Here is a 54633-nt window from a genome sequence, read left to right as displayed (position 1 = left end):
GCGGTGCCCACAGGCGGGTGGTCGGCGTCGGCCCGCCCGGCGTTCGAGGGCGAGGCCCGTCCATGACCGAAGCGGGCCGTCCGGGGCGTCGCCTCACTCCGAGTGGTCCTCCCACTGGCCGCTCCCCCCGTCCGCCCGGACACTGGACTCGTGCGCACTGTCAAAGCGACGGCCGCTGCCGTCACCGTGGCTCTGGCCGCCGGCGCCGCGAGCGTCGTGGCCGGGCGGTTCGCCAGTGGGGCCGCGCTGACGGCGCCACCGGGCAGGCCCCTGCCGACCGAACCCAAGCTCACCGTGCACGCCACGGCCGCCGGCCAGATCGCGCTCACCCGCCATCTCGCGTCCCTGCGCCCCGGCACCTACGGCCTCTCCGGTGACGGCTCGCACGCCGTCGTCGGCCCCGTACTGGCCGCGGCGAACCACTCCGCCGACACCGTCGTCCGCCGCCTGGAAAGCGTCACCCACGGCACCCTCCAGCCCGGCGACAGCGTCTGGCTCACCCCGAACGTGTATGTCGGCAACCCGAGCGCCGCCCTCGGCCTCGACCACGCCGACGTCGACATCCCGGGCGAACTCGGCGCCCTGCCCGCGTGGTTCGTCCCCGGCGCACGGGAGACCTGGGTCATCGCCGTCCATGGACTCGGCACCACCCGCGAGCACGCCCTGAACGTCATGGGGTTCCTCAGCGGCCGTCACTTCCCGGTGCTCGCCCTCGCCTACCGCGGCGACCTCGGCGCACCGCGCTCGCCGGACGGCCTGAACCACCTGGGCGAGACCGAGTGGCGCGACCTGGACGCGGCGATGCACTACGCCGTGCGATACGGCGCCAAGCAGCTGGTCCTGCTCGGCTGGTCCACCGGCGCGACGATGGCGCTGCACGCCGCCGCGCACTCGGGACTGCGCGAGCGGGTCTCCGGCCTGGTCCTGGACTCCCCGGTGCTCAGCTGGGAGGCCACGCTGCGCGCCCTCGCCACGGCCCGGCACACACCGAGCGCGCTCCTGCCGCTCGCCGTCCGCGCGGCACAGGGCCGCACCGGCCTGAACGCCGACCGCGCCCCGGACCCCGACGCCTTCGACCACCTCACGGTGCCGACCCTGATCTTCCACGGCCCGGACGACCGGGTGGCCCCCTGGGGCCTCTCCCGCCGCCTGGCGAACACCCGTCCCAACCTGGTGTCCCTCCAGACGGTCGAACGCGCCCCCCACGCGGCCATGTGGAACGCCGACCCCGAGTCGTACGAGGAATCCCTGCGCCGTTTCATGACCCCCCTCATGTGACCTCGGGTGCGCTGCGCCCACACCGCTCCGACACCGGTCCCACAGATTCCGTTTAAGCCCGTACCGGTGGCCTGATATCGGTCCCCAGCCGCAAGCCGGACCCCGTGCGTTGGCCATCCCCGTCGCCCCTCGTGACATTCCGTTTGGGTTTTCGGACCGTCAACCGGAAGACTGCACCCGTGACGTCCCGTATCCCGCGCGACTCCAGGCTTCGACTCGTCCGCCCGCGACCCCTGGCCGCCGCCCCCAGAGCTGTGAACCAGCGGCGCCCTCGCCGCCCCGCGCCACGCCCCCCGGAGGGCACACCGGCCCGCTCCGAGCTGGCCAGAATGGCACGCTCCGGTCTGGCCGCCGCGGCCCGAGTCGCCCACTGGGCCGACGCCGCACTCCGCCCGGGCCGCGGAGCCCACTCCGCCGGCGCGAACCCCGACGGCAAGGGCACCCTCTCCGACGCGACCGCCCAACGGGCGGCGGACGACCTGGGCCTGACCGTGGCTCAGGTGCGCGCCGACTGGGACACCGCGCGGCTCGCCGGTCTCGTCGAGGTGCACGGCGACAGCGCCCGCCCCGGCTGGCGGCTGCGCGCCTGGGACCGCGACGACAGCGCCGTACTGCGCGGCTGGGTCGCTCTCTTCGATGCCTGGTCGCTCGCCCACCCGGAACCCGAGCAGCACGGCCACGGCGCCGTGGCGGACGTCGTCTCGGCCCTGCCCCAGGTGCTCTCCTTCCTCCAGCTCTCCGCCGGGCCCGTCCCCGTCGAGCAGCTCCTGGACCTGCTGGAGCAGCGGGTCACCGAACTGCGCACCGAGAGATGCGAGATCCCCTACGGCCCGCAGCCCGAGCCGCCCGCCGACCCGGCGGCCACCGATGACACCCCGCTCGCCCCGCTCCTCGACTGGGCCCTGGGCGCCCTCGCCTCCGTCGGCGCCCTCACCTACGGCGACGGACAGGCCACCCTCACCCCGCTCGGCAGCTGGGCCGTGTGGGTCAAGCTGGAGCAGATCTGCGTCGCCGCGCAGAGCCCCGCAGGGAACATCGAGCAGGCGGCCGAGGACATGCTCCGCGGCTGCGCCCAGCTCCGCCCGAACGCCGCCCGCGACGAGTACCGCGCCTGGCTCGCCGCCCGCCCCGTCGGCCGCGCCGTCACCGAACTCCTCGGCGCCGCCCGCGGCGACGACGCCCTCCTGCGCGGCCTCGCCTTCGAGGCGCTGCGCGTCGTCGGCGCCCCCGCCGAGCCCGACGTACGAGCCGTCGTCGACGAGCCGACCCTGCGGCCCTACGCCCTGCTGTGGCTCGCCGAGCACGACGGCATCGACCCCGAGGACGCCCACGAGGTGCTCACCCGCGACGAGGCCACCTGGCTGTGGGTCGACACCGCCGCCGCCGTCGCCGACCACGGCGAGGCCCCGATGCTCGTACGGCACCTGGAGTCCGCGCTCCAGCCCACCGTCCCCGCGCTCCTCGACGAGGTGCGCGCCGTCGGTCACCCCCGCACCGTGCAGGTCCTCGTCGCGCTCGCCGCGGCCCATCCCGACCCCGCCCTCGCCAAGGCGGTGCGCCGCGCCGCCTTCCAGGTGCACACCGGGGGGAACTGAGCCGGGCCGGCGCTCAGCCCTTGAGCTCGGGGGCGTAGGTGCCGAAGCTCCACACATTGCCCTCCAGGTCCCGGGCCATGTAGTCCCGTGAGCCGTAGTCCTGGTCCGTCGGGGGCATCAGGATCTCCGCGCCGTGCTCCACGGCCCGTCGGTGGTGTGCGTCGACGTCGTCCACGACGACGTACACCCCGGTCGGGCCCTCGCTCTCCATGGCCTTGTCGAAGACGCTGCCGGTGCCCTTCGAGCCCAGCATCACCGCGCCGTTGCCCTGCGCCAGCTCGGCGTGCGCCACCGAGCCGTCCTCGCCCTCGTACACCGCCAGCTCGGTGAAGCCGAAGGCCTCGGTGAGCTGCCTGATCGCCGCCTTCGCGTCCGCGTACCGCAGCGTCGGGTAGATGCTCGGACGTCCCTCGCTCGTGTCCGCCATGCCGGTCACCCCTTTGTGATCCCGCTTCCGATGGATGCGCCCAGTCTCGCAGCGCCCACTGACAACGGCCCGCGAGCAGTGGCACCGGATTCCGGCGGGAGGGCCGAACGGGGGAGCGCGCAGAGGTGCCCGGACGTGCCCTGCGTCACGACCGGACGCCCGAACACCCGATCCCAGAAAAAGTGGTTGCATCGCCCCGTTAGACTGGCCTCATGGCCATTCTCCTCGCGCATTAGACGGCGGGAACGTCCTCAGCCGCCAACCCGCCACCTACCCCACGCCCTGGAGTCTGTCCGTGATCTCCGCCTCCGGTATCGAGCTGCGCGCCGGTGCGCGCGTCCTCATCGAGTCCGCGACCTTCCGCGTCGCCAAGGGCGACCGCATCGGTCTGGTCGGTCGCAACGGCGCCGGCAAGACCACCCTCACCAAGTGCCTCGCCGGCGAGGGCATCCCCGCCGGCGGCACGATCACCCGCTCCGGCGAGGTCGGCTACCTCCCGCAGGACCCCCGCACCGGCGACCTCGACGTCCTCGCCCGCGACCGCATCCTCTCCGCGCGCGGCCTGGACGTGCTGATCCGCAAGATGCGCGACAACGAGCAGCGCATCGCCAACGGCCAGGGCGCCACCCGCGAGAAGGCACTCAGGCAGTACGAGCGCCAGGAGACGGAGTTCCTCACCAAGGGCGGGTACGCCGCCGAGGCCGAGGCCGCCACCATCGCCGCCGCGCTCAACCTGCCCGACCGGGTGCTCGGCCAGCCGCTGCACACCCTCTCCGGTGGTCAGCGCCGCCGTATCGAGCTGGCCCGGATCCTGTTCTCGGACGCGGACACCCTGCTGCTCGACGAGCCCACGAACCACCTCGACGCCGACTCGATCGTCTGGCTGCGTGACTACCTCAAGACCTACCGCGGCGGCTTCATCGTGATCTCCCACGACGTCGACCTGGTCGAGACGGTCGTGAACAAGGTGTTCTACCTGGACGCCAACCGCGCCCAGATCGACGTCTACAACATGGGCTGGAAGCTCTACCAGCAGCAGCGCGAGGCCGACGAGAAGCGCCGCAAGCGCGAGCGGCAGAACGCCGAGAAGAAGGCCGCCGCACTGCACTCGCAGGCCGACAAGATGCGCGCCAAGGCCACCAAGACGGTCGCCGCGCAGAACATGGCCAAGCGTGCCGACCGGCTGCTCGCCGGGCTCGAAGCGGCACGCGTCTCCGACAAGGTCGCCAAGCTCCGTTTCCCGGAGCCGGCGCCCTGCGGCAAGACCCCGCTGACCGCCGAGGGCCTGTCGAAGTCGTACGGCTCACTGGAGATCTTCACCGACGTCGACCTGGCGATCGACAAGGGCTCCCGGGTCGTCATCCTCGGTCTCAACGGTGCCGGCAAGACCACCCTGCTCCGGCTCCTCGCCGGTGCCGAGCAGCCGGACACGGGCGCCGTGATCCCCGGCCACGGCCTCAAGATCGGCTACTACGCCCAGGAGCACGAGACCCTCGACCCGGAGCGCTCGGTCCTGGAGAACATGCGCTCCTCCGCGCCCGACCTGGACCTCGTCGAGGTCCGCAAGGTGCTCGGCTCGTTCCTGTTCTCCGGCGACGACGTCGACAAGCCCGCCGGCGTCCTCTCCGGCGGCGAGAAGACCCGCCTCGCCCTCGCCACCCTCGTGGTGTCGTCGGCGAACGTGCTGCTCCTCGACGAGCCCACCAACAACCTCGACCCGGCCAGCCGCGAGGAGATCCTCGGCGCGCTGCGCACCTACAAGGGCGCCGTCGTCCTGGTCACCCACGACGAGGGCGCCGTCGAGGCGCTCCAGCCGGAGCGGATCATTCTGCTGCCGGACGGCGTCGAGGACCTGTGGGGCGCCGATTACGCGGATCTCGTCGCCCTGGCTTGATCGAATGCGTGATCAACGGGCTATGGATCATTCGGCCTATCCGTGATCCATCATCTGTGTGAGATCTCCTCGTACCGAGGTGTGTGCTACATCGAATTCGCGGCCGAGTCCTTTATCGACAAGGGCTCGGCCGTGCTGTGACCCTGACCTGGGGCTTCGCAAAAGAACCCGTTCGGCCGTACGGACACCACGCCCCGGAATTCTAGATTCCGCATGTGGGGATGTGCTCCTGTCGTCACAACCATGTCTCACGGACCTTGCCGAATGGGTGGCCATGAAGGCCCGGAGGGGTGATCATGAGGAGACCAGAGCGCACTTCCCATGAGGAGGCACGGGTGGCCGAGACTCTGAAGAAGGGCAGCCGGGTAACCGGCGCCGCGCGCGACAAGCTCGCGGCAGACCTGAAGAAGAAGTACGACTCCGGTGCGAGCATTCGGGCGCTGGCCGAGGAAACCGGTCGCTCGTATGGCTTCGTACACCGGATGCTCAGCGAATCGGGCGTCACGCTCCGTGGGCGTGGCGGGGCGACGCGGGGCAAGAAGGCCGCATCGTCCTGAGCCCGGGCGGCCCATCGCTTTCGATGGTGGCCACCCGGTCGGTCGGCTGACTGGCCGGGTGGTTACTGTGCAGTCACTTAGTGGATGCCCTCCGGGCATCCCGTGATGACCGCACTCATCGGAGGCGCCCCATGGCTTCGCCCGACCAGGACCTCGCTCCCCTGCTCGACAAGAACGGCGTACGGCTCACCGTCGACGGCGCTATCGCCACGGTGACGCTGAACAACCCGGCCAAGCGCAACGCGCAGAGCCCCGCCATGTGGCGGACGCTCGCCGAGGCCGGGCAGCTTCTGCCGGGCAACGTGCGGGTGGTCGTGCTGCGCGGAGAGGGCAAGTCCTTCTCCGCCGGACTCGACCGGCAGATGTTCACGCCCGAGGGGATCGAGGGCGAGCCCTCGTTCATCGATCTCGCGCGCAGCAGCGACGGCGAACTCGACGCTGCCATCGGCGAGTTCCAGGAGGGCTTCACCTGGTGGCGGCGCAACGACCTCGTGTCGATCGCCGCCGTGCAGGGGCATGCCATCGGGGCGGGCTTCCAGCTCGCGCTCGCCTGTGACGTGCGCGTCGTCGCCGACGACGTGCAGTTCGCCATGCGCGAGACCAGCCTCGGGCTGGTCCCGGACCTGACCGGCACGCATCCGCTCGTCGGTCTCGTCGGATACGGTCGCGCGCTGGAGATCTGTGTGACGGGGCGCTCCGTGCTGGCCGAGGAGGCCGTCAGCAGCGGCCTCGCCAACCTCGCGGTGCCCGTCGACCAGCTCGACGACGCCGTACGGGATCTGGCGGGGGCGATCGTGGCCGCGCCGCGCGACGCGGTCATCGAGACCAAGGCGCTGATCCGTGGTGCCGTGGACCGCACATACGACGAGCAGCGCGGTGCCGAACGGGCCGCGCAGGCCCGACGGCTGCGGGACCTGGCCGGCCTCGGCGAGTGAGCCGTCGGCCGGTCAGCTGACGGCTGTCACCAGTACGGCCACGGTCGGGCGATCCGTCAGCGCCGTACGCACCCGCTCGCGAACCTCCCGGGCCACGTCCAGCGCCCGGTGGTCCGCGTCCACCGCGATCTCCACGCGTACGTGCCGGTGCGGCAGAGCCGGCGTGCCCTCGCTCTGCCGCCGCTCGATGTGCACGGCATGACCCACCCCGCCCAGGGCGCCCGTCAGTACGGTCACGCCGGGCACCGCACGGGCCGCCGCGGCGACGCGTTCCTCGTCGGGGTCGCCCGGCTCCGCGGCCGGCGCCGCCTCGGATGGCCGTACCGGAGCGGGTTCGACGTCCTCGTCCAGCAGGGCCGTCACCCGTAGGTCGACCTCGGTCACCCGCAGGCCGAGGCGTTCCGCCGCCGCCCGGGTCAGCAGGGTGCGCAGCAGGTCCGCCGTCGTCGGCAGCGGTTCGATCGCCGTCGTCGCGAAATCGGCCGTCACCCGCAGCGGGCCCGGTGGCAGCGCGCTCGGCGGGGGCGGCACGGCGGGCTCCTGCGCCTCCTCCGGGTCGGTGAGCGCGATCCGGAGCGCGTCCAGACGTACCCCGCGCATCTCTCCGGCCGCGCGCCGCAGCACGGTTGCGGCCGCCCTTTCGGCGATCCACGCGCCGTCGGGCGCTTCGCCCAGCGGCACCAGCCTGCCGAGCCCCACCTGATCCCGGACTGTCTGTGTCCACCGGTCCGCCGTCGTCATTCCTCCAGCCTGCCGCATCCCCGGAGCGCGGTGGAGCAACCGCGCTTACGGTGGTCGAAGGAACGACAACCGAAAGGGACGTACGGCGATGACCGATATGGAGCAGAACCGGACGCAGAACCCTGAGGAGACCTCGGCGCCCCTGGCCACGACGCGCAGGTCCCCCAAGCGCGGTGGCGGGGACCCGGCCGAGCGCGGGCGGACCACCATCGCCGACGGCGTCGTCGAGAAGATCGCCGGAATGGCGGCCCGTGACGTGCTCGGCGTCCACACCATGGGCAGTGGGATCAGCCGCACCTTCGGCGCCGTACGGGAACGGGTGCCCGGCACCTCGAAATCCGTCACCCGCGGCGTCAAGGCCGAGGTCGGCGAGGTGCAGACGGCGCTCGATCTGGAGATCGTCGTCGACTACGGGGTGTCCATCGGCGACGTGACGCGTGCCGTCCGGGAGAACGTGATCGTCGCCGTCGAGCGGATGACGGGCCTGGAGGTCGTCGAGGTCAACCTCGCGGTGAGTGATGTGAAGCTCCCCGAGGAAGAGGAAGAGGAGCCGGAGCAGCCCCGGATCCAGTGACGCGGGATGCGGTGGATCAGCGGCGGCACCGACCACTGAATGGAGGGCACCATGAGCATGGCCGTGGTCGGCATGATCGCCGGCATGGCGCTGGGCTTCGCCGGCTACTTCGGCGGGTTCGGCGCCTTCCTGCTGGTGGCGGCGCTGGGCGCCGTCGGGTACGGCGTCGGCAGGTTTCTGGAAGGGGAGTACGAGCTCGGCGACTTCTTCCGCCCGCGTGACGGCCGGCGCGAACGGAGGTGACGTCCGTGAGCGCGGAGGCCACGGACCCCGGCAGACCGCCGGTCGTCGTCCCGCCGGGTGAGCGCGGGGCGACCCGGATCGCCGACCGGGTGGTCACGAAGATCGCCGCGCAGGCGGCCCGCGAGGGGGTCGGCGTGCTGCCCAAAGGTGCCGCCCGGCCCTACGCCCATGTCGTCGTGCGCCCCCAGGCCTCGGCCGGTACCACCGTCGACGCCGCCCGGGTCCGCGTCCATGTCGAGCTCGACTACCCCTGCGACATCGGCTCCCGGTGCGCGGCCGTGCGTCGGCATGTCGTGGAGCGGGTAGGCGCGTTGGTGGGCATGGAGGTGCCGGAGGTCGCCGTGCACGTGGAGCGGCTGCACCCGGCGCCCGGACAGGGCGCGGCACAGGTGAGGACGCGATGAGCGAGTCCCAGGGTCCCGAGGGCACCACACAACGACTGCCGGTCATCGAGAAGGAGACCGGGCCGGAGCCACTCGACCAGTCGGCGTCGGCGGCGGACTACGAGCCGCCGACCACGCTCGACGGCGAGGGCGGCCGCGAGCGCCGCTTCTGGTCCGCGCGCCGCATCCCGGCCGCCATCACCGCGCTCGTGCTGCTGTTCGTCGCGGGCGTCTTCCTGTACGACATCGTCTCCGTGCGCGCCGACCGGCCCGGGATGCGCTGGCGCCGGGAACTGGCGCAGCAACTCGCCGAGCGCCCCCTCGACGACGTCTGGGTGCTCGTCGGCGCCGGCGTCGCCGGGGTCCTAGGGCTCTGGCTGCTCGTTCTGGCCACCACGCCCGGCCTGCGGAAAGTGCTTCCGATGCGCCGCACCCACGCCGACGTACGCGCCGGGCTCCACCGTGATCTGGCCGCGCTGGTCCTGCGGGACCGGGCCATGGAGGTCTCCGGGGTCCAGTCGGTGCGGGTACGGATGAAACGGTCCCGGGCCGACGTCCGCGCGGTCTCCCACTTCCGCGAACTGGACGACGTACGCGCCGACCTGGACCGCACGGTCGGCGACGCGATCAGGGGCCTCGGGCTGTCCCGCCCGCCCTCGCTGTCGGTGCGGGTGCGACGCCTCGGACGGAAGGGGTGAGGGCCGTGCTCAAGGTGGTCAACCGAGTACTGATCGGGCTCGTCGGACTGGTGCTGTTCGTGATCGGCGGCTCCGTGCTGGCCGTGGGCCTGGGAGCCCCCGCGCCCTCGTGGTGGATCCACGACGACCGCCACGACGTCCTGCTGAGCGACGCCGAGCGCACGCGCTGGCGTGACGACGGCTGGTGGTGGCCGACGGTCATCGCGGTCCTCGCCGTCCTGCTCCTGCTCGCCCTGTGGTGGCTGACCGCGAACCTGCGCCGGCGCCGCCTCGCCGAGGTCCTGGTGGACACCGGCGACGGCGAGGGCGCCCTGCTGCGGGGCCGGGCGCTGGAGAGCGTACTGGCGAACGAGGCGGCCGGGCAGGAGGGCGTCCAGCGCGCCCGTGCCCACCTCAGGGGCAGGCGCAGCGCCCCCGAGGCCCGGGTACGGCTCCTGCTGGCACCCCATGTGGACCCCGGCACGGCGCTGACCGACCTCACCACCGGCGCCCTGGCCCACGCCCGCAACTCGGCGGGCCTGGCGTCACTGCCGTCCGAGGTCCGCCTGAAGGGTGTCAAGCACGGCGCCGAAAGGGTCAGTTGACGCTCGGCTCACCACGTGTGAGCCCGATGCGGATGGAACCGTTCCGCACGGTGTGGCATCTGGCCACTCGTGGGTCTCGCATTGCTTTTCTTCGGGCTGTTCCTGTTGGGCGGGTGGGCCGCGGCCATCGGCGCGCTGGTGTACGCCGGTGTCGTGCTGGTGCGGGTCTGGCCGCAGGACTGGATGCGCCCCCGCGGACACGCCGCCGTCCGCCTGCTGGTGCCGACGCCCGCGTACCTGCGCTTCGATGTCGCGCTCGCCGTCGTGGCCGTCCTGGTCGACCTGTGGCTGGTGTCGGGGATCATCGTGTTCGGGGCCGACGGCATTTTCACCGAGGACTGGATGGGCTATCCCGGAATGACGGATCCCGCCGGGCAGGGATATCAGGCCGCGGCGGTCGGTGTGCTGCGCACGACGGCATGGTGGACGTTCGGGATCGCCGTGCTGGGCCGGTGCTGGATCACCGCCGGCGCGCAGGTGTGCCTCCTGCCGCTGGCGGCGTGGTGGATCGGATCGTTCGACACCTACTACACCTGAGCGTGCTCTCGGGGTTCCGCGCCCGAGAGCATCGCCGAACACGACCGTGCACAGGGCGACCCGGGCTCAGAACCCGTGCCGCATCCCGCCGTCCACCGGCACCATGATCCCCGTCAGATAGGAAGCGGCGGGAGACAGCAGAAACGCCGCCGTGCGCCCGAACTCCTCCGGAGCCCCGTACCGCCGCAACGGAATCCGTGACTCGTTCGCCGCCCGGGTCGCCTCCGGATCCGCGGACATCGCGTCCAGCTCACGCACCCGGTCCGTGTCGATCCGGGCCGGCAGCAGGCCCACCACGCGGATCCCCCGCGGCCCCAGCTCGTCCGCGAGCGACTTGGCGAACCCGGCGAGGCCCGGCCGCAGTCCGTTCGAAATCGTCAGTCCCGGAATCGGTTCGTGCACCGACCCCGAGAGTACGAAGCCGACGACCCCGCCCGCGTCGAGCTCCGCCGCTGCCGCCCGCGCCAGCCGGACCGCGCCCAGGAACACCGACTCGAACGCGGCCTGCCACTGCTCGTCCGTGTTGTCCGCGACGAACCCGGCCGGCGGCCCGCCGACGCTCACCAGGATGCCGTCGAAGCCACCGAAGGTCTCCCGCGCGGCGGCGATCAGCCGAGCCGGCGCCTCCGCCTCGGCGTTGTCCACGGCCATCCCGACGGCGTTCGGCCCCAGCTCGGCCACGGCGGCGGCGACCCGATCCTCGTCCCGGCCGGTCACCACCACCTTCGCCCCGTCGGCCACCAGCTCACGCGCCGCCGCGTTGCCCAGTCCACGGGTGGCACCCGTGACGACGTACACACGCTCCTTCAGTCCAAGATCCATGGCACCTATCCTGCCCCGTCGCTCCCGTACAGGGCGAGGGCGGTGTTCACCAGGCCGATGTGGCTGAAGGCCTGCGGGAAGTTGCCGAGCTGGCGGCCGGAGACGGGGTCGTACTCCTCGGCCAGCAGACCCACGTCGTTGGTGAGGGCCACCAGCCGGTCGAACAGTTCGCGTGCCTCCTCCGTACGGCCCGTCATGTGCAGCGCCTCCGCCAGCCAGAACGAGCAGGCCAGGAAGGTGCCCTCGTCGCCGGGCAGTCCGTCCACGGTCGTCCGGTCGGTGCTGTAGCGGCGCAGGAACCCGTGGTGGCTGAGCTCGGCGCGGATCGCGTCGATGGTGCCCATGACGCGCGGGTCGTCGGGCGGCAGGAAGCCGACGCGGGGGATGAGCAGCAGCGCCGCGTCCAGTTCACGGGAGCCGTAGGACTGTGTGAAGGTGTTCCGCTCGGCGTCGTAGCCCTTCTCCAGGACCTCGCGATGCACCTCGTCGCGGAACTTCCGCCAGCCCTCGAGGTCGCCCTCCAGCTTCGGGTTCTTCTCCAGGGTGCGCACCGCCCGGTCGGCGGCCACCCAGACCATCACCTTCGAGTGCACGAAGTGACGCCGGCCACCGCGCACCTCCCACAGCCCCTCGTCGGGCTGCCGCCACTCCGAGCGCAGCCACTCGACGAGGGCGGCCTGGATCGCCCACATGTGCGGCTTGGTGCTCAGCCCCGCGTCCCGGGCCAGCGCCAGCGAGTCCATGACCTCGCCGTACACGTCCAACTGGAGCTGCTCCGCCGCCCGGTTGCCGATGCGTACGGGGGCCGAGCCGTCGAAGCCGGACAGCCACGGCACCTCGAACTCCGGCAGCCGGCGCTCGCCCGCCAGGCCGTACATGATCCGCAGGTCGGCCGGGTCGCCGGCGACCGCGCGCAGCAGCCAGTCGCGCCAGGCCTCGGCCTCCTTGCGGTAGCCCGCGGACAGCCCGACGTTCAGGGTGAGGGTGGAGTCGCGCAGCCAGCAGTAGCGGTAGTCCCAGTTGCGGACGCCGCCGATCTCCTCGGGGAGCGAGGTCGTGGCGGCGGCGACGATGCCGCCGGTCGGCCGGTAGGTGAGGGCCTTCAGGGTGATCAGGGAGCGCACGACGGCGTCGCGGTAGGGGCCGTCGTAGTTGCAGTGCCCCACCCACCTGCGCCAGTCCCGGACGCTGTGGTCCAGGGCCTTGTACGGGTTGATCAGCGGCGGGCGCGGTTCGTGCGAGGGGTGGTAGGTCAGGACGAACGCGACCTTCTGGCCCTCCTCGACCGTGAACTCGGAGTGGGTGGAGAAGTCCTCGCCCCAGGTGGGCACTTCGGGCTCGCTGCGCAGCCACACCGAGTCCGGCCCGGCCACGGCAACCCGGTGCCCGTCGGACTCCCGCACCCAGGGCACGATCGAGCCGTAGTCGAAGCGGAGCCGCAGGGTGCTGTGCACGGTGACGCGGCCGCGCAGTCCCTCGACCATGCGCACCAGGTCCGGCGCACGGTCGCGTTGGGGCATCAGGTCGGTGACACGGATCGCGCCCTCGTCGGTCTCCCACTCGGTGTCCAGCACCAGGGAGTCCGGGCGGTAGGCGCGCCGAGTGCAGCCGCTCTGGGCGTCTCTGGGCGCGATGCGCCAGTGCCCGTTCTCCTCGTCGCCCAGGAGCCGCGCGAAACAGGCCCCCGAGTCGAAGCGGGGCAGGCACAGCCAGTCGACCGAGCCGTCCCTGCCGATGAGGGCGGCTGTCTGCTCGTCGCCGATGAGGGCGTAGTCCTCGATGCGCTGGTGCACGCAATTGCGGGTTCCCCAGGGGGCGCTGGGCCAATCAGGTGTGCGGCCGGCGGAGTGACGTTCCCGCGAGACGGCTACACAGCGGCCGGCGTCGACTCCGACTCCTGCGGCGCGGCGGTCGCCGCCCGCTCGCGTGCCTCCCGGCGGGCCAGGACCAGCCACCCGATGGGCACCCCGGCCGCGAACAGCCACCACTGGAGCGCGTACGCGTAGTTCAGCGGAGCGTTCTCCTTGCCCGGCTTGCCGATCAGCTCCGGGGTGTCGCCCTTCGGCTCGGGTGCCGTCTGCACGACGTACCCGCCGAGCACCCGCGCGTCGAGCCGTTGGGCCTCCTGCTCGCTGTTGATCAGCATGACCTGCCGGTCGGGGAGACCCTTGAGGTTCTTGATGCCGCTCGCCTCGGTCGTCTCGTCCGGCATCAGCCGCCCGGTGAGGGTGACCCGCCCGCTCGGCGGTGCGGGGACCTTGGGGAAGGCCTTCTGGCTCGGACCGTCGGCGGGGACCCAGCCGCGGTTGACCAGCAGCACCTTGCCGTCCGTCAGCACGAACGGGGTGAGGACGTGGAAGCCGACCGCCTCGTCGGCGTTGACGCGCCGCCTGACCACGACCTCCCGGTCGGCGTCGAAGCGGCCCTCGGCGGTCACCCTGCGGTACCGCTCCTCGGTGGTGACCTCGTGCCCCGCCGACGTCAGCTCCTGCACCGGCACCGGCTTCGCCTCCAGGGCGTCGGCGACCAGCTGGTTGCGGGCGCTGCGCTCGTCGTAGCGGTGCATCTGCCAGAAGCCCAGCCTGATCATCGTGGGGATGAGAAGCAGGGTGACCAGCGTGAGGATCACCCACTGCCGGGACAACAGGAAGCGGTACACCCCACGACCGTACAACCCGGACGTGGGGCGCTTCGAAGCGGGTACCCGGTCACACCTTGTCGACGATCCCCGCCTTTCCGTCCTGGCGGGCGCAGTGGGCGCCGCAGTACCACTGGCCCTCGACCTCGACGCCCTGCCCGATGATCTGCACCCGGCAGTGCTCGCAGATGGGTGCCATGCGGTGGATCGCGCAGGAGAAGCAGTCGAAGACGTGCACCGCGCCCTGCGCGTGCACCTCGAAGGTCATGCCGTAGTCGTTTCCGCAGACTTCACATGTCGCCATGGGCCACAGGGTGAGCGGTCGCCGCGACACGGGCGAGCGGGCCACGGGCGAGTCGCACGGCAATCACCCGTCCGTACGGTCACTGCCCCGACGCCGGTTCCACGTCCCGCAGGAGCTGTCCGAACGCGGCCTCGTCCACCACCGGCGTCCCGTACTGCCGGGCCTTGACGACCTTGGAGGTGGCCGCCTCCGGGTCGTTCGTGACGAGCAGGCTGGTCAGCCGGGACAGGCTCGTCGACACATGCAGGCCGGCCTCGATCGCCCGGTCCTCCAGCAGCTCGCGTTCGATCGACGTGTCTCCGGAGAAGGCGACCCGCATGCCCTGCTTGAGTCTTTTGCCCTCTTCGTACCGACCTGGGTTGGGATGGGGGCACGCGGGCCTTCTGCGGGACGGGCGCCAGTTGGTCGGCCGGTAGGCGCCGAAACCGCCGTGGCCCCCGGCCTGCTGCCCGATCAGGGGAGCGGCCGTGTCCCGCCACTCGGTCAGCGGCCGGCACTCCTGGAGCGGCAGCCGCACGCTGCCCTCCGCCGCGGCCCGCAGGCTCGGCCGGAACGTCTCCGCGAGCACGCGCGCGTCGTCCAGCGCGTGGTGCGCGCGCTGCTGCACCACGCCGAAGTGCGCGGCCAGCGACTCCAGCTTGTGGTTGGGCAGCGGCAGGCCGAGCTCCTTCGACAGCGCGATGGTGCACAGCCGCTGCCGCACCGGCGCCTCGCGCTCCGCGCGCGCGTACTCCCGCGCGATCATCTGCCAGTCGAAGACGGCGTTGTGCGCGACGAGCACCCGGCCGTCGAGACGGTGGGAGAACTCCTCGGCGATGTCCGGGAAGAGCGGAGCCGACGCGAGCATGTCGCTCGTCAGACCGTGGATCCAGACCGGGCCCGGGTCGCGCTCCGGGTTGACCAGTGTGTACCAGTGGTCCTCGACCTCGCCGCGCTCGTCCAGCCGGTAGACGGCCGCCGAGATGATCCGGTCGTCCCTCGCCAGGCCCGTGGTCTCGACGTCAACGACCGCGTATCCCCGGGGATACGCGGCCGGCCACGCTGTGGGGGAGGACGCTGGGATCGTACGGTCTTCGAGCATGGTCACTGAGGATACGGGCCGCCACTGACAGTCCTGACCGTCAGGTGCCGTGCCCCGCCCGCCTGTTCGAGGGCGGCGAACGCGCGCTCGTCAACTGCCCCTGTGGGAGCGTCGGTATCTCCCCGATGTCCCGGGCGGTGCGATCCTCCGCATATGACCGAACCGACGGACGAGGCCCACGGCGGCGCGCTGGGGGAGCGGCTGAACTGGCTGCGGGCCGCCGTACTCGGGGCGAACGACGGCATCGTGTCGACCGCGGGGCTCGTCGTCGGCGTCGCCGGCGCCACCGACGACCGTTCGGCCCTGCTCACCGCCGGGCTGACCGGGCTGCTCGCCGGGTCGATGTCGATGGCGGCGGGGGAGTACGTCTCGGTGTCCACCCAGCGTGACTCGGAGAAGGCCGCGCTGGCCGTGGAGAAACGGGAGTTGCGGGAGCAGCCGGAGGCCGAGCTGGCGGAGCTGGCGCACCTGCTGGAGCGACGGGGCCTGTCCCGCGAGGTGGCCGAGGAGGCGGCGGTCCAGCTGACGGAACGTGACGCGCTCAAGGCGCACGCGCGCGTGGAGCTCGGCATCGACCCGGACCGGCTGACCAACCCCTGGCACGCGGCGTGGGCCAGCTTCCTGGCGTTCACCGCCGGGGCGCTGCTGCCGCTGCTGGCGATGGTGCTGCCGCCGGCCGACTGGCGGCTGGGGGTCACCGTCCTGTCCGTGCTGGCCGCGCTCACCCTGACCGGCTGGAGCAGCGCCCTCCTCGGCGCGGCGGCCCCGGGCCGCGCGATGCTGCGCAACGTGGCCGGCGGCGCGCTGGCCATGGGGGTCACCTACGCGGCCGGGTCGCTGCTGGACGTGGCCGGGGCCTAGACCCCGGGGGCGGCGTCCCGGTTCCGGCGCTACCGGACCCTCGGAGCGCGGCGGGCGCGGACCCCGACGTACGGTGAGAACGCGCCACGCACACCCCCGGGCGCCGGTACGACCAAAGACGAGAAGGATCCTCGCATGCGCGCCACCACCATCCACGCCCCCTTCGACATGCGCGTGCAGGACGTGCCCGACCCCGTGCTGCGGCAGCCCACCGACGCCGTGGTCCGGGTGCTGCGCTCCTGTATCTGCGGCAGCGACCTGTGGGCCTACCGGGGCGAGGCGGCCCGGCAGCCGGGGCAGCGCATCGGCCACGAGTTCCTCGGTGTCGTCGAGGAGACCGGCTCCGAGGTGACCGGCATCCAGCGGGGCGACCTCGTCGTCGCGCCCTTCATGTGGTCCGACGGCGTCTGCGACTACTGCCGCGAGGGCCTCACCACGTCCTGCGAGCACGGTGGCTTCTGGGGCACCGTCGGCTCGGACGGCGGCCAGGGCGAGGCCGTGCGCGTGCCCTTCGCCGACGCGACCCTGGTCCGGCTCCCCAAGGACGCCGCCTCCGACGACCACCTGCTCTCCGCCCTGCTCACGCTGTCCGACGTCCTGGGCACCGGCCACCACGCGGCCCTCGGCGCCGGGGTCCGTCCGGGCGCCACGGTCGCCGTCGTCGGGGACGGGGCCGTCGGGCTGTGCGCGGTACTCGCCGCCAAGCGGCTCGGTGCCGAGCGGATCATCGCGCTGGGCCGGCACCAGGTCCGTACCGACATCGCGCGCCGCTTCGGCGCCACCGACGTCGTCGCCGAGCGCGGGGAGGCGGCCGTCGCGGCCGTACGCGAACTGACCCGCGGACAGGGCGCGCACGCCGTCGTCGAGGCCGTCGGCACCGAGCAGTCCATGCGTACGGCCGTCGACATCACCCGCGACGGCGGCGCCATCGGCTTCGTCGGTGTGCCGCACGGCAGCGGTACCGGCCTCGACCTGAGCGTCATGTTCGACAAGAACATCGCGCTGCGCGGCGGCGTCGCACCGGTCCGGACCTACATCCCCGAGCTGCTGCCGGACGTCCTCGACGGCACGATCGACCCCTCGCCCGTCTTCGACCTGACGATCGGTCTGGAGGAGGTCCCCGACGGCTACAAGGCGATGGACGAGCGGACCGCGCTCAAGGTGCTGGTCGCCAACTGAGGCCGGGGCGGGCACAGCTGACGGCGTAACGGTTCACCAGCGGATGGGCACCGGCAACGCCGTCAGCAGCCCCGACAGCGTGACCACCACGGCCAGGGCGACGACCTCCGCCCGCGCGGGGGCGCAGGCGGTCAGCGGGTCGGCCGCCCGGCGCAGCCGCGTCCGCGCCCACAGGGCGAGCACCGCCACGGCCGCCACCAGGACGACCTTGGCCAGCAGGGCACGTCCGTACGCGGTTCCGGTCAGTTGGTCCAGGATCGTGTCCGACGGCATGCGGCGCAGCGAGCTCCACACCCCGGTCGCCGTGATGGCGGCGAGCAGTACGGCCGCCACGCGCGCGTAGAGGCCGAGCAGCGCCGCGCCCGCCTCCCGGACCGGCCACCCGCGCAGGATCCGCAGGGCGTGCAGCAGCCCGCCCACCCAGAGCGACGCGCAGGCCAGATGCACCAGCGTCAGCCCGGAGCCCAGCAGCGGGCCGTGCTCCGTCGGGGGGTGCGCGCGCAGCGCCTCGGCGACCACCACCGCCGCCAGCGGCCACAGCTGGGTGCCCGGCCGGCGCGACAGGGCACACAGCCCGGCCGCCGCGAAGGCGTTGACCTCCAGCAGCGCCAGCTTGCCGTCGCGCGAGGCGTACAAGCCGCCGATGTCGAGGTCCGCGGGCCCGTGGGGCACCAGGTTGCCCGTGGAGACGACCGAGGCGAGACCGAGGGCGGCGACGAAGCCGACGGCCGCCGCGTACGGCGCCCAGCTGTGCGGTCGGATCTGGGGAGCGCCGGGCACGGACCGGGCCAGCCGATTCACGAACAGCTCGCCCAACGGGACGCACAGCGCCGCGAACAGCGCCGCCCGCAGCAGCGCGATGCCACCGGTGCCGGGCGCGGCGGCCTCGCCGGTGCCGTGCAGGGCGGCCGACGGGCCGAGCAGCGGGATCAGCGCCGCCAGCGCCACGAGGACGAGCACGGCGACGGCCCGCCTCGTGCCGGGGCCCGGTCTGGGCGCGCTCCCGTCGGACACGCCCGTGGAGGATCTCGTCAACGTCACCTCAAGATCTTCACGAAAGATCGCATAGTCGGGCAAGCATCGGAAAACAAGTGGGGGTATGGCATTCCGTACAGAGGTACGTCCTGGACGGCCCCCTCGCTCAGTCCCACCGCGCCGGGTCCGCGCCCCAAACCCCGGGCGGGCGCGCCCAGTCGACCGGTCCGTCCACGAACGCCACCGGCGACAGCGCGTACCGCAGCCGCCCGAGCCCGCTGTCCCGCTCGCCGAGCCACGCGTCGGGCGTGTCGTACGGCGAGTCACCCCGCGGGCCCGGTGCGACCTCGTTCACCAGCCACCGCGCCGTACGCGCCAGAGCCAGCCGTACACACCGCCCCGCCCCCTCCTCCTGCCGCTCGGTCAGCGCCCGCAGCACGGCCGCCGCCAGGAGGTATCCCGTCCCGTGGTCGAGGGCCTGCGCGGGCAGGGCGCCGGGGCGCTCGGCCGTTCCCTCGATCGCGGCGATCCCGGTGGCGACCTGTACGAGGCTGTCGAAGCCGCGCCGCTCACGCCACGGCCCGTAGGAACCCCACGCCGAGAGCTGCGCCACGATCAGCCCGGGGTGCCGTTCGGCCAGAGCCTGCGCCGACAGCCCGAACCGGTCCAGTGCGCCCGGCCGGTACCCGGTGACGACGACGTCCGCCGCCGCGAGCAGGTCCTCGAACGCACGCCGGTCCGCCGCCAGGTCCAGCGTCGCCGAGCGCTTTCCGAAGCCGGTGTCGGCGTGCTGGTCGGGGAGTTCGGGCAGCTGTGGCGCGTCCACGCGCAGCACGTCGGCGCCGAGCAGCGCGAGCGTGCGCGTGGCGACCGGTCCCGCGATGACCCGCGTGAGATCCAGTACACGCACCCCCGCGGCGGGGAGCAGGGGGGAGCCGTCGAGCGGCGGGAGCGCACGCGCGCGTGCCGTGGCCGACTGCTCGTGCTCGACGAGCGGACGCCGGGCCACCTCGGCCGCCTGCTCGTGCGCCGCCCACTCCTCGGGCGAGCGCAGCGCCACCGCCAGCCCGCCGGCCGCGTACACCGCGTCCTCCACCTCATGCGCGGAACGCTCGGCGAGCGCGGCCCCGACGGCGTCCGGATCCTCCTCCGCCACCTTCAGCGCGGCCAGCAGCCGGGCCCGGTGATGCGGATAGTTGGCGTGGGTGCGCACCCAGCCGTCCGCCGTCCGCCAGAACCGGGACAACGGCGCGAAGTTGACCGGGGCGCGCCCGTCGACCAGCAGATGCCGTTCGCTCACGAACGCCGTGGCGATCGCCCCGTCGTCCAGCCGCACGCCGGGTACCTCGGTGAGCCCGGCCCGCCGCGCGCCGAGCTCGGCGGCGGCCAGCGCGCACGCGCCCACGCACGCGCCTGCCAACTCCCGTACGGGAAGGCGCGCTTCGAGCGCGCCCTCCCGCACCACGGTCGACACGTGAGGGATCAGGGCGGGGTCGCCGCCCACCGAGGACCAGGCGAGGTCTAGTGCAGTCATGACTGCACTATGCGGTACTTCCCTCAGTCAACGGCGTCCAGGGCGTTGACGATGCCGAACCCGTAGAACCCGTTGAACCGCTTGCCGCCCTCGCACACCGCGTCCTGCGTGCCGTCGCCGTTCTGGTCGTACGACTCCGGGCAGCCCGGGTTGTCCGCCTGGGCCTTCAGAAGCAGCTGAAGCTGGGCCGGAGTCGCCTTCGGGTAGCGGGACTTCAGCAGCGCGGCGACGCCGGCGGCGTGCGGAGAGGCCATCGAGGTGCCCTGGAGCCAGCCGTACTCGCCGTTCGGCATGGTGGACAGGATGCGGCCGTTCGCCGACGGGGTGTCCGTCGGGATCTGGAACTGCCGGTCGCCGCCCGGTGCCGCCACGTCGACGACGCCGTAACCGTAGGTCGAGTAGTAAGACTTGAGGTTCTTCACGCCCGTCGCGCTCACCGTGACCACGCCCGGCAGCTGGGTCGGCACGTCGAAGCACTTGTGCGGGTCGATCGTGCGGGTGACCGGCGTGGCGTCGTCGGGGCTGGTCTCGTCGACGATGGCGTCGGAGTCCAGGTCGTGGTTGGAGTTCCCCGCCGAGGCCAGGTGCAGCGTGCCCTTCTTCTGGGCGTACAGCTGGGCCCTGTTGACCGCGTCGACGATGGCCTTCTGGTCGGCGTCGTCCATGCAGTTGTACAGCCACGGGTCGACGTAGTAGCTGTTGTTCGTGATCTCGACGCCGTGGTCGGCGGCGAACACGAAGGCGCAGACGACGTTCTCCGGGTAGAACAGGCCGTTGTTCGGGTCGCTCACCTTGATGCCGGCGACCTTCACCCCGGGCGCCACGCCCGCGACGCCGATGCCGTTGCGGGCCGCGGCTATCTCCCCCGCGACGTGGGTGCCGTGGTAGTCCTCCGCGGTGTACGGGCGCCAGGCGCCCTCGCTGGTGTCCGCGACGCCGCCGACGCAGTTCGCCGACTGGGCCGCGGAGAAGTTCGGGGCCAGGTCCGGATGGGTGTCGTCGACGCCGGTGTCGATGACGGCGACGGTGACCTTCGAACTGCCCGGGTTGATCTTGGCGGCCTTGTCGGCGCCGATCGCCCGCAGGTCCCACTGGTCGGCCTCGAGGGGCTCGCTGTCGACCGCCGCGTCGGACATCCGCGCGGTCTTCGCGGCCTGCTTCTTCGTCAGGAGCTCGGCGGGGCCCTCGTCCGTGGTGCCGGCGGGGGTCAGGGGCGCCGTACGGGTCGCGCCCGCCGACTGGACGCCGCGCACCGTGCGTATCGCCTTGGCGAAGTCGGGGTTCGCCGAGTGGACGACGATCACGCCGATCTTGTCGTACGAGGTCACGACGGTGCCGCCGGCCGCCGCGATCGCCTTCTTCACCGACTTGATCGTGCGGTGGTCCGGCGTGGTGTTGACGACATACGCCAGGGTGATCGCGTCCGTGGCCTGCACGGAGGGCTCCCCGAGCGGTGCCGCCGAGGCCGCCGCGGGCAGGAAGCCGAGCGAGGCGGTCAGCGACAGGGCGAGGGGCACGGCGAGACCGAGTCGGCGTCTGGACCGCAGATGAGCCATGGGTTCTCCACATCATCCGGAACGGAAGACCTGCCCGAGGCGGGGATGGGCGGCCGGGCAGGTACATGACGATTCGTGCTGGAGTGAAGCTATCCCTGATCTTCCGGGCCAGCAATCACTGATCCGAGCGACTTCTGAAAGAAGCCCTCCGAGTTGAACCGGTCCTCGCGTGGCGCCGTGACCTTGGGAAGGAGGCGCGAGCAGGATCGAGCCCCCTGTCGGATCACGCGCCGTGGCCCTAACATCGCCACCCGGCTCGGGTGATCCACGTCACCATGAGGAACAGAGCCGCATGCCCGCACCCAACTCGTCCCCGTCCCCCGACCCGTCCCCGTCCGATGTCGCAACAGCGCCCGCAACGCGAGGAGACTCCGTGGCCACCGACGCACCGCCCCCCTCGAAAGAGACACACAAACTCCCCTCCACCGAGGAGTTCGCCGAGGTGCAGCAGAGCGCGGAGTTCGGTGAACTGCGCCGCTCCTACCGCAACTTCGCCTTTCCGCTGACCGTCGCCTTCATCGCCTGGTACCTGCTGTACGTCCTGCTCTCCAACTACGCGGGCGACTTCATGGGCACCAAGCTGTTCGGCAACATCAACGTCGCTTTCGTCTTCGGTATCGCCCAGTTCGTCACCACGTTCCTCATCGCCTGGTGGTACTCCCGCCACGCCGGCGCCAAGCTCGACCCCAAGGCCGAGGCGATCAAGACCCGTATGGAGGGCGGCGCATGAGCCCCGCGATGACCCTTGCCGCGAACGAGGCCAGCGAGCACCGGCCGCTGATCATCACCCTGTTCGCCTGCTTCGTGGTTGCGACCCTGTTCATCACCGTCTGGGCGGGCCGCCAGACCAAGGACGCCGCCGACTTCTACGCGGGCGGCCGGTCGTTCAGCGCCTTCCAGAACGGACTCGCCGTCTCCGGCGACTACATGTCCGCCGCGTCGTTCCTCGGCATCGCCGGCGCCATCGCTCTCTTCGGCTACGACGGCTTCCTGTACTCCATCGGCTTCCTGGTCGCCTGGCTGGTCGCCCTGCTCCTGGTGGCCGAGCCGCTCAGGAACTCCGGCCGCTACACGATGGGCGACGTCCTCGCGTACCGGATGCGCCAGCGCCCCGTGCGCACCGCGGCCGGCACCTCGACGATCGTCGTGTCGATCTTCTACCTCCTTGCCCAGATGGCGGGCGCGGGCGTCCTCGTCTCGCTGCTGCTCGGCATCACCTCCGACGCGGGCAAGATCCTCATCGTCGGTCTCGTCGGCGTCCTGATGATCGTGTACGTCTCCATCGGCGGCATGAAGGGCACCACCTGGGTCCAGATGGTCAAGGCCGTCCTGCTCATCGGCGGCACGATCCTCATTACGTTCCTGGTGCTGCTGAAGTTCAACTTCAACATCTCCGACCTGCTCGGCAAGGCCGCCGAGAACAGCGGCAAGGGCGCTGCCTTCCTGGAGCCGGGCCTCCAGTACGGCGCCACCAGCACCTCCAAGCTGGACTTCATCTCCCTCGGCATCGCCCTGGTCCTGGGCACCGCCGGCCTGCCGCACATCCTGATCCGCTTCTACACGGTGCCCAACGCCAAGGCCGCCCGTAAGTCCGTGAACTGGGCGATCGGCATCATCGGCGGCTTCTACCTGATGACCATCGCCCTGGGCTTCGGCGCCGCCGCGCTGATCTCCCAGGAGGAGATCATCGCCTCCAACCCGTCCGGCAACACGGCGGCACCCTTGCTCGCCCTGCACCTCGGCGGCGTCGACTCGGCCTGGGGCGCGATCCTGCTGGCCACCATCTCGGCGGTGGCCTTCGCGACCATCCTCGCCGTGGTCGCCGGACTGACCCTGGCCTCGTCCTCGTCGTTCGCCCACGACATCTACGCGAACGTCATCAGGAAGGGCCAGGCCACCGAGAAGGAGGAGATCAGGGCGGCTCGCCTCGCCACCATCGGCATCGGCGCCGTCTCCATCCTGCTGGGCGCGCTCGCCCGCGACCTGAACGTCGCCGGCCTGGTCGCCCTGGCCTTCGCGGTCGCGGCCTCCGCCAACCTGCCGACGATCCTCTACAGCCTGTTCTGGAAGCGTTTCACCACCCAGGGCGCGCTGTGGTCGATCTACGGCGGTCTGATCGTCGCCGTAGGCCTGGTGCTGTTCTCGCCGGTCGTCTCCGGCGACCCGAAGGCGATGTTCCCGGACGTCGACTTCGCCTGGTTCCCGCTGAAGAACCCGGGCATCATCTCCATCCCGTTCGGTTTCCTCATGGGCTGGCTCGGCACGGTCCTGTCCAAGGAAGAGCCTGACGCGGGCAAGTACGCGGAGCTGGAGGTCCGGTCCCTGACCGGCACCGGCGCCCACTGAGCACGGCGCCCGAGCGGCCGCGTCGTAGGGATCTACGACGCGGCCGCGTCGTACGTCGTGGGATCGGGCCGGTGTCACTGTCGGAGCGGTCACGTAGGCTCGCAGGTAACGGAAGTTGAATCTGGTCGTGACGAGGGAGGGGGCCCACGTGCTCATCGACACCTACGGCCGGGTGGCCACCGACCTGAGAGTCTCGCTGACCGACCGCTGCAATCTGCGGTGCACGTACTGCATGCCCGAGGAGGGCTTGCAGTGGCTGGCCAAGCCGGACCTGCTCACGGACGAGGAGATCGTCCGTCTGATCGACATCGCCGTGACCTCCCTCGGTATCGAGGAGGTCCGCTTCACCGGCGGCGAGCCCCTGCTGCGCCCCGGCCTGGTCGGCATAGTCGAGCGCGTCGCCGCGCTGGAACCCCGCCCCCAGATGTCCCTGACGACGAACGGCATCGGCCTCAAGCGCACCGCGTCCGCCCTCAAGGCAGCGGGCCTGGACCGGGTCAACGTCTCCCTGGACACCCTGCGCCCCGACGTCTTCAAGACCCTCACCCGCCGAGACCGCCACAAGGACGTCATCGAGGGCCTGCACGCCGCCCGCGAGGCGGGCCTGACCCCGGTCAAGGTCAACTCGGTCCTGATGCCGGGTCTCAACGGCGACGAGGCCCCCGACCTGCTGGCCTGGGCGGTGGAGCACGACTACGAGCTGCGCTTCATCGAGCAGATGCCGCTGGACGCCCAGCACGGCTGGAAGCGCGACGGCATGATCACCGCCGGTGACATCCTGACGTCCCTGCGCACCCGCTTCGAGCTCACCCCGGAGGGCGAGGAGAAGCGCGGCTCGGCCCCGGCGGAGCGCTGGCTGGTCGACGGCGGCCCGCATGTCGTCGGCGTCATCGCCTCCGTCACCCGCCCGTTCTGCGCGGCCTGCGACCGCACCCGGCTGACGGCCGACGGCCAGGTGCGCACCTGTCTGTTCGCCACCGAGGAGACCGACCTGCGCGCGGCCCTGCGCTCGGACGCCCCCGACGAGGAGATCGCCCGCATCTGGCGGCTGGCGATGTGGGGAAAGAAGGCGGGCGCGGGCCTGGACGACCCGTCGTTCGTGCAGCCGGACCGGCCGATGTCAGCCATCGGTGGCTGAGGAAGCCTCTTCCCATTCCGTCAACAGGACAACGTCCTTCAAAAAGCCCCGCACCCCGAGAAACTGCGACAGATGCTCGCGGTGTTCCTCGCACGCGATCCATGTCTTGCGCCGCTCAGGCGTATGAATCTTCGGGTTGTTCCACGCCAGCACCCACACGGCGTCGGCACGGCATCCCTTGGCGGAACAGATCGGCGTGTCACTCACAGATTCGTCTCACAAGTCGCGCACAAAAAGGCGACGCCGAGCAGCCACGGGGGGAGCTGCCCGGCGTCGGTCCGTCGCTCCGACGGGGGATGCGGAGCGCCTACGAAGTATGTCACGGGTAACCCTCCGCCCGGCACCGGAACAACACTATTGATCTGAGCTTTTCCTGAGCTTGGCGGGGAGTCGCCTTCCGGAACGAACCGGTCCGCAGAATCACACCCCGTCACGCGGTTTGCTTTGTGCGCCGGGTTCCGAATCGCCCGCCACATCTTCCGGGACCGATTCCGCGAAACCGTCATTCGTCCGCGGCGGCGCGATCATCGGGCGCACATGCGCGGTCACGTACGTCGAGGGCAGAGACGGCGCATTTTCCCGCCCCGCGTTGGCGATCACCACGGCGATGTACGGCAGGACCGCGCCGAGCACCAACGCCACGATCGCGACGTGCCGTTCGACGTTCCACAGGGAGGCCGCGAGGATCACCGACAGGGTGCGGATCGACATCGAGATGACGTACCGGCGCTGCCGGCCGCGCACATCCTCCTGGAGGCCCGTGCGGGCCCCGGTGATCCGGAACACCTCGGTGTTGCCGCTCGCGTGCAGCTTCCGCATCACATTCCACCATCCGCCCGCATCGGACTCTCCCCCTGCCCGCACCCGTCCGCCCCCGGTCGGGGGCCGGGCCGGGACATCTCCCACGGTACGCCTCGCCTCCGCCGCCTACGAGACCGGGGCTCCTGCCACCTGGGGGAACGCGGACAGCCGTAACGCGTACGGCGGTCCCCGGCATGCGGCGTACCGGGCCCGGCCCAAGACTGGGAGTACTGCTCACCCGTGCCGTTTAGGAGGCAGCCATGGGCTGGTTGTGGGCGATCATCGTGGGATTCGTGCTGGGCCTGCTCGCCAAGCTGCTCATCCCGGGAAAGCAGCACAGCCCCCTGTGGCTGATCACCATCTTCGGCATGCTCGGAGCGATCGTCGGCAACGCCATGGCCCGTGGGTTCGGCGTCGAGGCGACCTCCGGCATCGACTGGAGCCGGCACATCTTCCAGATCGTCGCCGCGGTGGTCATCGTGTACCTGGGGGACATGCTGTACGTGGCGACGCTGGGCAAGCGGAAACAGCAGACCCAGACCCGGGCCTGACCGGCCGAGGGGCGGCCTCCGTCACCGGAGGCCGCCCCTTGTCGTCGTGCGTACGTCAGGTCAGACGGCCGTGACCTCCACCGCCGCCAGGTTCTTCTTCCCGCGCCGCAGCACCAGCCACCGCCCGTGCAGCAGGTCCTCCTTCGCGGGAACCGCGTCCTCGCCGGTGACCTTGACGTTGTTCACGTAGGCCCCGCCCTCCTTCACGGTGCGCCGCGCGGCGGACTTGCTGGCCACCAGGCCGACCTCGGCGAGGAGGTCGACGACCGGGCCGAGCTGCTCGACCCGGATGTGCGGCACCTCGGAGAGGGCCGCCGCCAGCGTCCGGTCGTCCAGCTCCGTCAGCTCGCCCTGCCCGAAGAGGGCCTTGGACGCGGCGATCACGGCGGCCGTCTGGTCGGCGCCGTGCACCAGCGTCGTCAGCTCTTCGGCCAGCGCCCGCTGCGCGGCACGCGCCTGCGGACGCTCCTCGGTCTGCTTCTCCAGCTCCTCGAGCTCCTCGCGGGACTTGAAGGACAGGATGCGCAGGTACGTGGAGACGTCCCGGTCGTCCGCGTTCAGCCAGAACTGGTAGAACGCGTACGGCGTCGTCATCTCCGGGTCGAGCCAGATGGCGCCGCCCTCGGTCTTGCCGAACTTGGTGCCGTCCGCCTTGGTCATCAGCGGTGTCGCGAGCGCGTGCACGCCCGCGTGCGGCTCCAGCCGGTGGATCAGGTCCAGACCCGCCGTGAGGTTGCCCCACTGGTCGCTGCCGCCCTGCTGGAGCGTGCAGCCGTACCGCCGGTACAGCTCCAGGAAGTCCATGCCCTGGAGCAGCTGGTAGCTGAACTCGGTGTAGCTGATGCCCTCTTCGGACTGGAGCCGGCGGGCGACCGAGTCCTTGGTGAGCATCTTGTTGACGCGGAAGTGCTTGCCGATGTCCCGCAGGAACTCGATGGCCGACATCCCGGCCGTCCAGTCCAGGTTGTTGACCATCGTCGCGGCGTTGTCGCCCTCGAAGGAGAGGAAGGGCTCGATCTGCGCGCGCAGGCGGTTCACCCAGTTCGCGACCGTCTCCGGGTCGTTCAGCGTGCGCTCGGCCGTCGGGCGCGGGTCGCCGATCTGGCCCGTCGCGCCGCCGACCAGCGCCAGCGGGCGCAGGCCCGCCTGCTGGAGGCGGCGCATCGTGAGCACCTGGACCAGGTGGCCGACGTGCAAGGAGGCCGCGGTCGGGTCGAAACCGCAATAGAACGTGACGGGACCGTCCGCGAGCGCCTTGCGCAATGCGTCCTCGTCAGTGGACAGGGCGATCACGCCACGCCACTTCAGCTCGTCGACGATGTCCGTCACGGTTCTCGTGTCTCCTTGATGATCTCGGGCAGTCGGGTGACAGCCGACTACGAGGTTATACGCCCTGACTGACAGAGCTCATGTTGAAATCGGGGACGCGCAGGGCCGGCATCGCGGCCCTGGTGAACCAGTCGCCCCACTCCCTGGGCAGGGTCTTCTCCGTGCGCCCCGCCTGGGTCGCCCGCCCCAGCAGATCCACCGGCGACTCGTTGAACCGGAAGTTGTTGACCTCGCCGCTCACCTCGCCGTTCTCGACGAGGTACACCCCGTCCCGGGTCAGGCCGGTGAGCAGCAGCGTCGCCGGGTCGACCTCTCGGATGTACCAGAGGCAGGTCAGCAGCAGCCCGCGCTCGGTGTTCGCGACCATCTCCTCCAGCGAGCGGTCCTCGCCGCCGTCCAGGATCAGGTTGTCGATCGCCGGCGCCACCGGCAGACCGGTCAGACCCGCGCTGTGCCGGCTGGTCGTGAGGTGGCTCAGCCTGCCCTCGCGCAGCCACTCGGTGGGCCCGAGCGGCAGCCCGTTGTCGAACACCGACTGGTCACCGCCGGAGGAGTGCGCGATCACGAACGGCGCGGACTCCAGGCCCGGCTCGTTCGGGTCGCTGCGCAGCGTCAGCGGCAGCTCGCTCAGCTTCTCGCCGACGCGTGTCGCGCCGCCCGGCTTGGAGAACACGGTGCGGCCCTCGGCCGCGTCCCGGCCCGAGGCCGACCAGAGCTGGTAGATCAGCAGGTCGGCCACGGCCGTCGGGGGCAGCAGCGTCTCGTAGCGGCCCGCCGGCAGCTCCAGGCGCCGCTCGGCCCAGCCCAGACGTACGGCGAGCTCGGCGTCCAGCGCGGTCGGGTCCACGTCCTTGAAGTCCCGGGTGGAGCGGCCCGCCCAGGCCGAGCGGGTACGGTCCGGCGACTTGGCGTTCAGCTCCAGCGTCCCGTTGGGCTGGTCGTGCCGCAGCCGCAGCCCGGTGGAGGTGCCCAGGTAGGTCGAGACCATCTCGTGGTTGGCGAAGCCGTACAGCTCCCGTCCGCCCGCACGCGCGCGTGAGAACGCCTCGCCGAGCGCCGGGGCGAAGTCGGCGAACACCGTGGACGAGGTCTCGGCGGGGGCGTCCGCGAAGTCCGGCGCCGCCGCGACGTCCGTCACCAGAGGCTGCGCGTCCTCCGCGGGCCCGGCGGCGCGTGCGGCGGCCTCGGCGGCCCGGACCAGCGGCTCCAGCTCGTCGACGGTCACGGCGGACCGCGACACGACTCCTGAGGCGGTGCCCTCCTTGCCGTCGACGGTCGCGACCACGGTGAGCGTCCGCCCGCGCGTGACGCCGTTCGTGGTCAGCGCGTTGCCGGCCCAGCGCAGATTGGCGGTCGACTGCTCGTCGGCGATGACGACACACCCGTCGGCCCGCGACAGCTCCAGGGCCCGCTCGACGATCTCGTGCGGCTTGTTGCTACGGGCGCTCATCGACCGGCCTCCTGCGTGGTGTTCAGAATGTTGACGCCCTTGAAGAGGGCCGACGGGCAGCCGTGCGAGACGGCCGCGACCTGCCCGGGCTGGGCCTTGCCGCAGTTGAAGGCACCGCCGAGGACGTAGGTCTGCGGACCGCCGACGGCCGCCATGGAGCCCCAGAAGTCGGTGGTGGTCGCCTGATAGGCGACGTCCCGCAGCTGACCGGTGATCCGCCCGTTCTCGATCTTGAAGAACCGCTGCCCGGTGAACTGGAAGTTGTAGCGCTGCATGTCGATCGACCAGGACCGGTCGCCGACGACGTAGATCCCGCGGTCCACGCTCCCGATCAGATCCTCGGTCGACATCCCGGCGGGATCCGGCTGGAGCGAGACGTTGGCCATGCGCTGCACCGGCACATGGCCGGGGGAGTCGGCGAACGCGCACCCGTTGGACCGCTCGAACCCGGTCAGCCGCGCGATCCGCCGGTCCAGCTGGTAGCCGACCAGGGTGCCGTTCTTCACCAGGTCCCAGGACTGGCCCGCGACGCCCTCGTCGTCGTACCCGATGGTCGCGAGGCCGTGCTCGGCGGTGCGGTCACCGGTGACGTTCATCAGGTCCGAGCCGTACCGGAGCTTGCCGAGCTGGTCGAAGGTGGCGAAGGAGGTGCCGGCGTAGGCCGCCTCGTAGCCGAGGGCGCGGTCCAGTTCGGTGGCGTGCCCGATGGACTCGTGGATCGTCAGCCACAGGTTGGACGGGTCGACGACGAGGTCGTACGGGCCCGCTTCCACGCTCGGCGCGCGCATCTTCTCGGCGAGCAGCTCGGGGATCCGCTCCAGCTCGCCCTGCCAGTCCCAGCCGGTGCCGGTCAGATACTCCCAACCACGTCCGACGGGCGGCGCGATGGTGCGCATGGAGTCGAACTCGCCGCTCGACTCGTCGACCGACACGGCGGTCAGCTGCGGATGCAGCCGGACGCGCTGCTGGGTCGTCACGGTCCCGGCGGTGTCGGCGTAGAACTTGTTCTCGTGGACGGTCAGCAGTGAGGCGTCCACGTGGTTGACCCCGTCGGCCGCCAGCAGCCGCGCGCTCCAGTCCGCCAGCAGCCCCGACTTCTCCTCGTCGGGCACCGAGAACGGATCGATCTCGTACGACGAGATCCAGGTCCGGTCGGTGTGCACAGGCTCGTCGGCGAGCTCCACTCGCTCGTCCGACCCGGCCGCCTTGATCACCTGGGCGGACAGCTTCGCCATCGCCACCGCCTGAGAGGCGACCCTGGCGGCGGCGTCCATCGTCAGATCCACCCCCGACGCGAAGCCCCAGGTCCCGCCGTGCACCACCCGCACCGCGTACCCGAGGTCGGTGGTGTCCGACGACCCGGCGAGCTTGGCGTCCCGCAGACGCCAGGACGCGCTGCGCACCCGCTCGAACCGGAAGTCCGCGTGCTCGGCCCCGAGCGCACGCGCGCGTGCCAGCGCCGCGTCGGCCAGGGCGCGTAGCGGAAGCGCCGTGAAGGCTTCATCGATCGTATGAGGCACGGAGGTCTCCCTGCTGTCGTGGCCTGTCGGCCCGATCATTTCGCGCGGGCGGGACAGTGGACCACACGTTTCCGGCTGGAGTCGGCTTCTTTCTGTAGAGACCCGACAGTGACTCCCCTGCGCCACTGTCGGTGCCCGAATGTCCGTGGTCGCGACCGGCCCGATAGGTTTTCGGAGAAGCCGCCTGTCATCCAGCTGTTCGGGCGGGTGTGTCAGACCTCTATCGAAAGGGTGATCCGTTGAGCCGCTCGGTTCTCGTCACCGGAGGCAACCGGGGCATCGGCCTCGCCATCGCCCGCGCATTCGCCGACGCCGGCGACAAGGTCGCGATCACATACCGCTCGGGTGAGCCGCCGGCCGGCTTCCTGGCCGTCAAGTGCGACATCACCGACACCGAGCAGGTGGAGCAGGCCTACAAGGAGATCGAGGCCGAGCACGGTCCGGTCGAGGTGCTGATCGCCAACGCCGGCGTCACCAAGGACCAGCTCCTGATGCGCATGTCCGAGGAGGACTTCACCTCGGTCGTCGACACCAACCTCACCGGCACCTTCCGCGTCGTCAAGCGCGCCAACCGGGCCATGCTGCGGGCCAAGAAGGGCCGCGTCGTCCTGGTCTCGTCCGTGGTCGGGCTGCTCGGCTCCGCGGGGCAGGCGAACTACGCCGCCTCCAAGGCCGGGCTCGTCGGCTTCGCGCGCTCCCTGGCCCGTGAGCTGGGCTCGCGCAACATCACCTTCAACGTCGTCGCGCCCGGCTTCGTCGACACCGACATGACCAAGGTGCTCACCGACGAGCAGCGCGCGGGCATCGTCTCGCAGGTGCCGCTCGGCCGGTACGCGAAGCCGGAGGAGATCGCCGCGACGGTGCGGTTCCTCGCCTCGGACGACGCCTCGTACATCACTGGAGCCGTCATTCCCGTTGACGGCGGACTGGGAATGGGTCACTGATCACCATGAGCGGAATTCTCGAGGGCAAGCGCGTCCTGATCACCGGTGTGCTGATGGAGTCCTCCATCGCCTTCCACGCCGCCAAGCTGGCCCAGGAGCAGGGCGCCGAGATCATCCTGACCGCCTTCCCGCGGCCCACGCTGACCGAGCGCATCGCCAAGAAGCTCCCGAAGCCCACCAAGGTCATCGAGCTCGACGTGACCAACGACGAGCACATGGGCCGGCTGGCCGACATCGTCGGCGAGGAGCTCGGCGGCCTCGACGGCGTCGTGCACTCCATCGGCTTCGCGCCGCAGGACGCGCTCGGCGGCAACTTCCTCAACACGCCGTTCGAGTCCGTCGCCACCGCCATGCACGTGTCGGCGTACTCCCTGAAGTCGCTCACCATGGCCTGTCTGCCGCTGATGCAGAACGGCGGCTCGGTCGTCGGCCTCACCTTCGACGCCCAGTACGCCTGGCCGCAGTACGACTGGATGGGCCCCGCCAAGGCCGCCCTGGAGGCCACCAGCCGCTACATCGCGCGCGACCTGGGCAAGCAGAACATCCGCTGCAACCTCATCTCCGCGGGCCCGATCGGCTCCATGGCCGCCAAGTCCATCCCGGGCTTCAGCGACCTGGCCTCCGTGTGGGACAACCGCTCCCCGCTGGAGTGGGACCTCAAGGACCCGGAGCCGGCCGGCAAGGGCATCGTCGCCCTGCTGAGCGACTGGTTCCCGAAGACCACCGGCGAGATCATCCACGTGGACGGCGGACTGCACGCCATCGGCGCCTGATCTGCCGTAACGCCTGGTGACGCCCCGTTTCCCGCCCCGCGCGGGGGAGCGGGGCGTCACCCGTTCGGCCCATCCGGCGAGGCGGGCGGGGCCGACGGCCGCGCACCCTGGAGTACGCGTTCCTCACGCGAGCCCCTCTCCCGTACGGCCGAGGAGGTCCCGTTGTGCGCTTGTCCCGCCGCTTGGCCTCAACGACCGTCGCCGTCGCACTCGTACTGCCCGTGTCCTGCGCGGCGGCGGCCCACGCGCGCGTTCACTCCGCGCAAGCCGTCGCCGAGACGGAGTCCGTGAAGGAGTCCGAGGAAGAGCCCGAGGAGTCCGAGGAGCCGTTCGGCGCCGCCTGCCGGATCGATGTCTCCGGCTCCCATGTGACCGCGTACTGCCACAACCCCTATCCGGAGACCGACAGGGTGGCCCTGCACGTGGAGTGCGCGCGCTGGTGGGACCTCGACAGCGACGGCTCCGCGGTCAAGGCCGAGCCCGCGCAGACCGTGCGGCTGACGGCCCGCTGCTGGAAGGAGATCGACTCCGCCTGGGTCAGCCACCGCCGGGAGGGCTGACGCGCCCCGGACGGCAGTGGAACGGATAGCCCGCCGCCTCGTCCCCGGCCGCCGACGCGTCCCCCGCGCGGATCGCTTCCAGCAGCCGCGCGTGGTCCAGGTACGTCTCCGGCGTCAGCTCCGGGCCGACGTCGTCGCGCAGCCAGTCCACCAGGACCTCGCCCAGGTCCGCGTACATCGCGGTCATCACCTCGTTGTGGGAGGCCGCCACCACCGCCAGGTGGAACGTCGCGTCGGCCGCCACGAACGCCTCCGTGTCACCCGACTCCCAGGCCTCCTCGCGCCGTACGAGAAGCGTCTCGAGCTGCTTGAGATCCTTCTCCGTGCGCCGCTCGGCGGCCAGCTTCGCCGCGCCCGACTCCAGGGTGGAGCGCAGCTCGGCGATGTGCCGGGGGTCGGCGTCGGTGAAGCGGCGGTGCATGACGCCGGCCAGCTCGCTGGTCGCCACCACATAGGTGCCGGAGCCCTGGCGGATGTCCAGCAGGCCGTTGTGCGCGAGCGCGCGCACCGCCTCGCGGACCGTGTTGCGGGCCACGCCGAGCTGTTCGACCAGCTCGGGCTCGGTCGGGATACGGGCGCCGACAGGCCATTCGCCCGAGGCGATCTGGTTCCGCAACGCCGCGATGACCTGCTCGGACAGTGCCGAGCGGCGGGGGTGGCTCAGGGGCATGGCACACCTTCGCACGGGAGGACCGGGTCGGGGCGGCCCGGGAGTGGACAACCAATCATCCCATGATTCTATGATGGGTCTCATGGCAAGCGAGGAAACCCGGACGGTGACGTCCATGCGAATACGCACCTCTGAGGCGCACCCCGCCCCAGAGCCCACCACGCGCGCGTGGACGATGCGGCTGCTCGTCGCCGGCATCGTGCTGACCGCGCTGAACCTCCGACCCGCCATCACCAGCCTCGGCGCCCTCCTCGAAGAGGTCCGTGACGCGCTCGGCATGAGCGGCAGTGTGGCCGGACTGCTCACGTCCGTGCCCCCGCTCTGCTTCGCCGTCTTCGGTGTCGCCGCCCCCCGCCTGGCCCGCCGCTTCGGCCCCGGCGCGGTGGTGTGCGCGGGCATGGTCGCCATCACCGCGGGCCTGCTGATCCGGCCGTACGTGGGCAGCACGGCCGGCTTCCTGGTCACCACGGCGCTCGCCCTCATGGGCATCGCGGTCAGCAACGTCCTGATGCCGGTCATCGTCAAGCGCTGGTTCCCCGACCGGGTCGGTTCCATGACCGGCCTGTACTCGATGGCCCTCGCGCTCGGCACCGCCACCGCGGCCGCGGTGACGGTGCCCATGACCGAGGCGCTGGGCGGAAGTTGGCAGACCGGCCTCGCGGTGTGGGCGGGGCTCGCGGCGGTGGCCGTACTGCCGTGGATCCGGTTCGTACGGCACCGCGGCGCCTCACCCGCCGAGTCCGCCGGGGAGAGCCACGCGCGCGTGGACGCGCCCCCGCTGCGGATCACCCGCAGCCGTACCGCCTGGGCCCTCGCCGTCTACTTCGGCCTCCAGGCCACCGGCGCCTACATCACGATGGGCTGGATGGCACAGATCTTCCGGGACTCCGGAGTGCACGCCGGCACGGCCGGACTGCTGCTCGCCGTCACCATGGTGATGGGCGTGCCGCTGGCCTTCGTCATCCCGCGGCTCGCCACCCGGCTGCCCCACCAGGGGCCGATCGTGCTCGCGCTGGGCGCCTGCGGCCTCGTCGGCTACGCCGGCATGTACCTGGCCCCGGCCTCCGGCTCCTGGGTGTGGGCCGTGCTGCTGGGCATCTCGAACTGCTCGTTCCCGCTCGCCCTCACGATGGTCGGCATGCGAGCCCGGACCAGCGCGGGCGTGGCCCAGCTGTCGGGCTTCGCGCAGAGCACCGGCTATCTGATCTCCATCCCCGGCCCGCTCCTGGTCGGCGTGCTCTACCAGCACAGCGGCGGATGGGGACTGCCGATCGCCCTCATGGCCGCGCTGATGATCCCGCAGATGGCGGTGGGAGTCCTGGCGGGGCGCAACCGCACGGTGGAGGACGAGGCGGGCCGCTGACTCACCCCGGCGCGCCCGCCGCGGGCGACGGGTGCGAGACTTGCCCCATGCCAGCGCTCGACCCGAACCCCCAGAACGGCCAGAAGAAGCTGCTGCTCGTCTTCGGCGCGTTCCTCGCCATCTTCGTGATCATCGGCGTCATCGCGTCGATCGCCTCCCCCTGAGACGGCCCGCCCCGTCAGCCGATGGTGGGGCTGGCCCCACCATCCCCTAGGGGGTGAGTGTCAGGGTCAACTGGGTGGATCACCGGATGGGTTGACGGCCCGGCAATCCGTAACTTCGAAGTGTGACCGCGACAGGCGCACACGGACACTCGAAGACCCACGGAGGCAGCATGTCGGCCCAGACGCACACCCCGCCCCAGCCGGCGTCCACGGGCCGTGCCGACATCCGGCTGCCGTGGTGGGCCCTCGCCCTGCCGGCGCTCGCCTTCATCACACTCCTGACACTGATACTGAACCCCTCGGACGCCCACGCCGCCACCGCGGAGCCCGCGATCACCCAGCTCATCGAGCGCATACAGCAGCTGATCATGCGCTGAGCACCTCAGGAACCGCCCGTCAACTCCCTGCGCCTCGTGGCCTGTTTCATGCGAAGCTGGATCTCATGAGCGTCGCAGAACCCCGCAGGATTGTCCTCTTCCGCCATGCGAAAGCCGACTGGCCGCAGGTGACCGACCATGAGCGGCCGCTCGCCGACCGGGGCCGACTGGACGCGGCAGAGGCGGGACGCAGGCTCGCCGACACCGCGATCCCCTTCGACCTGGCCCTGTGCTCCACCGCGACCCGGACCCGGGAGACCTGGAAGCTCGCCGTCCATGAGTTCCCGCACCGGCCGAAAACTGTCTACGAAGAGCGGGTCTACGAGGCCTCGCCTGGCGAGCTGATCGCCGTGCTGAACGAGACGCCCGACGACGCCCAGAATGTCCTGCTGATCGGCCACAACCCCGGCGTACAGGGCCTCGCCGAGATCCTGTCCGGCTCCGCCGAGAAGGACCCGCGCGAGCGGATGAGCCGCCGCGGGTTCCCGGCCGCCGCCTTCGCCGTGCTCTCCTTCAGCGGCTCCTGGAAGACCCTGGAGCCCGGCGTGGCCACGCTGCTCGACTACTGGGCGCCGTCCGAGTGACCCAGCCGTGCGAAGGGGCCCGGCACCGTCACGGCGCCGGGCCCCTCGCACAGGGCCATCAGGTCCCGGACCTCAGTCCTCGTCGTGCATGTCAGCCGACTCGACCTCTTCGCGGGTGACGCCGAGCAGGTACAGGACCGTGTCCAGGAACGGCACGTTCACCGCCGTGTGCGCGGCCTCGCGCACCACCGGCTTGGCGTTGAAGGCGACACCGAGTCCGGCCGCGTTGAGCATGTCGAGATCGTTGGCCCCGTCACCGATCGCGACCGTCTGGGACAGCGGTACGCCCGCCTCGGCGGCGAACCGGCGCAGCAGCCGCGCCTTGCCCGCGCGGTCCACGATCTCGCCGGTGACCTTGCCCGTCAGCTTCCCGCCGACGATCTCCAGCGTGTTCGCCTGGGCGAAGTCCAGCCCGAGCCGCTCCTTCAGATCGTCGGTGACCTGGGTGAACCCGCCCGAGACGACGCCCACTTGATAGCCGAGCCGCTTCAGCGTGCGGATCAGCGTGCGCGCGCCCGGCGTCAGCCGCACCTCGCTGCGCACCTTCTCCACGACCGAGGCGTCCAGCCCGGCCAGCAGCTCCACGCGCGCGTGCAGCGACTGCTCGAAGTCCAGCTCACCGCGCATCGCGGCCGCCGTCACCTCGGCCACCTTGTCCTCGCAGCCGGCGTGCGCGGCGAAGAGCTCGATCACCTCGTCCTGGATGAGCGTGGAGTCCACGTCCATGACGACGAGCCGCTGGGCGCGCCGGTGCAGTCCGGCGGCCACCACGGCGATGTCGACACCCAGTGCCGCCGCGTCCGTCACCAGGGCCGTGCGCAGGGGCTCGGTCTCCACACCGGAGACCGCGAACTCCACCGCCGTCACGGGGTACTTGGCGAGCCGGAAGATACGGTCGATGTTGCCGCCGGACTTGGTGATCCTGGCGGCGATGGCGGCCGCCGCCTCCGCGGTGAGCGGGTGTCCGAGGACCGTCACCAGCGAGCGTCCGAGACCGCGCGGACGGTTGTCGCCGAGGCCGGAGATGATCTCCGCCTGCATCTTCATCGACTCCGCCCAGCTGTGGACGGTCGCCCGCAGATCACCCTCCAGACCGGCCGGCGGCTGCGTCACGAGCGCGCACAGCGTGATCCGGCCCCGGGTGACCACCTGCTCGATGTCGACCACGTCGACGGAGTAGGCGGCCAGCGTGTCGAAGAGGCCTGCGGTGATGCCCGGCCGGTCCTTCCCGAAGATCTTGACGAGAAGGGTGGGGATGTCAGAGGTCTGCGAAGCGCTCATGGTGCTTCCACCGTATCCGGCACCCAGTGCCTGCCGCCCCTGAGGTCCGTCTAGCGGACACGGAACACTGGGTGTCGACCGGGTGGCGCGAGCCTTACGTCCCGGCCACCGTGGCGCGGATGACTGTGAGCCGGCTCAGGACCGGCTGTGGATCGGCGTCAGGAGCTTGCCCTGCCCGCGCCCCCTGTGCCCGCCCCGGCCGGAGGCTCACCGGCGCCCGTCCGGCTTCCCCGGCTTCCCCGGCGGCGGCGGGGGAGGAGGGGGCGGTGGAGGCGGCGGCCCCTCGCCCGAGGACGACGACCGCTCCCCGCGCCGCCGGGGAAGGCGGGGCGACCTCGGGGGCGGCTCGAACCGCCGGACGACGGTGGGAGCGCCGTACATGTCGTCACCGTCGGGCGGCCGGTCGTCGAGAGCCCCCGTCGCCGACGGATCGGCCCCCGGCGGTCGCGCGTCCTCCGGCTCCCGCAACTCCTCCGGCACACGCAGATACGGGTTCGTCCCCGGGTTCGGCGGCCGGTACGGCGTACCCGGCGCGTACGGTCCGGACGGTCCGGTCGGGCTCGCGTACGGCGAAGCCCCGGCACCGTGTGCCCTGCTCCCGTCGGCCACACCCGCCGTACCCGCCCCAGCCGCCTCCCCGGCACCCGGCCGCGCACTCGCCCCGGCCCCCCGGGCCAACGGCGCCGCCCAGGCCCCCGCGGCCCCGGTCGCCCGGGCCAGCAAAGCCCCCGCGGCACCCGCGCCCGCGCCCCAGGCAGCTCCGAGCACCAGCGCCATGCCGAGGTTCCCGCGCAGTTCGACACCGGCGCCGAAGGCGTCGAAGCCCAGCACCGACAGCGAGGCGTCCACGGACACCTCCGTCAGCCACGCCAGCAAGGGAAGCGCCAGCGCAGTGGCGATCCCGAACCGCAGCGCGCAGCGCCCGGCGAAGCGCAGGGTGCCCGGATCCCGTACCCCCCAGGGACCCGGATCCTCGGCGAGGCCGCCTCCTGACGGCCGTACGACCCCGGCACCATCCGAGGCGGCCCCCGGCCCGCCCGCGGCCACCACGGGCGTCCGTACCGCCGTCAGCACCCCGGCCAACAGCATCGTCACGGCCGCGGCGACCCCGAGCAGCCACACCCGTCCGTCCAGGTCAGCCAGTCGGCCGAGGGTCACGGACTGGTCGGCGCCGCTGTTCAGGAGGTCGTCCAGGGGGTCCGGAAGCAGGCCCACCAGCACTCCGGTCGCCCGGCCGTCGAACGGGACGAACAGGCCGATCGGGATGCCGAGCCACACGCCGTTCGGGGCGCCGAGCAGCGCCGCGCCCGCGATGCGCTGGGGATGGGCGTCGCCGACCGCCGCGTACGCCGCCGCCGCGAGCCCCGCCGTGACCGCCATCAGCAGCACCGTGACGAGGGCGGACACCGCGGGCCGCACGACCCGGTGCACGGCGTCCCAGCCGGACGGCAGCGGGGTGCGGCGGGAGGCGAGCAGGGCGATGAGCAGGATGCCGGCGGACCAGCCCAGGCCGCCGAGCAGGGTGGGGGCCGTGTCCACCGTGAAGCCGACGGCGGCCTTGGCGTCGACGAGGTCGCCGATCTGGTCCGGCAGCAGACCGCCGATGTCCCCGATGCCGGGGATCTCGATTCCTCCGCCGTCCCCGCCGCTCCCACCGCCCGGCAGGTCGTCCAGGCCCAGCGAACTCCCGTCGATCGTGATGACGTCGTGCCCCGCCCAGGCCAGCCCGCCCAGCGTCGCCACGAACAGCACGACCACCGCGCCCGCGCGCGCGAGCAGTTCGGCCGGCGCGATCACAACTCCCGCGCTGCGCAGGGACCGTAGGAAGAACCACGACAGCAGCACCGCGCCGACCAGGCTCACCCCCAGAGGCGTCACCTCGATGGCCGTCGCCGCCTCCGCGCCGGTCAAGCCGAAAGCGGACACGTCCCCGGACGGTGTGACCGAACCACCCGCGCCGAGGGCCACCACCGCCGCGGTCATCGGCCCCAGCGAGCCCGACGAGTCCGCCTGAAGCAGATGCAGTCCGAGCGCCGCGGTACCCGCCATCCCGATCAACGCCCAGCTCACGGCGACGATCGCGGAGAGCACGACGTCTCCCCAGGGCAGCCTCCTGCCGCCCTTCGCGCTCTCGACGTACCTGGACGCGCTCATGGCAGACCCCCCGATCCGCTGCGCGGCCGTTCGCCGCGCATGTCCCCCTCGCGTGGATTACCACTCTCCGGGCTGGTTTCAACCCCGTCAACGGAACCAGTCGAAGCGCGTGGGCGTGGGTCCGTACAAGGCCCGGCTTTCGGTCAGGGGGCGGAGCCTGAAATAGTTCCCGACGATGTTCGACATCCCTAGACTCCCTGTGATGGGGGTAACTCGGGGGACTACTCAGTGGGGCATGGAGTGCCGGAACTCGTACTGGAATTGAATGGAAGGACCTGGACGCTCGACCCGTCCAGGCCCTACACCCTCGGACGTGATCCGCAGGGTGACATCGTGCTCGACGACGCCAGGGTGTCCTGGCGGCACGCCACGATCAGCTGGAGCGGCCGCAGTTGGGTCATCGAGGACCAGGGCAGCACCAACGGCACGTTCGTGCAGGGTCAGCGGATCCACCACCTGGAGATCGGCCCGGGCACGGCCGTGTTCCTGGGCAACGCGACCGACGGACCGCGCCTGGACCTCTCCGGCACGGCGGCTTCCGTCGCCTCGCCGCAGGCTCAGCCGCAGCAGCAGCCGTACGCCGCGCAGGGCGCGCAGGCCGGTTGGGCGCAGCAGGCACCCGCCCAGCAGACGCCGCAGCAGCCTCAGCAGCAGGCCGGCTGGCAGCAGCCGCAGCAACAGGCGGCGCACATCCCGCAGCAGCAGGGTCCCGGTGGTGGCGCGGGGGCGCCGCCGGTCTACGGCGACCGCAGCCCCACCACGTTCCACCAGTTCTCCATCGGCCGCGTGATGCGCATCGGCCGTGCCCTGGAGAACGAGCTGGTCGTCTCCGACCTCCAGGTCTCCCGGCACCACGCCGAGTTCCACTCGACGCCCGACGGCCGCATGGAGATCCGGGACCTCGGTTCCCACAACGGCACGTACGTCAACGGCCAGCCGATCGCCAAGGGCGGCTCCCAGCTGCTCGGCCCCACCGACATCGTGGGCGTCGGCCACTCCACGTTCCGGATCGTCGGCGACCGGCTCGAGGAGTTCGTCGACACCGGTGAGGTCTCCTTCTCCGCCCGCCACCTCACCGTGACGGTCGACGGCGGCAAGCAGATCCTCAAGGACGTCTCCTTCGGCGTCCCGGAGAAGTCGCTCATCGCGGTCATCGGCCCGTCCGGCTCGGGCAAGTCGACCCTGCTCAAGGCGCTCACCGGCTACCGCCCCGCCAACCAGGGCGACGTCCTCTACGACAACCGCAACCTCTACAAGCAGTTCGCCGAGCTGCGTCAGCGCATCGGTCTGGTCCCGCAGGACGACATCCTGCACAAGGAGCTGACCGTCAAGAAGGCCCTCAAGTACGCGGCCAAGCTCCGCTTCCCCGCCGACACCACGGCCGCCGAGCGCGAGGCCCGCATAGACGAGGTGCTGCGCGAGCTGAAGCTGGACATCCACAAGGAGAAGAAGGTCACCTCCCTCTCCGGCGGCCAGCGCAAGCGCGTCTCGGTGGCCCTGGAGCTGCTCACCAAGCCGTCGCTGATCTTCCTCGACGAGCCGACGTCGGGCCTCGACCCGGGCATGGACCGCGATGTCATGCAGCTGCTGCGCGGCCTCGCCGACGACGGCCGTACGGTCCTCGTCGTCACCCACTCGGTGGCCGAGCTGGCGATCTGCGACAAGCTGCTGGTGATGGCGCCGGGCGGTGCGGTCGCCTACTTCGGCCCGCCCGAGGAGGCGCTGAACTTCTTCGGCTACGACACCTGGGCCGACGTCTTCTCCGCCTTCGAGAACTACCGCGACTACGACTGGTCCGGACGCTGGAAGGGCTCGCAGCACTACCAGATGTACGCCGCGGACATCGACGCGATTGCTCCGCAGTCCGTACAGGTGCCGCCGATGCAGGCGATGAAGCCGCCGAAGCCGCAGGGCTGGCTGTCGCAGTTCCTGACGCTGGTGCGCCGATATGTGTCGGTGATCGCCTCCGACAAGGGCTTCCTGGCCCTGATGGTGATCCTGCCGGGCGTCCTCGGCGCGGTGAGCCTGCTGATCGACTCGGGCAAGGGCCTGCTGCCCAACCCGGCCAACCCGCAGACCGGCCGGATCATCCCGAACGGCACGGCCACCACCGTGCTGCTGATCCTCGCGGTCGGCGCCTGTTTCGCCGGCGCGGCGAACTCGGTGCGTGAGCTGATCAAGGAACGGGTCATCTACGAGCGGGAGCGCGCCACCGGCCTGTCCCGCTCGGCGTATCTGATGTCCAAGGTCTTCGTGCTCGGCTTCATCACCGTGCTCCAGGGCCTGATGGTGGGCGTCATCGGCTTCGCCGGCCGGGAGATCCCGGAGGAGGGCCTGATCTTCGGCAAGCTGACGCTGCTGGAGCTGTCGGTGCCGATCATGGCGCTCGGCTTCACCTCGATGATGTTCGGCCTGATCATCTCGGCCCTGGTGAAGACCGCCGAGAAGACCATGCCGCTGCTGGTGATGTTCGCGATCATCCAGGTGGTGTTCACCGGCTGCCTCTTCGCCCTCAACGGCTCGATCGGCGCCAACCAGATCTCGTATCTGATGCCGTCGCGCTGGGCGGTGGCCGCCGCGGGCGCCACGCTGGACTTCAACAAGATCAGCCCGCCCGGCCAGGGCGAGAGCAACGACCCGCTGTGGGAGCACACCGTCGGCGTCTGGGCCCTGGACATGGTGGCCCTGATCGTCCTCGGCGTGATCTGCGGCATCTTCGTGGCCCGCTTCCTGCGCCGCCACGAGCCCGAGGTCATGCGGAAGTAGCTCTGTCCCGAGACGCCCGAAGGGCGGCACCCCGTCAGGGGGGTGCCGCCCTTCGGCGTACGGATCAGAGGCCCGCGCCTACCTCGCTCAGTACGCGCTGTTGACGTTGTCGATCGAGCCGTACCGGTCGGCCGCGTAGTTGGCGGCGGCGGTCAGGTTGGCGACCGGGTCGTACTGGCTCTTGGCCGTGCCGGGGACGTGGTACGCGTCGAAGGTCGGCTTGATGACCTGGAGCAGACCGATCGACGGGACGCCGTTCTGGGCGTTGATGTCCCAGTTGTTGATCGCGTTCGGGTTACCCGAGGACTCCCGCATGATGTTCTTGTGCAGGCCGTGGTAGGTGCCCGGGATGTCGTGCTTCTTCATGATGTCCAGGGCCTCACGGATCCAGCCGTCGAGGTTGTTCGCGTAGGACTTCTTGGCGGCGACCGGCTTGACCGCGGCGCGCTTGGCGGACCGGCTCGCGGCCTCCTTCGCCTCGCGGGCGGCCTCGGCCTTCTTCTTGGCCTGGGCCACGGCGGCCTTGTGCTTGGCGTGCGCCACGGCGGCCTCGTGCTTGGCGTGGGCCACGGCCGCCTTGTGCTTGGCGGCGGCCTGCTCGGCCTTCACGTTGGTGGACGCGAGCTGGTCGGTCACGCTGCCCTTGACGTCCTTGATCTGCTCGGTGCTGTAGGCCACCTTGCCCGTGGGGGCTTCGGCCGTGGTCGTCTGGGCGTTGCCGGGGACGGCGGACAGAGCCAGAGCGGCGGCACCGAGCGTGCCGACACCGGCTATCGCGATCTTCTGGCGCTTGGTGATGGCACGACTGAGACCACGGTTCTTGGTGTTCTTGAGCATGGCAGATTGACCTCTTCGAATAGCGCGGAGGTCGCTCGTTGTCCGTCGGGGACACGGGTGCTTCCTGCACAAACGCCGCGGGCTGAACCCACGGCGCTGAGCGACGAGAGCAATTCTTAGCGGCCGCAAAATGCCCTGGCAAAGGTGTGACGTACGATCCGCGATAGTGGAGCCAGGAAGGGCAAAACGGGACAGACAGGACTGTCTGCCCCGCTCAAAAGGGACTCCTCTACCTACTACGGACTTTCGTACGTGACGTGCACCCTATGCGCGGGCTCACATCAGCCATGCAACAGTCTCACCAGTAGTTGCTGGAGCAATGCTCTGTGTGAGGGCCCTCCACCGGCAGGACGAGATGGACGTCGCCGAACTCGTGCCACAGGTAGAGCCCGGCCAGCGCAGCCTCGTAACCACGGTCGATGGCGGCCCGCCCGGCGATGGCCTCCAGCATCAGCAGATGCGAGGCCTCCGGCTCGTGCAGCCCGGTCAGCAGCCCGTCCACCACACGCACCCCGCGCTCCGGCGTGACGACGAGGTCCGTCCACCCCTCACGCGCGCGCACGACGCCGTCGGCGCCCACCGCCGACTCCACGGCCCGCACGGCCGTCGTCCCGACGGCGACGACCCGGCCGTCCCCCGCCTTGACCGCGTTGATCAGCCGGGCCGACGCCTCCGGCACCGCGAACCGCTCCGGATACGGCGGCTCATGCGCCTCGGCCGACGCCACCCCCGTGTGCAGGGTGATCGGCGCGAACTGCACACCCCGGCTCACCAGCTCCGTGACCAGCCCCACCGTGAAGGGCCGCGCCGCACTCGGCATCTCCGCACTGCCCGCGCCATCGGCCGACGGCAGCGCGAACACCGTCTGGTAGACGGACAGCGGCTGGTCCCGTTCCGTGTAGGAGTAGCGGATCGGCCGCCCGTGCTCACGCATCAGCCCGACGACGCCGGCCCCCTCGGGTCCCGAGACCCGCGCCCACCACAGCCGCCCGCTCCCCGCACTCAGCGGCTCCTCCAGCACCAGCCCCCTCCCGCCCGGCAGCTCCACCTCAGTGCCCGCGGGCCCGCCCGCACGCGCGCGCGAGGTGCCGCGCTCATCCGGATCCCGCAGCTCGACCGCCCACCGCCCGTCGTCGCCGCGGGTGGAGAAGTGCACCACCACGCGCGCGTCCCCGATCCGCCCGTCCACTGCCGCGGCCAGCGTCGGAGAGGTGTTGACGACCAGCAGATCCCCGGCCCGCAGCAGCCGCGGCAGCTCGGCGAACGTGTGGTGCGCCACGTCGGTGCCCCGGGACACCAGCAGCCGTACGGAGTCCCGGCCCAGCCCCGGCCCCCGCTGCTCGGCCGGAACCCGCGCCGACAGCTCCTGCGGCACGCTCCCGTACGTTCGTACCGGCTCGCGCCGGGGGACCCCCATCGCCAGCGTCATCGCCGCCCCTCCAGCAGAGCCGGGGCCCCGTAGCGGCCGCTCGCCGGACGCTCGTCCAGCAGCCGCAGGAAGGCCGGCGCCACGCTGCCCGGCGCGGGCCGCGGATCGTCGTCGTCCGGTACGGCTGCCGCGTACAGGTCCGTGGCCATGTCCCCGGGGTCGACCGCCCAGACCCGCAGTCCGGGCTCCTCCTCACCCAGCACCGCGGCGAGGTGGTCCAGCGCCGCCTTCGACGCGCCGTAGCCGCCCCAGGTCTCGTACGCCTCGGCCGCCGCGTCCGAGCTGACCGTGATCACGCTGCCCGCACCGGACGCCCGCAGCAGCGGCAGCGCCTCCTGGACCAGGGCCAGCGCGGCCACCACATTCACCTCCAGCGCCCGCCGCAGCCCCTCCAGCGGCAGCGCGTCCAGCCGTACCAGTGGCTCGGCGCCCAGTGCGCTGGCATTGCTGACCAGCAGATCCACGCCGCCCAGCCGCCAGGCCGCGGCCACCAGCCCGGCCCGGTGCCCGGCGTCCGTGACGTCCCCCGGCACCGCCGTCACGCGCGTGCCGTGCAGTTCCCGGATCCCGGACGCCGTCTCCTCCAGGACGTCCGGCGTCCTCGCGCCGAGCACCAGATCCCAGCCGCGTGCGGCCAGCGCCTCGGCCAGCGCCCGCCCCAACCCCTTCGAGGCGCCCGTGATGATCGCTACCGGCATGACAACCGTCCCCTCGTACCAGGCCGCCCCCCTGTGAGCGGCGGCGGTGACCCCAACGTAGGAACGGGGCCGCCCGCCCCGCCTCGGACGCGGGCCGCAAAGCCGTGAGGTCCTTCGTCCTAGGCCGAGCACCGGGTCGTTCGCCCTACGCCGCCGACAGGAGGACCGCGGACCTAGGACCGTGGCCCCGGTCGGCTGCCGTCACAGGTCCGATCCGGCTGTCACACCCCGCCGGTACCGTGAGGGCATGAGTCAAGGCCCCAGGTCCGGACTGGCCGCGGTGAGCTCCGCGCTGCTGGCCATGAGCAGGCAGATGGAGGTGCGCGACGTCCTCAAGACGATCGTCGCCTCCGCCCGCGAGCTGCTCGACGCGCAGTACGCCGCCCTCGGCGTCCCGGACGACCACGGGGGCTTCGCGCAGTTCGTCGTCGACGGGGTGAGCGACCGGCAGTGGAAGGCGATCGGCCCGCTGCCCCGGCAGCACGGCATCCTCGCCGCGATGCTCCAGGAGGCCGAGGTCGAGCGCCTCGCCGATGTCCGCAAGGATCCCCGCTTCGAGGGCTGGCCGTCGGCGCACCCCGACATGTCCGACTTCCTGGGCCTGCCGATCCGCGACGGTGACGAGGTCATCGGGGCGCTCTTCCTCGCGAACAAGAACTGCCCGAAACCGGAGGGCAGCTGCGGCTTCACCGAGGAGGACGAGGAACTCCTGTCCATCCTCGCCCAGCACGCCGCCATCGCCCTCACCAACGCCCGCCTCTACGAGCGCAGCCGCGAGCTCACCATCGCCGAGGAGCGCTCGCGCCTGGCCCACGAGCTGCACGACGCGGTCAGCCAGAAGCTGTTCTCCCTGCGGCTGACGGCCCAGGCGGCCACCGCCCTGATCGACCGCGACCCGGTCCGCGCCAAGGGCGAGCTGCACCAGGTGGCCGCGCTCGCCGCCGAGGCCGCCGACGAACTGCGCGCGGCCGTCGTCGAGCTGCGCCCCGCCGCCCTCGACGAGGACGGCCTGGTCGCCACCCTGCGCACCCAGATCCAGGTCCTCGACCGCGCCCACTCCGCGCGCGTGACCTTCGCCGGCCGCGGGGTGAAGGCCCTGCCCGCCGCCCAGGAGGAGGCGGTGCTGCGCGTCGCCCAGGAGGCCCTGCACAACGCCCTGCGGCACTCCGGGGCGGAGCACGTCGACGTGACGCTGGACCGGCGCGGCGGCGGAGCGGTCCTGCGGATCGCGGACGACGGCGGCGGCTTTGAACCGAAGGCGGTCCGCCGCGCCGGCCGCCACCTCGGTCTGGTCTCCATGCGGGACCGGGCGAGCGGGGTCGGCGGCACGCTGACCGTGGAATCGGCGCCCGGCAAGGGCACCATGATCGAGATGGAGGTCCCCGGTGGCTGACGCAATCAGGGTGCTGCTCGTCGACGACCACCAGGTGGTCCGCCGGGGCCTGCGCACCTTTCTCGAAGTGCAGGACGACATCGAGGTCGTGGGGGAGGCGGCCGACGGCGCCGAGGGAGTGGCCCGCGCCGAGGAACTGCGGCCGGACGTCGTCCTGATGGACGTGAAGATGCCGGGCATGGACGGCGTCGACGCCCTGCGCAGACTCCGGGAGCTGGACAACCCCGCGCGCGTGCTGATCGTCACCAGCTTCACCGAGCAGCGCACGGTCATCCCGGCCCTGCGCGCGGGCGCCGCCGGGTACGTCTACAAGGACGTGGACCCGGACGCCCTCGCCGGAGCCATCCGCTCGGTCCACGCCGGCCACATCCTGCTCCAGCCGGAGGTCGCGGGCGCGCTGCTGTCCCAGGAGGAAGCGAACTCGGGACAGGGAAGGGCCGGTTCGCTGACGGACCGGGAGCGCGAGGTGCTCGGCCTGATCGCGGACGGCCGCTCGAACCGTGAGATAGCCCGAGCGCTCGTCCTCTCGGAGAAGACCGTCAAGACCCACGTCTCGAACATCCTCATGAAGCTCGACCTCGCGGACCGCACCCAGGCCGCCCTGTGGGCCGTACGCCATGGCGTGACCGGCTGAAACGCTCTCCGGAGGGCATCACCGACGGCAATACGGAGGGTTCCGCTCCGGACTGAGATTCATACCGTCGTGGGAATGTCCCCCGGATGGCGCATCCTTCATGGATCTCCGCCGTTCTCCAGTGCGTGCTGCGGCGACTGCCGCGGCAATCGCAAGGAGGGCTTAGAAGTGAAGAACCTGAAGAAGGCAGCGGCCGTGACGATGGTGGCGGGTGGCCTGCTGGCCGCCGGTGCCGGAATGGCCTCCGCCACCGACGGATCGCACGCCGACGGCAAGGCCGTGGGCTCCCCGGGTGTCGCCTCGGGCAACCTCGTCCAGGCCCCGATCCACATCCCGGCCAACGTGTCCGGCAACAGCATCAACGTCGTGGGCATCCTGAACCCCGCCTTCGGCAACCTGGCCGTCAACAAGTGACGCCGACCCGAAGCGAGCAGTGACCTCCGGCCTCCCGGGTTCCCCCGGGGGGCCGGTCTGCGTTCGACGCCGGTCAGCGGACCTGTCCGGCGCCGGCCGACACCGTTTCCGGGCCCCGACGCCGATCACGAGGCGGCGGACGCTCAGCGCACGCCGCGCTCCCGCTCCTCCACATACGCGTTGTAGGAAGCGACCTGCGCCCGTCGGGCCACCCGCTCCACCGGCCGCAACGCCTCCGCCCGCGCCCCCATCTCCGAGGCGCTCATCGCCGCCCCGTGCCCGTTCTCGGAGGCCAGCGAGATCAGCAGCCCCACCCGCTGCGCCAGCTCCAGCACCCGCACCGCGCGGGGCGGATACCCCGGGGCCAGCACCTCGCGCCCCCGCTCGGCCCGCGCCCGGTACGCGTCGATCGCCGCCTCGGCCACCGGCCCCGACCCGGCGACATCCAGCCGCGCGAGCACCGCGGTCGCATCCCGCAGCCCCTCCGCCAGCTCCCGCTCCGCCTCACCCAGCGACGGCACATCCGCGGGCGGCGTTTCCCGCACGGCCAGGCAGTGCCAGACGACCTCGACATGTACATCACCGTCGGGCCCGGCCTCATACACCTCCGGCACCAGCCCGTACGGGGCGCCGTGGCAGATCACGGCCTCCTCGGCCTCGATCGCCCGCGCATTGAAGTCCGGCGGACCGCTCAGCCCCAGCGGATGCCCCGGCGCCGGCAGCGCGACCCGCAGCCCGCTCACCCCGAGCGCCCGCAGCCGCCCGAGCGCCAGCGTGAGCCCCACGGGCGCCGACTCACCAGGCAGCCCCTCCACCCGGTGCACGGCGTCGTCCCCGACGATCTCCAGCACAGCGTCATCAGGTGAGACAAGTCCGGCCAAAAGAGCATTTCCCCAAGCCGCGAGACGTCCTGAACGTGGTTCCGAGAGCATGCCCCCACCCTAAGGACCGGACCGATGGAATGAAGCGTGGGACCGGTGGCGTAGATTTCCTTGAGGGCTGCGCCCACAGGCGCACGCGACCACCGAGACGCCGAGACGCCGAGACCGGTCACACTGCAAGGGGAGACAACGCGCTCATGAGCGATGTTCTGGAGCTTCAGGACGTATCCGTGGTCCGTGAGGGCCGGGCTCTGGTGGACCAGGTCTCCTGGTCGGTCAAGGAGGGCGAGCGCTGGGTCATCCTCGGCCCCAACGGGGCCGGCAAGACCACCCTCCTCAACGTTGCCTCGAGCTACCTCTACCCCAGCAAGGGCACCGCCACCATCCTCGGCGAGACCCTCGGCAAGCCCGGCACCGACGTCTTCGAGCTGCGCCCCCGCATCGGCGTGGCGGGCATCGCCCTGGCCGAGAAGCTCCCCAAGCGCCAGACCGTCCTACAGACCGTGCTGACCGCCGCCTACGGCATGACCGCCACCTGGCACGAGGACTACGAGGAGGTCGACGAGCAGCGCGCCCTCGCCTTCCTCGACCGCCTCGGCATGACCGAGTACGCGGAGCGGAAGTTCGGCACCCTCTCCGAGGGCGAGCGCAAGCGCACCCTCATCGCCCGCGCCCTGATGGCCGACCCCGAGCTGCTCCTCCTCGACGAGCCCGCCGCCGGCCTCGACCTCGGCGGCCGCGAGGACCTCGTCCGCCGCCTCGGCCGCCTGGCCCGCGACCCGATCGCCCCCTCGATGCTCATGGTCACCCACCACGTCGAGGAGATCCCGCCGGGCTTCACCCACGTCCTGATGATCCGTCAGGGCAAGGTCCTCGCCGCCGGCCCGATGGAGCTCGAACTCACCTCCCGCAACCTCTCCCTGTGCTTCGGCCTGCCCCTCGTCGTCGAACAGGTCGGCGACCGCTGGACCGCACAGGGCCTCCCGCTCTCCTGACCCCTCCTTCACTGCGCGCGCTCCGTGAAGAAGCGCGGTAAGAAGGCCCTTTCGAACGATCGGCGCCCTGTCGGCGGCAGGGCCCGCGGTCCTACCATGACCATGTGGAAATCGACGCGTGGGTTTGGTGGTTGATCGGCGCGGCAGCGCTCGGCATCGGGCTCGTCATCACCGCGATGCCCGAACTCGGCATGCTGGCCGTGGGCGCCGTCGCGGCCGCCGTGGTGGCCGGCATCTTCGGCGGTGATGCCGTCGTCCAGGTCGTCGCCTTCGTCGTCGTATCGACCGCACTCATCGCCGTCGTACGGCCCATCGCGAACCGGCATCGCGCCCAGCGGCCCCAACTCGCCACCGGCATCGAGGCATTGAAGGGCAAACAGGCCGTCGTCATGGAGCGCGTCGACGCCTCCGGCGGCCGGATCAAGCTCGCCGGAGAGATCTGGTCGGCACGCTCCCTCGACACCGACCGCGCCTACGAAGAAGGCGAGGAAGTGGACGTCGTGGACATCGAAGGGGCCACGGCGATCGTCATGTGACCTCGCACGACGCAACTGGCGCGAACGCGCCACGGGGTACGCGACGGTCTGTCAGACTCGACCAGCAAGATCTTCAACAGACATAAGATCTGCCGAAGTTGCCGCAGCGGAGAAGGGGTACGGGGAAACGACGATGGAACCGGTCATCATCGTCCTGATCATTCTGGTGGTGTTGGTCTTCATCGCCCTGATCAAGACGATCCAGGTCATCCCACAGGCGAGCGCGGCCATCGTCGAACGCTTCGGCCGCTACACGCGGACACTCAACGCGGGCCTCAACATCGTGGTGCCGTTCATCGACACCATCCGCAACCGCATCGACCTGCGCGAACAGGTCGTACCGTTCCCGCCGCAGCCGGTGATCACCCAGGACAACCTGGTCGTGAACATCGACACGGTCATCTACTACCAGGTGACCGACGCGCGCGCCGCCACCTACGAGGTCGCCAGCTACATCCAGGCGATCGAGCAGCTCACGGTCACCACGCTGCGCAACATCATCGGTGGCATGGACCTGGAGCGCACCCTGACCTCCCGCGAGGAGATCAACGCGGCGCTGCGCGGCGTCCTCGACGAGGCGACGGGCAAGTGGGGCATCCGCGTCAACCGCGTCGAGCTCAAGGCGATCGAACCCCCCACCTCCATCCAGGACTCGATGGAGAAGCAGATGCGCGCCGACCGTGACAAGCGTGCCGCGATCCTCACCGCCGAAGGTACGCGTCAGGCGGCGATCCTCACCGCCGAGGGTGAGAAGCAGTCCCAGATCCTGCGCGCCGAGGGTGAGGCCAAGGCCGCGGCCCTGCGCGCGGAAGGCGAGGCCCAGGCGGTCCGCACGGTCTTCGAGGCGATCCACGCCGGCGACCCGGACCAGAAGCTCCTCTCCTACCAGTACCTCCAGATGCTCCCGAAGATCGCCGAAGGCGACGCCAACAAGCTCTGGATCGTCCCCAGCGAGATCGGCGACGCCCTCAAGGGCCTTTCCGGCGCGATGGGCAACCTAGGCGGCCTGGGCGGAGGTTCGGGCAACGGCGGTTCCGCCAACATCCCCGGCCAGGCGACGGAACGCCGAGAGAAGCCGTCGATCGACTGACACGGTTTCCGCCGTACGACAACAGGGCCCGCCTTCCGACGAAGGCGGGCCCCAACTTCCTCAGGGGCGCGGGGAACCGCGCGAAAAGCGACACACGACCCGCAGCCGACGAACACCCCAGCGCGCGACGGCGATCGGCTAGGCCGCGTCCGTCGCCAGCCAATCCGGCAGCGCCGCGAACTCCTCGGCCCCCAGCGTCAGCAGCATCGCATCAGCGGGAGTCGGCTCGAACGGCTCCCGGAGCAACGGCATCCCCGCCTCGGCAGGCGTCCGGTCCGCCTTCCGGTGATTGTCCTCCGCACACGAGGCGACCGTATTCAGCCACGTGTCCTGCCCACCCCGCGACCGCGGCACCACATGGTCCACGGTCGTCGCCCTGCGCCCGCAGTACGCGCACCGGTGCCGGTCCCGCACCAGAACACCCCGCCTCGACCACGGCGCTTGTCTTCGGAACGGCACCCGTACGTACCTGCACAGCCTGATCACCCGGGGCGCGGGTATGTCGACCTCGGCTCCGCGCATGCGCAGTTCGGGGTGGGCCTGCTCGACGACGGCCTTGTCCTGAAGCACCAGAACGACGGCTCGATTCAACGTCACCGTCGACAGCGGCTCGAAGCTCGCGTTCAGTACCAGCGTGTCCCGCATTGCAGCCCACCTCCCGTGCGCACCTGCCCACTCCCTGGCGGGCTGGGATCAACTCTGGCCGGGCACGCCGAGATGGACAACGAAATAAAAAATGCCCGCCCCCGATCACTTCCATGACCGGGGGCGGGCAAACGTTCCATGAACGTCAGGCTTCGGCGGGCACCTCGTACTCGGCGATCACCTGCGCACGCGCGATCGCGTGGAACCGCAGGTTGAAGCCGACGACGGCCGGAGTGGCGTCCGAGTCCGGACCGAGCTTCTCCTGGTCCACGGCGTACACCGTGAACACATAGCGGTGCGGCCCGTCCCCGGGCGGCGGCGCGGCGCCACCGAAGTCCTTGGATCCGTAGTCGTTCCGCGCCTGTACGGCCCCGTCGGGCAGCCCCTCGAACTTGCCGCTGCCCGCACCCGCCGGCAGCTCGGTCACCGAGCTCGGGATGTCGAAGACGACCCAGTGCCAGAACCCGCTGCCCGTAGGGGCGTCCGGGTCGTAGCAGGTCACGGCGAAGCTCTTGGTCTCGGCCGGGAAGCCCTCCCAGCGCAGCTGCGGCGAGGTGTTGCCCGCCGCCTGGACCTGAGCGTCCTTGAGGGTCCCACCCGACTCGACGTCCTCGCTGCTGACCGTGAAGGACGGCACGGGCGGATGGAAGTCGTGGGGGAGCGGACGCCTCTTGAGCTCGGTCACTTCGATACCTCCTGACGAAACAGTGGAATCAGCAGTTCCGAGCCTAGAACCAGTTGCGCTTGCTGCCGACCTCGGACAGCCACTGGTTGAGGTACGCCGCCCAGTCGGTCCCATGGAAGTCGTTCACACCCACCTGGAACGACCGGAACGTGTCGCTGCCCTCGCTGAACAGCCCCGGCTTCTTGTCCATCTCCAGGACGACGTCCATGGCGTTCTCGTCCGCGACGAAGCTCAACTCGACCTGGTTGATCCCGCGGTACTGCTGCGGCGGGAAGAACTCGATCTCCTGGTAGAACGGCAGCTTCTGCCGGGTACGGCGGATGTGACCGCGCTCCATGTCCGCGTTCTTGAACCGGAAGCCGAGCTGGATGAAGGCGTCCAGAATCGCCTTCTGCGCCGGCAGCGGGTGCACGTTGATCGGGTCCAGGTCGGTGGAGTCCACGGCCCGCGCGATCGCCAGCTCCGTCGTCACACCGATGTTCATGCCCCGCAGCGGCTGACCGTCGATCATGGTGATCGGCGTCTCCCACGGGATCTCCAGCCCGAACGGCACGGCGTGCACGCCCCCGGCCTGAAGCTCGAAGGCACCGCCGAGCTGCATCTTCGTGAACTCGATGTCCTGCTTGTACTCCGAGTCCTGGGTCTCGACCTCGACCCGGGCCTGGAGGCCCACGGACAGACCCTCGATGTTCTGGTTCACGGACCCGCCCTGAATCCGCACCTCACCCTGGACGACACCGCCCGGGACGACGTTGACCTCCGTCAGCACCGTCTCGACCGAAGCACCGCCGGCCCCCAGGCTCGCGAGCAGCTTCTTGAACGCCATGACTCTCCTCTTCTCAGAGTGGATCCCTGATCCCTACAAACGCGATCCGACCGTGGCCGGTTCCGCGCCTCCACCCTGGCAAGGCGTGCGCCCCCTGACCACCCCGTCACAACCACCCGTCTGCACTACTCTCGGACGGCATGATCGCGACCCCCGACCGTACGCCCCTGCCCCGGGCCTTCTTCGACCGGCCCGTCCTGGAAGTCGCCCCCGACCTCCTGGGCCGCATCCTCGTACGCACCACCCCGGACGGTCCGATCGCCCTGCGCCTCACAGAGGTCGAGGCCTACGACGGCCCGAACGACCCCGGCTCGCACGCCTATCGCGGCCGCACACCCCGCAACGACGTGATGTTCGGTCCCCCCGGACACGTCTACGTCTACTTCACCTACGGCATGTGGCACTGCATGAACCTGGTGTGCGGCCCCGACGGCCAGGCGTGCGCGGTCCTGCTGCGGGCCGGCGAGATCGTCGAGGGAGCCGAGCTCACCCGGGCACGTCGACTCTCGGCCCGCAACGACAAGGAACTCGCCAAAGGCCCGGCCCGCCTGGCCACCGCCCTGGACGTGGACCGGGCCCTGGACGGCACGGACGCGTGCGCCTCCGGCGAGACCCCACTGCGGATCGTCGCCGGCACCCCCGTGCCCTCCGACCAGGTACGCAACGGTCCGCGCACCGGCGTGGCAGGTGACGGCGGCAATGGCGACATCCACCCCTGGCGCTTCTGGATCGCCAACGACCCCACGGTGAGCCCCTATCGGGCCCACGTCCCGAAGCGACGCCGAAGTTGACGCACGATGGCGAGACGCGTAACGTGGCCCGAGCCGCTGAACCGGGTACTGCGAAGTCAGCAGCCGGAGCGGCCAACCCACTACCTTCGAGAACCCCTCAGCGGGGTCGATTCTCGCGTGCCCGCATGCCTGAATTCGAATCCGCGGAACCCGATTATGAATCGGCCGGGGGAATCGGCTAACGTAGTGAATGTCGAAAGGCCGACAGGCGAAAGCCCAGGGCACTACGACAACCCCCCGACAGGGAATCGGATCGGAAAAGGATCTGATAGAGTCGGAAACGCAAGACCGAAGGGAAAAGCCCGGAGGAAAGCCCGAGAGGGTGAGTACAAAGGAAGCGTCCGTTCCTTGAGAACTCAACAGCGTGCCAAAAATCAACGCCAGATATGTTGATACCCCGTCTCCAGCCATCACGGCTGGGACGTGGTTCCTTTGAAAAACACAGCGAGGACGCTGTGAACGGCCGGGCTTATTCCGCCTGGCTGTTCCGCTCTCGTGGTGTTGCACCGGCCGAATTAGTTTGGCCGAGTAAACATTCACGGAGAGTTTGATCCTGGCTCAGGACGAACGCTGGCGGCGTGCTTAACACATGCAAGTCGAACGATGAACCAC

Annotated in this window: 57 protein-coding genes and 1 rRNA gene; 33 read left to right on the top strand and 25 right to left on the bottom strand. The window is 71.0% G+C overall.

Annotated elements, in window-relative coordinates:
- Positions 1-150 precede the first annotated feature (150 nt).
- Both ACIQWG_RS06270 and ACIQWG_RS06265 read left to right on the top strand, forming a co-directional pair.
- Positions 151-1278 (top strand): alpha/beta hydrolase, encoded by a 1128-nt coding sequence (locus tag ACIQWG_RS06270; RefSeq protein ID WP_404090991.1) that lies wholly within the window; start codon positions 151-153, stop codon positions 1276-1278.
- 179 nt (positions 1279-1457) lie between these two features.
- Positions 1458-2873 carry a hypothetical protein gene (locus ACIQWG_RS06265; protein ID WP_404090988.1) on the top strand — a complete coding sequence of 472 codons (1416 nt, stop codon included), beginning with the start codon at positions 1458-1460 and terminating at the stop codon, positions 2871-2873.
- A 13-nt stretch (positions 2874-2886) separates the two neighbouring features.
- Here the strand turns inward: ACIQWG_RS06265 and ACIQWG_RS06260 are convergent, their stop codons facing one another.
- Positions 2887-3300, bottom strand: coding sequence for a VOC family protein (locus ACIQWG_RS06260; RefSeq protein WP_404090986.1), 414 nt, complete (start codon positions 3298-3300; stop codon positions 2887-2889).
- A gap of 295 nt (positions 3301-3595) precedes the next feature.
- Here ACIQWG_RS06260 and ACIQWG_RS06255 point away from each other — a divergent pair, with 295 nt between their 5' ends.
- The 3 genes from ACIQWG_RS06255 (at position 3596) to ACIQWG_RS06245 (ending at position 6686) form a co-directional block, all read left to right on the top strand.
- Positions 3596-5194, top strand: a complete 1599-nt coding sequence (locus ACIQWG_RS06255) for an ABC-F family ATP-binding cassette domain-containing protein (protein ID WP_404090984.1) — start codon at positions 3596-3598, stop codon at positions 5192-5194.
- Positions 5195-5529: 335 nt separating this feature from the next.
- On the top strand, positions 5530-5751 hold the full coding sequence (locus ACIQWG_RS06250) for a helix-turn-helix domain-containing protein (protein WP_004002281.1): 222 nt from the start codon (positions 5530-5532) through the stop codon (positions 5749-5751).
- A 131-nt stretch (positions 5752-5882) separates the two neighbouring features.
- Positions 5883-6686: an enoyl-CoA hydratase/isomerase family protein gene (locus tag ACIQWG_RS06245; protein ID WP_404090981.1), complete on the top strand. Its 804-nt coding sequence runs from the start codon at positions 5883-5885 to the stop codon at positions 6684-6686.
- Positions 6687-6698: 12 nt separating this feature from the next.
- Here the strand turns inward: ACIQWG_RS06245 and ACIQWG_RS06240 are convergent, their stop codons facing one another.
- On the bottom strand, positions 6699-7427 hold the full coding sequence (locus ACIQWG_RS06240; protein WP_404090978.1) for a nucleopolyhedrovirus P10 family protein: 729 nt from the start codon (positions 7425-7427) through the stop codon (positions 6699-6701).
- A gap of 88 nt (positions 7428-7515) precedes the next feature.
- On the opposite strand from ACIQWG_RS06240, the gene ACIQWG_RS06235 reads away from it, so the two are divergent.
- The 6 genes from ACIQWG_RS06235 to ACIQWG_RS06210 all read left to right on the top strand — a co-directional run bounded on the left by ACIQWG_RS06235 (position 7516) and on the right by ACIQWG_RS06210 (position 10446).
- On the top strand, positions 7516-8001 hold the full coding sequence (locus tag ACIQWG_RS06235; protein ID WP_404090975.1) for an Asp23/Gls24 family envelope stress response protein: 486 nt from the start codon (positions 7516-7518) through the stop codon (positions 7999-8001).
- A 51-nt stretch (positions 8002-8052) separates the two neighbouring features.
- Complete coding sequence (locus ACIQWG_RS06230) at positions 8053-8244, top strand: hypothetical protein (protein WP_404090973.1); 192 nt, start codon at positions 8053-8055, stop codon at positions 8242-8244.
- Positions 8241-8648: an Asp23/Gls24 family envelope stress response protein gene (locus tag ACIQWG_RS06225; protein ID WP_404090970.1), complete on the top strand. Its 408-nt coding sequence runs from the start codon at positions 8241-8243 to the stop codon at positions 8646-8648. Before ACIQWG_RS06230 ends, ACIQWG_RS06225 begins: the two co-directional genes overlap by 4 nt.
- Positions 8645-9325 (top strand): DUF6286 domain-containing protein, encoded by a 681-nt coding sequence (locus ACIQWG_RS06220; RefSeq protein WP_404090967.1) that lies wholly within the window; start codon positions 8645-8647, stop codon positions 9323-9325. Before ACIQWG_RS06225 ends, ACIQWG_RS06220 begins: the two co-directional genes overlap by 4 nt.
- Positions 9322-9909, top strand: coding sequence for an alkaline shock response membrane anchor protein AmaP (amaP, locus tag ACIQWG_RS06215; protein WP_404090965.1), 588 nt, complete (start codon positions 9322-9324; stop codon positions 9907-9909). Before ACIQWG_RS06220 ends, amaP begins: the two co-directional genes overlap by 4 nt.
- Positions 9910-9978: 69 nt before the next feature.
- Entirely contained in the window at positions 9979-10446 is a 468-nt protein-coding gene (locus tag ACIQWG_RS06210; protein WP_404090962.1) for a hypothetical protein, read from the top strand.
- Between the two features lie 66 nt (positions 10447-10512).
- Here the strand turns inward: ACIQWG_RS06210 and ACIQWG_RS06205 are convergent, their stop codons facing one another.
- The 5 genes from ACIQWG_RS06205 to ACIQWG_RS06185 form a co-directional block, all read right to left on the bottom strand.
- The gene (locus ACIQWG_RS06205) at positions 10513-11268 is read right to left on the bottom strand and encodes an SDR family oxidoreductase (protein WP_404090961.1); all 756 of its coding nucleotides are present in this window, start codon (positions 11266-11268) and stop codon (positions 10513-10515) included.
- A 5-nt stretch (positions 11269-11273) separates the two neighbouring features.
- Positions 11274-13061 (bottom strand): glycoside hydrolase family 15 protein, encoded by a 1788-nt coding sequence (locus tag ACIQWG_RS06200; RefSeq protein WP_404090958.1) that lies wholly within the window; start codon positions 13059-13061, stop codon positions 11274-11276.
- Between the two features lie 74 nt (positions 13062-13135).
- A complete protein-coding gene (locus ACIQWG_RS06195) occupies positions 13136-13927 on the bottom strand; it encodes an SURF1 family protein (RefSeq protein ID WP_404090955.1) in 792 nt (263 codons plus the stop codon).
- A 49-nt stretch (positions 13928-13976) separates the two neighbouring features.
- Positions 13977-14210: a hypothetical protein gene (locus ACIQWG_RS06190; protein ID WP_404090953.1), complete on the bottom strand. Its 234-nt coding sequence runs from the start codon at positions 14208-14210 to the stop codon at positions 13977-13979.
- Between the two features lie 79 nt (positions 14211-14289).
- Positions 14290-15291 (bottom strand): DEDDh family exonuclease, encoded by a 1002-nt coding sequence (locus tag ACIQWG_RS06185; protein WP_404090951.1) that lies wholly within the window; start codon positions 15289-15291, stop codon positions 14290-14292.
- 153 nt (positions 15292-15444) lie between these two features.
- On the opposite strand from ACIQWG_RS06185, the gene ACIQWG_RS06180 reads away from it, so the two are divergent.
- Entirely contained in the window at positions 15445-16152 is a 708-nt protein-coding gene (locus ACIQWG_RS06180) for a VIT family protein (RefSeq protein ID WP_404090948.1), read from the top strand.
- Between the two features lie 135 nt (positions 16153-16287).
- Positions 16288-17331 carry a zinc-dependent alcohol dehydrogenase family protein gene (locus ACIQWG_RS06175; protein ID WP_404090945.1) on the top strand — a complete coding sequence of 348 codons (1044 nt, stop codon included), beginning with the start codon at positions 16288-16290 and terminating at the stop codon, positions 17329-17331.
- 33 nt (positions 17332-17364) lie between these two features.
- Here the strand turns inward: ACIQWG_RS06175 and ACIQWG_RS06170 are convergent, their stop codons facing one another.
- From ACIQWG_RS06170 to ACIQWG_RS06160, 3 genes are all read right to left on the bottom strand, one after another.
- The gene (locus ACIQWG_RS06170) at positions 17365-18372 is read right to left on the bottom strand and encodes a CopD family protein (protein ID WP_404090943.1); all 1008 of its coding nucleotides are present in this window, start codon (positions 18370-18372) and stop codon (positions 17365-17367) included.
- Positions 18373-18472: 100 nt separating this feature from the next.
- Positions 18473-19840, bottom strand: a complete 1368-nt coding sequence (locus ACIQWG_RS06165) for a CoA transferase (RefSeq protein ID WP_404090940.1) — start codon at positions 19838-19840, stop codon at positions 18473-18475.
- Positions 19841-19863: 23 nt separating this feature from the next.
- Entirely contained in the window at positions 19864-21396 is a 1533-nt protein-coding gene (locus ACIQWG_RS06160) for a S8 family peptidase (RefSeq protein WP_404090937.1), read from the bottom strand.
- A gap of 373 nt (positions 21397-21769) precedes the next feature.
- Here ACIQWG_RS06160 and ACIQWG_RS06155 point away from each other — a divergent pair, with 373 nt between their 5' ends.
- From ACIQWG_RS06155 to moaA, 3 genes are all read left to right on the top strand, one after another.
- Positions 21770-22126: a DUF485 domain-containing protein gene (locus ACIQWG_RS06155; protein ID WP_404090934.1), complete on the top strand. Its 357-nt coding sequence runs from the start codon at positions 21770-21772 to the stop codon at positions 22124-22126.
- A complete protein-coding gene (locus ACIQWG_RS06150; RefSeq protein ID WP_404090931.1) occupies positions 22123-23742 on the top strand; it encodes a cation acetate symporter in 1620 nt (539 codons plus the stop codon). Before ACIQWG_RS06155 ends, ACIQWG_RS06150 begins: the two co-directional genes overlap by 4 nt.
- 148 nt (positions 23743-23890) lie before the next feature.
- Positions 23891-24880 (top strand): GTP 3',8-cyclase MoaA, encoded by a 990-nt coding sequence (gene moaA, locus ACIQWG_RS06145; RefSeq protein WP_404090929.1) that lies wholly within the window; start codon positions 23891-23893, stop codon positions 24878-24880.
- Here moaA and ACIQWG_RS06140 read toward each other — a convergent pair.
- Both ACIQWG_RS06140 and ACIQWG_RS06135 read right to left on the bottom strand, forming a co-directional pair.
- A complete protein-coding gene (locus ACIQWG_RS06140) occupies positions 24863-25087 on the bottom strand; it encodes a hypothetical protein (RefSeq protein ID WP_404090926.1) in 225 nt (74 codons plus the stop codon). The genes moaA and ACIQWG_RS06140 overlap by 18 nt on opposite strands.
- A gap of 213 nt (positions 25088-25300) precedes the next feature.
- Complete coding sequence (locus ACIQWG_RS06135; protein WP_404090923.1) at positions 25301-25699, bottom strand: DUF3099 domain-containing protein; 399 nt, start codon at positions 25697-25699, stop codon at positions 25301-25303.
- A 242-nt stretch (positions 25700-25941) separates the two neighbouring features.
- Between ACIQWG_RS06135 and ACIQWG_RS06130 the strand changes: the two genes are divergently transcribed.
- The gene (locus tag ACIQWG_RS06130; RefSeq protein WP_404090920.1) at positions 25942-26232 is read left to right on the top strand and encodes a GlsB/YeaQ/YmgE family stress response membrane protein; all 291 of its coding nucleotides are present in this window, start codon (positions 25942-25944) and stop codon (positions 26230-26232) included.
- 60 nt (positions 26233-26292) lie between these two features.
- On the opposite strand, the gene tyrS is transcribed toward ACIQWG_RS06130, so the two are convergent.
- The 3 genes from tyrS to ACIQWG_RS06115 are packed head-to-tail and all read right to left on the bottom strand — an operon-like array spanning position 26293 to position 30570.
- Complete coding sequence (gene tyrS / locus ACIQWG_RS06125; RefSeq protein ID WP_404090917.1) at positions 26293-27561, bottom strand: tyrosine--tRNA ligase; 1269 nt, start codon at positions 27559-27561, stop codon at positions 26293-26295.
- Positions 27562-27616: 55 nt separating this feature from the next.
- Complete coding sequence (locus tag ACIQWG_RS06120) at positions 27617-29011, bottom strand: metallopeptidase TldD-related protein (RefSeq protein WP_404090916.1); 1395 nt, start codon at positions 29009-29011, stop codon at positions 27617-27619.
- Positions 29008-30570, bottom strand: coding sequence for a TldD/PmbA family protein (locus ACIQWG_RS06115; RefSeq protein ID WP_404090913.1), 1563 nt, complete (start codon positions 30568-30570; stop codon positions 29008-29010). Before ACIQWG_RS06115 ends, ACIQWG_RS06120 begins: the two co-directional genes overlap by 4 nt.
- Before the next feature lie 200 nt (positions 30571-30770).
- Here ACIQWG_RS06115 and fabG point away from each other — a divergent pair, with 200 nt between their 5' ends.
- The 3 genes from fabG to ACIQWG_RS06100 all read left to right on the top strand — a co-directional run bounded on the left by fabG (position 30771) and on the right by ACIQWG_RS06100 (position 32808).
- A complete protein-coding gene (gene fabG / locus ACIQWG_RS06110; RefSeq protein ID WP_404090911.1) occupies positions 30771-31475 on the top strand; it encodes a 3-oxoacyl-[acyl-carrier-protein] reductase in 705 nt (234 codons plus the stop codon).
- A 5-nt stretch (positions 31476-31480) separates the two neighbouring features.
- Entirely contained in the window at positions 31481-32248 is a 768-nt protein-coding gene (gene fabI, locus ACIQWG_RS06105) for an enoyl-ACP reductase FabI (protein ID WP_404090909.1), read from the top strand.
- Between the two features lie 164 nt (positions 32249-32412).
- Positions 32413-32808, top strand: coding sequence for a hypothetical protein (locus ACIQWG_RS06100; protein WP_404090907.1), 396 nt, complete (start codon positions 32413-32415; stop codon positions 32806-32808).
- On the opposite strand, the gene ACIQWG_RS06095 is transcribed toward ACIQWG_RS06100, so the two are convergent.
- The gene (locus ACIQWG_RS06095) at positions 32786-33478 is read right to left on the bottom strand and encodes a FadR/GntR family transcriptional regulator (protein ID WP_404090905.1); all 693 of its coding nucleotides are present in this window, start codon (positions 33476-33478) and stop codon (positions 32786-32788) included. The two genes, ACIQWG_RS06100 and ACIQWG_RS06095, sit on opposite strands and share 23 nt — an antisense overlap.
- 70 nt (positions 33479-33548) lie before the next feature.
- Here ACIQWG_RS06095 and ACIQWG_RS06090 point away from each other — a divergent pair, with 70 nt between their 5' ends.
- The 4 genes from ACIQWG_RS06090 to ACIQWG_RS06075 all read left to right on the top strand — a co-directional run bounded on the left by ACIQWG_RS06090 (position 33549) and on the right by ACIQWG_RS06075 (position 35966).
- Positions 33549-34841 carry a CynX/NimT family MFS transporter gene (locus ACIQWG_RS06090; RefSeq protein ID WP_404090902.1) on the top strand — a complete coding sequence of 431 codons (1293 nt, stop codon included), beginning with the start codon at positions 33549-33551 and terminating at the stop codon, positions 34839-34841.
- Positions 34842-34888: 47 nt separating this feature from the next.
- The gene (locus ACIQWG_RS06085; protein WP_404090899.1) at positions 34889-35005 is read left to right on the top strand and encodes an SGM_5486 family transporter-associated protein; all 117 of its coding nucleotides are present in this window, start codon (positions 34889-34891) and stop codon (positions 35003-35005) included.
- 170 nt (positions 35006-35175) lie between these two features.
- Positions 35176-35382: a hypothetical protein gene (locus tag ACIQWG_RS06080; RefSeq protein ID WP_404090896.1), complete on the top strand. Its 207-nt coding sequence runs from the start codon at positions 35176-35178 to the stop codon at positions 35380-35382.
- Positions 35383-35447: 65 nt separating this feature from the next.
- Positions 35448-35966 carry a SixA phosphatase family protein gene (locus ACIQWG_RS06075; RefSeq protein WP_404090893.1) on the top strand — a complete coding sequence of 173 codons (519 nt, stop codon included), beginning with the start codon at positions 35448-35450 and terminating at the stop codon, positions 35964-35966.
- A gap of 72 nt (positions 35967-36038) precedes the next feature.
- Here ACIQWG_RS06075 and serB read toward each other — a convergent pair whose 3' ends face one another.
- Complete coding sequence (gene serB, locus ACIQWG_RS06070) at positions 36039-37247, bottom strand: phosphoserine phosphatase SerB (protein ID WP_404090891.1); 1209 nt, start codon at positions 37245-37247, stop codon at positions 36039-36041.
- Between the two features lie 207 nt (positions 37248-37454).
- Positions 37455-39401: a streptophobe family protein gene (locus ACIQWG_RS06065; protein ID WP_404090888.1), complete on the bottom strand. Its 1947-nt coding sequence runs from the start codon at positions 39399-39401 to the stop codon at positions 37455-37457.
- Between the two features lie 240 nt (positions 39402-39641).
- Between ACIQWG_RS06065 and ACIQWG_RS06060 the strand changes: the two genes are divergently transcribed.
- Positions 39642-42167: an FHA domain-containing protein gene (locus ACIQWG_RS06060; protein ID WP_404090885.1), complete on the top strand. Its 2526-nt coding sequence runs from the start codon at positions 39642-39644 to the stop codon at positions 42165-42167.
- 87 nt (positions 42168-42254) lie between these two features.
- Here ACIQWG_RS06060 and ACIQWG_RS06055 read toward each other — a convergent pair whose 3' ends face one another.
- The 3 genes from ACIQWG_RS06055 to ACIQWG_RS06045 all read right to left on the bottom strand — a co-directional run bounded on the left by ACIQWG_RS06055 (position 42255) and on the right by ACIQWG_RS06045 (position 45131).
- Positions 42255-43004: a transglycosylase SLT domain-containing protein gene (locus tag ACIQWG_RS06055; RefSeq protein WP_404090882.1), complete on the bottom strand. Its 750-nt coding sequence runs from the start codon at positions 43002-43004 to the stop codon at positions 42255-42257.
- Positions 43005-43302: 298 nt separating this feature from the next.
- On the bottom strand, positions 43303-44433 hold the full coding sequence (locus tag ACIQWG_RS06050; RefSeq protein WP_404090880.1) for an S-adenosylmethionine:tRNA ribosyltransferase-isomerase: 1131 nt from the start codon (positions 44431-44433) through the stop codon (positions 43303-43305).
- Positions 44430-45131 carry an SDR family NAD(P)-dependent oxidoreductase gene (locus ACIQWG_RS06045; RefSeq protein WP_404090878.1) on the bottom strand — a complete coding sequence of 234 codons (702 nt, stop codon included), beginning with the start codon at positions 45129-45131 and terminating at the stop codon, positions 44430-44432. The genes ACIQWG_RS06050 and ACIQWG_RS06045 overlap by 4 nt, the downstream gene beginning before the upstream one ends.
- A 247-nt stretch (positions 45132-45378) precedes the next feature.
- Between ACIQWG_RS06045 and ACIQWG_RS06040 the strand changes: the two genes are divergently transcribed.
- From ACIQWG_RS06040 to chpE, 3 genes are all read left to right on the top strand, one after another.
- The gene (locus ACIQWG_RS06040) at positions 45379-46524 is read left to right on the top strand and encodes a GAF domain-containing sensor histidine kinase (protein WP_404090875.1); all 1146 of its coding nucleotides are present in this window, start codon (positions 45379-45381) and stop codon (positions 46522-46524) included.
- A complete protein-coding gene (locus ACIQWG_RS06035; RefSeq protein ID WP_404090872.1) occupies positions 46517-47158 on the top strand; it encodes a response regulator in 642 nt (213 codons plus the stop codon). Before ACIQWG_RS06040 ends, ACIQWG_RS06035 begins: the two co-directional genes overlap by 8 nt.
- A gap of 168 nt (positions 47159-47326) precedes the next feature.
- Entirely contained in the window at positions 47327-47572 is a 246-nt protein-coding gene (gene chpE, locus ACIQWG_RS06030; RefSeq protein ID WP_404090870.1) for a chaplin ChpE, read from the top strand.
- Between the two features lie 143 nt (positions 47573-47715).
- Here the strand turns inward: chpE and ACIQWG_RS06025 are convergent, their stop codons facing one another.
- Positions 47716-48504: a hypothetical protein gene (locus ACIQWG_RS06025; protein WP_404090867.1), complete on the bottom strand. Its 789-nt coding sequence runs from the start codon at positions 48502-48504 to the stop codon at positions 47716-47718.
- Between the two features lie 146 nt (positions 48505-48650).
- Between ACIQWG_RS06025 and ACIQWG_RS06020 the strand changes: the two genes are divergently transcribed.
- From ACIQWG_RS06020 to ACIQWG_RS06010, 3 genes are all read left to right on the top strand, one after another.
- On the top strand, positions 48651-49448 hold the full coding sequence (locus ACIQWG_RS06020; RefSeq protein WP_404090865.1) for an ABC transporter ATP-binding protein: 798 nt from the start codon (positions 48651-48653) through the stop codon (positions 49446-49448).
- Positions 49449-49552: 104 nt separating this feature from the next.
- Complete coding sequence (locus tag ACIQWG_RS06015) at positions 49553-49984, top strand: NfeD family protein (RefSeq protein WP_404090862.1); 432 nt, start codon at positions 49553-49555, stop codon at positions 49982-49984.
- A gap of 133 nt (positions 49985-50117) precedes the next feature.
- The gene (locus tag ACIQWG_RS06010) at positions 50118-51074 is read left to right on the top strand and encodes an SPFH domain-containing protein (protein WP_062725676.1); all 957 of its coding nucleotides are present in this window, start codon (positions 50118-50120) and stop codon (positions 51072-51074) included.
- Between the two features lie 138 nt (positions 51075-51212).
- Here the strand turns inward: ACIQWG_RS06010 and ACIQWG_RS06005 are convergent, their stop codons facing one another.
- The 3 genes from ACIQWG_RS06005 to ACIQWG_RS05995 all read right to left on the bottom strand — a co-directional run bounded on the left by ACIQWG_RS06005 (position 51213) and on the right by ACIQWG_RS05995 (position 53230).
- Entirely contained in the window at positions 51213-51719 is a 507-nt protein-coding gene (locus ACIQWG_RS06005) for an HNH endonuclease (RefSeq protein WP_404090858.1), read from the bottom strand.
- 145 nt (positions 51720-51864) lie between these two features.
- Positions 51865-52404 (bottom strand): YbhB/YbcL family Raf kinase inhibitor-like protein, encoded by a 540-nt coding sequence (locus tag ACIQWG_RS06000; protein ID WP_404090856.1) that lies wholly within the window; start codon positions 52402-52404, stop codon positions 51865-51867.
- 43 nt (positions 52405-52447) lie between these two features.
- A complete protein-coding gene (locus ACIQWG_RS05995) occupies positions 52448-53230 on the bottom strand; it encodes a sporulation protein (RefSeq protein ID WP_404090853.1) in 783 nt (260 codons plus the stop codon).
- 140 nt (positions 53231-53370) lie between these two features.
- Here ACIQWG_RS05995 and ACIQWG_RS05990 point away from each other — a divergent pair, with 140 nt between their 5' ends.
- Positions 53371-54021 (top strand): DNA-3-methyladenine glycosylase, encoded by a 651-nt coding sequence (locus ACIQWG_RS05990; protein WP_404090850.1) that lies wholly within the window; start codon positions 53371-53373, stop codon positions 54019-54021.
- Positions 54022-54556: 535 nt separating this feature from the next.
- Positions 54557-54633: ribosomal RNA gene (locus ACIQWG_RS05985) — 16S ribosomal RNA — on the top strand; the annotation flags it as partial.

The sequence above is a fragment of the Streptomyces sp. NPDC098781 genome (assembly GCF_044759995.1).
Lineage (GTDB): Bacteria > Actinomycetota > Actinomycetes > Streptomycetales > Streptomycetaceae > Streptomyces.
Note: the sequence above shows the minus strand (reverse complement) of the source record. Positions and strands in the feature narration are given on the sequence as shown.

Bases quoted from the DNA above. Each gene is read 5' to 3' on its own strand.
- ACIQWG_RS06260 (WP_404090986.1), bottom strand. From the start codon at position 3,300: ATGGCGGACACGAGCGAGGGACGTCCGAGCATCTACCCGACGCTGCGG.
- ACIQWG_RS06245 (WP_404090981.1), top strand. From the start codon at position 5,883: ATGGCTTCGCCCGACCAGGACCTCGCTCCCCTGCTCGACAAGAACGGC.
- ACIQWG_RS06240 (WP_404090978.1), bottom strand. From the start codon at position 7,427: ATGACGACGGCGGACCGGTGGACACAGACAGTCCGGGATCAGGTGGGG.
- ACIQWG_RS06235 (WP_404090975.1), top strand. From the start codon at position 7,516: ATGACCGATATGGAGCAGAACCGGACGCAGAACCCTGAGGAGACCTCG.
- ACIQWG_RS06230 (WP_404090973.1), top strand. From the start codon at position 8,053: ATGAGCATGGCCGTGGTCGGCATGATCGCCGGCATGGCGCTGGGCTTC.
- ACIQWG_RS06220 (WP_404090967.1), top strand. From the start codon at position 8,645: ATGAGCGAGTCCCAGGGTCCCGAGGGCACCACACAACGACTGCCGGTC.
- ACIQWG_RS06205 (WP_404090961.1), bottom strand. From the start codon at position 11,268: ATGGATCTTGGACTGAAGGAGCGTGTGTACGTCGTCACGGGTGCCACC.
- ACIQWG_RS06190 (WP_404090953.1), bottom strand. From the start codon at position 14,210: ATGGCGACATGTGAAGTCTGCGGAAACGACTACGGCATGACCTTCGAG.
- ACIQWG_RS06185 (WP_404090951.1), bottom strand. From the start codon at position 15,291: ATGCTCGAAGACCGTACGATCCCAGCGTCCTCCCCCACAGCGTGGCCG.
- ACIQWG_RS06180 (WP_404090948.1), top strand. From the start codon at position 15,445: ATGACCGAACCGACGGACGAGGCCCACGGCGGCGCGCTGGGGGAGCGG.
- ACIQWG_RS06175 (WP_404090945.1), top strand. From the start codon at position 16,288: ATGCGCGCCACCACCATCCACGCCCCCTTCGACATGCGCGTGCAGGAC.
- ACIQWG_RS06165 (WP_404090940.1), bottom strand. From the start codon at position 19,840: ATGACTGCACTAGACCTCGCCTGGTCCTCGGTGGGCGGCGACCCCGCC.
- ACIQWG_RS06160 (WP_404090937.1), bottom strand. From the start codon at position 21,396: ATGGCTCATCTGCGGTCCAGACGCCGACTCGGTCTCGCCGTGCCCCTC.
- ACIQWG_RS06150 (WP_404090931.1), top strand. From the start codon at position 22,123: ATGAGCCCCGCGATGACCCTTGCCGCGAACGAGGCCAGCGAGCACCGG.
- ACIQWG_RS06135 (WP_404090923.1), bottom strand. From the start codon at position 25,699: ATGCGGAAGCTGCACGCGAGCGGCAACACCGAGGTGTTCCGGATCACC.
- ACIQWG_RS06130 (WP_404090920.1), top strand. From the start codon at position 25,942: ATGGGCTGGTTGTGGGCGATCATCGTGGGATTCGTGCTGGGCCTGCTC.
- ACIQWG_RS06120 (WP_404090916.1), bottom strand. From the start codon at position 29,011: ATGAGCGCCCGTAGCAACAAGCCGCACGAGATCGTCGAGCGGGCCCTG.
- ACIQWG_RS06115 (WP_404090913.1), bottom strand. From the start codon at position 30,570: ATGATCGGGCCGACAGGCCACGACAGCAGGGAGACCTCCGTGCCTCAT.
- fabI (WP_404090909.1), top strand. From the start codon at position 31,481: ATGAGCGGAATTCTCGAGGGCAAGCGCGTCCTGATCACCGGTGTGCTG.
- ACIQWG_RS06095 (WP_404090905.1), bottom strand. From the start codon at position 33,478: ATGCCCCTGAGCCACCCCCGCCGCTCGGCACTGTCCGAGCAGGTCATC.
- ACIQWG_RS06090 (WP_404090902.1), top strand. From the start codon at position 33,549: ATGATGGGTCTCATGGCAAGCGAGGAAACCCGGACGGTGACGTCCATG.
- ACIQWG_RS06085 (WP_404090899.1), top strand. From the start codon at position 34,889: ATGCCAGCGCTCGACCCGAACCCCCAGAACGGCCAGAAGAAGCTGCTG.
- ACIQWG_RS06080 (WP_404090896.1), top strand. From the start codon at position 35,176: ATGTCGGCCCAGACGCACACCCCGCCCCAGCCGGCGTCCACGGGCCGT.
- ACIQWG_RS06075 (WP_404090893.1), top strand. From the start codon at position 35,448: ATGAGCGTCGCAGAACCCCGCAGGATTGTCCTCTTCCGCCATGCGAAA.
- serB (WP_404090891.1), bottom strand. From the start codon at position 37,247: ATGAGCGCTTCGCAGACCTCTGACATCCCCACCCTTCTCGTCAAGATC.
- ACIQWG_RS06065 (WP_404090888.1), bottom strand. From the start codon at position 39,401: ATGAGCGCGTCCAGGTACGTCGAGAGCGCGAAGGGCGGCAGGAGGCTG.
- ACIQWG_RS06055 (WP_404090882.1), bottom strand. From the start codon at position 43,004: ATGCTCAAGAACACCAAGAACCGTGGTCTCAGTCGTGCCATCACCAAG.
- ACIQWG_RS06050 (WP_404090880.1), bottom strand. From the start codon at position 44,433: ATGACGCTGGCGATGGGGGTCCCCCGGCGCGAGCCGGTACGAACGTAC.
- ACIQWG_RS06045 (WP_404090878.1), bottom strand. From the start codon at position 45,131: ATGCCGGTAGCGATCATCACGGGCGCCTCGAAGGGGTTGGGGCGGGCG.
- ACIQWG_RS06040 (WP_404090875.1), top strand. From the start codon at position 45,379: ATGAGTCAAGGCCCCAGGTCCGGACTGGCCGCGGTGAGCTCCGCGCTG.
- ACIQWG_RS06025 (WP_404090867.1), bottom strand. From the start codon at position 48,504: ATGCTCTCGGAACCACGTTCAGGACGTCTCGCGGCTTGGGGAAATGCT.
- ACIQWG_RS06020 (WP_404090865.1), top strand. From the start codon at position 48,651: ATGAGCGATGTTCTGGAGCTTCAGGACGTATCCGTGGTCCGTGAGGGC.
- ACIQWG_RS06010 (WP_062725676.1), top strand. From the start codon at position 50,118: ATGGAACCGGTCATCATCGTCCTGATCATTCTGGTGGTGTTGGTCTTC.
- ACIQWG_RS06005 (WP_404090858.1), bottom strand. From the start codon at position 51,719: ATGCGGGACACGCTGGTACTGAACGCGAGCTTCGAGCCGCTGTCGACG.
- ACIQWG_RS05995 (WP_404090853.1), bottom strand. From the start codon at position 53,230: ATGGCGTTCAAGAAGCTGCTCGCGAGCCTGGGGGCCGGCGGTGCTTCG.
- ACIQWG_RS05990 (WP_404090850.1), top strand. From the start codon at position 53,371: ATGATCGCGACCCCCGACCGTACGCCCCTGCCCCGGGCCTTCTTCGAC.